We start from the raw sequence: 57,671 nt of genomic DNA, 5'->3' as shown, positions 1-57,671 counted from the left end.
AGCACGAAGAGTCCTTTCCCTTTTTCTTTAAGGTATGGATAAAATGGCGATATGGCGTCTTCTCCCATATATCCGTTTACCGTAATTATATCAGCTTCGAAATCTCCTTGAAAATGTCCCGTGGCGTACTTTTCTCCCGTTGCTGCGATGTCCCCTCTTTTTATGTCCCCTATTGAAATAGATCCGCTTTCCCTTATATAATCCATGGTCTTTGCATAAGCCTTCATGCCTTCCAGCCCAAGGGCCTCATAGTATGCTATTTGAACCTTGTAGCATGATACGATGTCTTTTGTATGATCTACTATGTCTTTATTAAACTTAAATATCTTATCTGCAACCCCTTCGCCAAGATCGCTTATGCACTTTGGCAAGTAGCTTTCATCTGTATCAAGGCCCAGGCAGACCGGACTTTTACCCTTTGCTTCGTTGTAAAGATTATCTATTATCATATTTGATTTCTCCCCTTTTTATAGTCATAAGGATTTTCCCCTTTACCTTTCGCCCTGCAAAGGGAGTGTTTTTCCCCTTTGACAAAAAGCTTGCCGGGTTGATTTCGTATTCTTCTTTCAAATCTGCCAGTACCAGGTTCGCTTCCATCCCAGGCTTTATCTTGCCCATGTTAAGTCCCAACATCTTTGCAGGCTTTTCACTTAACATTTCGCTTAACTTCGATATATCTATGCCATTTTTTTCAAATACCGTGTGATAAGCTGAAAATGCGTATTCAATATTTGATATCCCTGGCATTCCTTTTTCCTTATCCTCAAAGCTGTGGGGGGCATGATCAGTTGCGCAAACGTCTATCTTCCCTGATTTAATTCCCTCCAGCAAGGCCTCTACGTCCTTTTCCGAGGCAAAAGGCGGGGCCACCTTGTAGTCTAATCCATAATCGAAAATATGGTGCGGCGTTACCTCACAGGTTATGTTTATCCCTTCATCTTTGGCCTTTGCTATTGCATCTAGCGTGGACTTTAGGCTTATATGGCATATATGCAGGTTCCCCCCCACTTTCTTAGCAGTTTCAACATATTTTTCAACCATTTCCGTCTCCGGCTCGCAGTGGCAGGAAAGTATGAAGTCCAGATCCTTTGAATTAACAAGAGCTTTTTTCATCGCCTCTTCATCTCCCATGTTCTTTCCGTCATTGGAAAACATCTTGGTAAGGGGTCTTATTTTTTCAAAGTTTACAAATGAGGTCTCATCATCTTCAAAGCCCTTTGTTACTGCGCTTACCTGAGTGAGATCGCAAAGATTCAGCTTTTCGGATCTTTGCATTATTGTTGCTATCTTTTGTTCATCGTCCATTACTGGATTTGTATTGGCCATTGCGCATAAATGGACAAATCCACCTTTTAGAGCGGCGCTCATTCCAGTCTGAAGGTCTTCCTTGTATTCATATCCCGGCTCTCTTAGATGAGCATGCATGTCTATAAAAGCAGGCATCAGCGTCATGCCCCGACCATCAATGATATCTTCTCCTAAATCCATCATTTTTTCCGTCACCTCTTTAATGGTGCCGCCCTCTATTACCACGCTTCCTTTTAAAGCTTTTTCGCAGTCGACTAAGGTTACATTTGTTATTATCATATTTCCTCCTAAAGTGATGTATGGGAATCACAGTATTCGCATCTGTAAGTTCTTTTTTTCGGGTCAGCCAAAATAAAATCTATGTCTCTTACCTTTTCGTACTGGGTTATGCACCTGGGATTTTTACATTTAAGAATTCCTGTAACCCTTTGGGGCAGTTTAAGCTTTATCTTGTCTACCCGCTCTCCGTTTTCTATAATATTGATGGTTATATACGGGTCTATCAGGCCCAATACCGTAAGATCAAGGGGAATGTCTGTTTCTATCTTAATTAGATCTTTCTTTCCCATCTTATTGCTTGGTATATTTCTCAGGAGCACCACTACGTCTTCTATTTCATCTAGCTTAAGCTGTGAAAATATCTTGTAGCCTTGTCCTTGGCTTATGTGGTCTAAAACGATGCCTTTTTTAATCTTGGATACATTTATCATGCTCATACCTCCAACTCCAAAAGCTTCATTATCAGTGCCATTCGCACGAACATTCCAAACCTGGCCTGTTCAAAATAAACCGCCCTTGGATCATCATCCACTTCATCAGATATTTCATTTACCCTTGGCAATGGGTGCATTATTATCATATCCTCTTTTGCATTTTGCAGCTTCAGATTATCTAAAATATAGTAGTCTTTTAGCCTCTCGTATTCTTCTTCACTTACGAACCTTTCTCTTTGTACCCTGGACATGTAGAGAATGTCAGCCTGATCTATCACCATTTCTAAGTTGTCCGTTTGAGTATATGCCGTATCGTGAAGTTCATCCAAAATATAAGCCGGCATTTTAAGCTCATCTGGAGAAATAAAGATGAACTTTACATTTTCGTACCTGCTCATAGCCTTGACCAGAGAGTGTATTGTTCTACCGAATTTAAGGTCGCCACAGACCGCAATCACGTGGTTGTCAAAATGTTTTTTGTAGTGCCTTATAGTCAATAGATCCGTAAGAGTTTGGGTGGGGTGCTGATGGCCTCCGTCCCCTGCGTTTATAACCGGCATTTGGGGAGAATGCTTTGAAGCCAGCTTTGCCGTCCCTTCCCTGGGGTGCCTTATTACCGCTATGTCTGCATAACAGCCTACAGTCCTAATGGTATCTGCAAGAGTCTCTCCCTTTGAAGTTGAGGATGCGCTTGGGTCGTCAAAGCCTATGACTTGGCCGCCAAGCCTTAGCATCGCCGCTTCAAAACTAAACCTGGTTCTTGTCGATGGCTCAAAAAAAAGACTGGCCAATAATTTTCCTCTGCAAACATCCAAGTAATTCTTAGGGCTTGCAATTATATTATCTGCCAGTCTGAAAAGTTCATCCAGTTCCTCTATGGTAAAGTCTCTCGGTTCGATCAAGTGTTTAGTCTTATTCATGGGTTCAACTCCGTTCGTTTTATTTCGAAAAAAAACCTTCCCAAAAACATGAGAAGGCATAATAAACACGAATACATCTTGGTCTTAAGACATATGCTTTAAGTTCAATGGATTTATGCATACCTTCCTAGTATCTCGTACTAAGTTAAAAGTAGTTTTTTTATTATTACCATGATACAGGACGCCAAGGCCTTTGTCAATGAAAATCAAAAGACATTATCTGTCAAATCAATACCTGTCAGTCTTATTTATTCCCTCAAGGCTGTCGCTGATTTTAACCCCTGCCCGTTCATAGGCTTCTTGAAGTATCGACACTGCGCTTCTTACTCCTATACCAAACCTGTCGCATCCGGCATTTTTCATCTCAAGCAGCGTATCTAAATCTCTTACTCCACCGGCAGCTTTAATGAATGCGCCATCTCCTATGATTTCCTTGATTATCTTTATCGTATCCACTGTAGTCGGCTTAGGACCCCATCCCGTTCCCGTCTTGACGTAGGCAACTCCTGCCTTTACCGCTATTTCGCTGGCCTTTTTAATTTCATCATCAGTGAGGTAGCATATCTCTATTATGCTTTTTACCGGGACTTCACCTGCCGCATCCACAACTGCCTTTATGTCTTCTTCGACCAATTTATAGCCTCCCGATTTAAAGGCGCTTACGTTCATCACCATGTCAAGCTCCTTGCACCCAAGGCCTATCATTTCCTTTGCAGTTGCAATTTTTATAGCTGTCGTCTCTGCTCCCGCCGGAAAAGAAACGACTCCGGTCACTACCGCATCCGAAACGTCTGCAAGGCGGTCTATGGTGTATTTTGTTATCCATGGCATTGGGCTTGCGCAAATGCAGTCGTATTTTATGACTATATCTATCATCTTGTCAACTTCTTCCATGGTAACATCCGTTCTGACAGCGCTAACATCCATCATCCTGCCTATCTTTGTCAAATCGATTCCCTTCATTATATAACATCCTCTCTAATTATTATTACTCCCAAGTTTAAAGGTAATTACCTTTACTTCACTCTAACACAGCACAGAGATATTGTGAATACATTTAATTGATTTTAACTCAAAAAGATAATAATGTTTGCATTTTTATTCGAAGCGGAACTTTTTACCCCTTTCTTCGTCTAACCAATTATAGGAGGTGTCATTTATGAAAAGCAAGTACCTTATAATCGCAGTATTTGTGCTGATTTCTGTGGTCATAATCTCTTCATGCGGCGGAACGTCAGATGAGGAAAGAAATATAATCGAAGGAATCGTATTGGAAGCTGGGGAAAATAATTTTATATTGGAAACTGAAGAAAATGATCTGTATTCCGTATTCATCAGCGAGGACACCCAGTTTGGCGAAGGGGTTTCTAGAAATATAGAAACAGGTAATGCTGTGTCACTTCGACATGACGGCAAAGTGGCCGAGTCTTGGCCAATGCAGATTAGGGCCGTTGAGATATTAAAAAATCAAAAAATAAAATAAGAGACTAAGCGGGCAACCCAATCTCTTATTTTATCTTTTGGTATAAAGCATTTGTTTAGCAGTATTATAAAGGGGGATAATCTTTATAATAACTGTATTATAGAACAAAAATCTTAAATAAACCTTAAGTGTAAATGCCTCTTCAGAATCTTTTTCTTGTTTTTTATAACTTGCTTCATTTTTACTTTACTTAATTGTTATTTTATGTTATGTTTATTATTGTTAAGTTTTTGTCAATGCTCTCTGCTATTAATGACCTGAGTTGATGCTGTACTTTAAGAGGACTCTCTGTCCGGAATTTATCCAGGGATTATTACACTATTGACACGCTATCCTAGCAAAATTGTCGATATTGATGACATCATCTTCAACGTAGCCGGAATGATTGCAGCTTATTTATTGATGAACACACTAGATAAAGTAAAATTGCATCAACGACTCGAACAAACACCCCAGCAATTTCAACTATACTGATCTAGTTATTTTTTTCTTTACTTAATTGTTATTTTATGTTATATTTACATTTATCAAGCTAAGGTGGTGTTTGCATGTTTAATGTTACAGGTTATGCCAAAGTTTACGACTTGGACAGAAACGAGAAGTTTATTAAATGTAATCTGTCCACTGCAAAGAAAAACAAGCACGGAGAGTACGAGTACATGCACTGGAGAGGCCGAATCGTAGGAAGCGCAGTTGATAAAATGAAAGAAATCAACGAAGGTGATCTTATTAAGATAGAAAATGCCATAGCCGAAAATTATTACGTAAAGGAAAAGCAGCGTGCTTTTACCTCAATCGTTATCTTCGACTTGGAAAAACACAAGAAAAAAAGTTAAAGTGAAATCACCCGAAATAGCAAATGCCATTTCGGGTGATTTTCATTTTTCAGCTTCGTGGCGAATTACCTTAAACCTGTACAGTTCATAATCTTCATAAGTCTGTATGCCCGCCTTATGCATCGCTATGTCGATCTGCTCCTCTACTGTATCCACTCCATCAAGATTTGGAAGCAAAAGGCCCTTTCGATAGCCGCTTTTGACGATGACTCCGTAAAGCTTGGGATCTAGCTTCTCCTTTCCCGACACTTTTTCAGGCTCCGTCAGTATGTCCACCTTAACTTCAATTTCCCTTAACTCCTGTGGCTCTACAGCCGGGAATCTTGGGTCAAAGGAACAAGCTTCCACCGCATTTCTTATGATTTCCTTGGCTGTATATTGGGTAATTGGGGAAATCGTTCCAATGCATCCTCTTAGCTGGCCGTCTTTGTGTAGCGAGACAAAGACTCCCGCTCTTTTGCTTTCTACTTCATTAATGAATTTTTTATCCTGAATTCCTTTTTTGTATTCTTCCCACCTAAGCTGAACTCCTGTTTTCACCCATGTATTCATGCTTTTTCTCGCAAGGCGGATGTAGTCATCCTCATTTTCAGTTATATCCGGAGTGCTTTTGTCCGCTCCATTGACCAGCGTTTCCCAAAGTGAAGCTTCTTCCCCCTCTAAAACACTTATTTCAGCCGTCATATACCCTACTCCAAAGGGCCCTTCATAGCTGTGTACAACTGGATTTGTAATTAATCCATCAACGCTGCCCAAGGCCATTATCATTGACCTGAGACCACACTGCCCTGCCGGCTCATAAAGGTGAGGCTTCATGTTGACTATATCCCCGTATCTTTTTGCATTTAGGCTTTCAACCAAAATCTGATCAAATATGGGCCCTTCTTCTGCAAAGCTGTAAGGACCTGAGTCCTTCAGACAATGAGACAGGTCTCCGCTTGCAAGAATCAGTGTGGTAAGCCCGCTTTTTTTTGCAGCCTCCCCTAGGTGCATTCCAAACCTGTAGGATTCCTTTAAGTCCAGCATCCCCGGTGTTATGTGCAGGATTTCATAGTCGGTATATCTCTTCTCTATGAAATAAAGCGGTACGATAGCTCCATGGTCCAGCTTAATGTGCGTTCTATAATGAAGAGCATCTGAATCGTTCATAAAGATGTAAGATAGATCTGAGCTTAAAAGCTCGTCTTTTAAAACTGCTAAAAATTTAGTGCTGGTGTTCTTGCCGATCTTATAGTCGTAGTACCCAAAGTCAGAAAGATCTCCTTCGATATAGTCTTTATCCAAAATACACACCCCGTCTGTAAATGAGTTCCCATGGGGGGTAATCACTACGATCACCTCCGGCTTTATTTTGCCAACAAACTCCCCGGTTTTATTAAGCCCCTTTATGGTATTGAAAGCTCTCTGTTCCTCTCCCCTGCCAATCTGAGGTATCAATATTGGAGGGTGTGGAGATACTACTATTCCCTTGACGCTCATTTTTTATCCTCCTAAGCTTATATTAAATGTTTCCAAGGTAAACGAAATCTAAATATTTTTTTGCTATTATCTCCGCCTCGTGCAAAAGACTTGCTTTAGTCCCTGGCTCATGGTATTTATACATGGGAAAGTACCTGCTTAAATGGACGGGAATTTGAGAATCCACCGAGGCCACCCATTTAAACATTGCTTCCAGGTCATCGAGGTTGTCATTAATATCTGTTACCATGAGTGAAGTTATCTCCACATGAGATGACGCTGCCGCTTTCTTAATCGTGGTTTTCACCTCATCCAAGCCTCCTCCGCAGTATCTTTTGTGTTGTTGAGAGTTATACGTCTTTAAGTCTATGTTAAAAGCATCGATATATGGCAAAAGCAGATCCAGGGGCGCTTCGTTTATGTATCCGTTTGTCACCATTATGTTCTTTATGCCTTTAGATTTTGCAAGCTTTGCAGTCTCGTATACAAACTCGTAGTATACCGTGGGCTCGTTGTAAGTGTATGAAATTGACGGATACTTCTTTGTCAAAGCTATATCCACAATCTCCTGGGGAGTCATGTCCGCGGTCTGTGGAGTTCCCATGGAGATGTTATAATTTTGACACCAAGGGCATTTCATGTTGCACCCAAAACTGCCTATTGAAAGTGTATAGGTAAGCTGCATAAATCTTCTTAGAGGTTTCTTTTCTATGGGATCAAGGTTCAATGCGCTTATTTTTCCGTAGTTTAAGCTAATCAGTTTTCCTCCTACGTTCTTTCTGACCCTGCACACCCCGGCTTTCCCTTCACCCATTACACAGTTATGAGGACACAAGTTGCATTCTAGTTTTCCCCCACCAAGTGTTTTGTAAAACATGCACTCCTTCAAATGCTTCACCTCCAAAATAGAGCTTTCACCCTATTTATTATCATGTTTTCTTATTCATAAACATTTTATAAATTTTTTTTAAAAGTGTTTGACAATAACATCACAATATCATATTATTGTGATATAGTGATAAATGGATGGTGATAAAATGTCAACAAATAAAGTCGATGCAGAACTGGAGCAAAAGGCCGATATTTTAAAGGCTATCGGTCATCCTGTGCGCCTTTGCATAGTCAAGAACCTGCTAAACGGCGGGGAGCGAAACGTATCCGAAATGCAGGACTGTCTCTGCATCCCCCAGTCCACGGTGTCCCAGCATCTTAACAAGCTGAAGCAGGCTGGAATAATCCGTGGTGTCCGCAACAAAAACGAAATACAATATGCATTGATAAACGAAGATGTGAAGAAAATTTTAACGATACTTTTCAATTTATAATAGGAGGTTTTTAAAATGTCAAACAAAGTACTTATAATCGGAGGAGTCGCCGGAGGCGCAAGCGCAGCAGCCCGACTAAGAAGAGTCGATGAAGATGCTGAGATAATAATGTTCGAAAGAGGCGAGTATATCTCTTTTGCAAATTGCGGACTGCCATATTACATAGGAAACGTAATAGATGACAGAAGCAAGCTCTTGCTCCAAACACCAGAGGCCTTCAATGCCAGGTTCAATGTGGACGTCAGAGTTCAAAATGAGGTAACTGCAATTAATGTGACTGATAAAACCGTCACAGTAAAAAATCATGTCAAGGGCGAGACCTACGAAGAGTCTTACGACAAGCTTGTGATATCTACCGGTTCTTCACCACTTAGACCGCCCATACCGGGAATAGATGCGAAAAACATATTTACTATCTGGAACATCCCGGACACTGACGGGATAAAAAATTATATCGAGAGCCACCAAGTAAAGAAAGCTGCAGTTATCGGGGGCGGTTTCATCGGCGTAGAAATGGCGGAGAATCTTCACGAGCTTGGAATCGAAGTATCCATAATCGAAATGGCCAATCAGGTAATGGCTCCTGTGGACTTCGACATGGCCCAGTACCTTCACAAGCACATCGAAAGCAAGGATGTTGACCTTGTATTGGAAGACGGAGTAAAAGAATTTATATCTGACGGCAAAAAAACTACTGTAGTGACAAATACGGGTAAACACATTGAAGCAGATTTGATTATTCTATCTATTGGCGTGAGGCCAAACAGCCAACTTGCAAAGGATGCCGGCCTTAAGCTAAATGACAGAGGTGGAATCGTGGTAGACGATAGCCTTCTGACATCTGATCCTCACATTTACGCAGTAGGAGATGTAATTGAAGTCGAGGATTACATTAACAAGGTCCCTACTATGGTTCCTCTTGCAGGTCCTGCCAACAAGCAGGGAAGAATGGTTGCCAACAACATAGTGGGCGCAAAAGAAAAATACAACGGCACTCAAGGAACATCAGTGGCAAAGGTGTTCGATCTTACTGTTGCAAATACAGGGGCAAATGAAAAGACGCTCAATAGACTGGGCAAAGTCTACGGCAAAGATTACCTAACAATCCAAATTCACCCCAACAATCACGCAGGCTATTATCCGGGACCTCAGCAAATGCATTTCAAGCTGATATTTGAAATCCCTTCGGGTAAAGTCCTTGGAGCACAGATAGTAGGAGGAGAAGGAAGCGATAAAAGAGTCGACGTGGTAGCCGCTTCAATCAGATTCGGGGCTACTGTCTATGACTTAAAAGAACTGGAACTAGCCTATGCCCCACCTTTTTCCTCTGGAAAGGACCCTGTAAATATGGCCGGCTTTACCGCCTGCAACATACTTGATGGAGATCAGGAAATAATCAGAAGCGAAGATCTTGATTCCCTGGATCCTGAAAAAAACCTTATTCTTGACGTTAGAACTTCCGTCGAGAAGACACTCGGCTATATTCCAGGCTCAATCAATATACCCATTGACGAACTTAGGGATAGAATAAGCGAGTTAGATAAAAACAAAACCATCATAGTCTCCTGCGCTGTTGGCGTCAGAGCTTGGATAGCCGTAAGGATACTGACACAAAAAGGCTTTAAAGCCAAGAATCTGACTGGTGGATTCACCGCATATTCAGCTCTTTACTACAACGACCCAGAAAAAATCGCCTATAGTGATGAATCAATGGATGTCGAGGATGAGGATCCTCTTTCGGGAAACCATCCGAGACAAAAGGTGACCTTGGACTGCACAGGACTTCAGTGTCCGGGACCGATAATGCAGGTTTACAATACGATGAAACATATAAGCGAAGGGGACACCGTTGAGATAACAGCTACGGACATGGGCTTTGCAGCGGACATCGGCTCCTGGTGCCAAAGGACAAACAATACTCTCTTAAAGGAAGAGTTTGACGGAAAAGTCACAAAAGTTTGCATCATGAAGGGAACACACACAGAAGATGTAGGTAGCGCCAACGAATTTTGCACCCAAGGTTCTTCGTCTTTTAATAAAGAACACAACGACAAGACGATGATTGTATTCAGTGGAGATCTGGACAAGGCTTTAGCTTCTTTTATCATAGCAAACGGAGCCGCGGCGATGGGACGAAAAGTAACCATGTTCTTTACCTTTTGGGGACTCAACATCCTAAGAAAAGAGGACTCTCCCAGGGTTGAAAAATCCATTATCGAGAAAATGTTCGGATGGATGATGCCCAAGGGAAGCAAGAAACTCACGCTTTCCAAGATGAATATGGGAGGTATGGGGACAAAGATGATGCGAATGGTCATGAAGGACAAGAACGTATCTTCATTGGAAGAATTGATAGGCCATGCTATGGCTAATGGCGTGGAAATGGTGGCATGCACCATGTCTATGGACGTCATGGGCATCAAGGAGGAAGAGCTCATAGATGGAGTCAAACTGGCAGGAGTTGCAAATATGCTTGCTGCCGCTGAAGAATCTGACACAAATTTATTTATATAGTATAATGGCATTAAGGACCGGACAGCCGGCCTTAATGCTATTTTTTATTATGATGAAAGAGGAGGTATGTCTGAATGAAAGTGTTAGTAATAGGCGGTGTGGCAGGAGGTGCCAGTTTCGCTGCGAGATACAGAAGACTGGATAAAAAATCTGAAATCACAATAATCGATCGTGGAGAATATATATCCTTTGCCAATTGCGGCCTCCCTTATTATGTTGGTAATGTAATCGATGATAGGGCCAAGCTTTTTGTACACACTCCTGAATCCATGAAAGAAAAATTCAATATCGATGTAAAGATTAAAAACGATGTCCTTAAGATAGACCCTTCAAGGAAAGTAGTCTCTGTAAAAAATCTCCTTACTGGAGATATTTACGAAGAACCCTATGACAAGCTGGTGATAGCCACAGGCTCTTCTCCACTTAAACCTCCCATACCGGGAATCGACGGCAACAATATCTTTACACTTTGGACCATACCCGATACCGACAAAATCAAAAATCATATCGAAAAGACTTCCGCCAAGAAAGCAGCTGTCATAGGGGGCGGTTTCATAGGCATTGAGATGGCCGAAAATCTCCACGCACTGGGAATTGAAGTCTCCATAATTGAAATGGCAGATCAGGTAATGGCTCCTCTTGACAAGGAAATGTCTGAATATTTGCATGCGCACCTGAAAGACATGGGCGTAAATTTAATTTTGGAAGACGGAGTCAAGGAATTTCTGCCAAAGGAAAACAAAACGGTGGTAGTAACTTCAACCGGGAAAAAAATCGAAGCCGATCTTATAATTCTTTCAATCGGCATAAAACCAAACAGCTTCCTTGCAAAGGATGCTGGGCTTACTATAGGGCAAAGAGGTGGAATTGTGGTGGATAAAGCCATGGTCACTTCAAATCCAGATATTTATGCAGTTGGGGATGTTATAGAAGTTGAAGATTTCGTCAACAAAGTCCCCACTATGATACCTTTAGCAGGTCCAGCCAACAAACAGGGCAGGATAGCTGCAAACAACCTCGCAGGGATAGCCGACTATTACAGCGGAACTCAAGGCACTGCGGCAGTGAAGGTCTTTGAGCTTATAGCTTCCTCCACGGGAACCAACGAGAAAACTCTTCAGAAACTTGGCAAAGTAAAGGGGTCTGATTACGAAATTATAAAGATCGATGCATCAAACCATGCAGAATACTACCCCGGATCTCAGACTCTTCATATAAAAGTGATTTTTTCATTGTCTGACGGCAAAATTCTAGGCGCCCAAATAGTAGGAGGCGATGGCACGGACAAGAGAATAGATATCCTCGCAACAGCTCTCAGGCTTGGTGGAAGGATTAATGACTTGAAAGAATTGGAACTTGCATATGCTCCTCCTTATTCCACCTCCAAAGACCCCATAAACATAATCGGCTTTATATCCGAAAAATTTTTCGATTAAAAGCTTAAACTTTGGAGGATTTCTGCGGAAATCCTCCATTTATGTTATAATACTATCTGAATACTTAATCACAGGAGGAATATATGAGCAAAGTTTTAGCAAACGTAAATGGGAAGTCCATAACTGAAAATGACCTTGATTTTCTATTAAGCACGATACCACCACAACAGGCAGCGGCATACTCTAATCCCGAAGCAAAGCAAGGTCTTTTGGAAGAGCTTATCGCCCACGAATTATTTTATTTTGAGGCTTTGGACAACAACATCGAGGAAGACGAGACCTTCAAAAAAGAACTTGAACTTACAAAAGAGAAGCTTATCAAAAGCTACGCAATCAGCAGCTATCTTATGAAAGCAGAGGTTACCGAAGAAGACGCTAAGGCTTTTTATGACGAGAACCCTCAAAACTTTAAAGAGAACCTACAATACGGCGCAAGCCATATACTGGTAGATACAAAGGAAGAACACGACGAAGTCTTGGCTGCGATCACATCGGGAGAATCTTTCGAAGATTTAGCTCAAAAGCATTCTAAATGCCCTTCAAATGAGAAAGGCGGAGATCTTGGTTTCTTTGCCAAGGGACAAATGGTCAAGGAATTTGACGATGCCCTTGAAGCAATGGCTGTCAACGAAATAAAAGGCGATGTAAAGACTACATATGGCTACCACATTATCAAGCTCACCGATAAGAAACCCGAAAACACTCTAGCATATGGTGATGTAAGAGATAAGATTAAAAACTACCTGCTTCAAGGAAAGCAAAACGACATGTTCGTAAACAAGGTGGAAGACCTTAAAAACAAGTACAACGTAGAATATATAAAATAATATACAATACGAAAATTATAGCCTCTGAAGATATTTGATATGCTCCTCTTGTAGTAGAGGGTGGCATGTTCATTGTTCTTCAGAGGCTTGTTTTATCGCTATAGGCTCAACGTGGCACACATCACTGCTTTGATTGTGTGCATCCTGTTTTCAGCTTCGTCAAAAACCTTTGAATGGCGGCTCCGGAAAACCTCATCCGTAACTTCCATTTCCTTTATTTTAAACTTTTGGAATACCTCCATTCCTGTTTCTGTTTCTAGATCGTGAAAAGCGGGAAGACAGTGAAGAAAAATCACATTGTCGTTTCCGGTCTTTTTTAACATCTCCATATTTACCTGGTAGGGACCCAGCAGCTTTATGCGCTCTTCGAACTGATCCTCTTCTCCCATGGAAACCCAAACATCTGTGTATATCACATCGGCATCCTTTACGCCTGATTCAATATCGTCCGTGACAGTAACTTTCCCTCCGTTTGTTTCGGCAAGCTCCTGCATCTCTTTAATCAGATCAGCATCCGGATACAGCTGCTTTGGAGCGACCGCAACGAAATCCATGCCCATTTTCGCCGCGCCGATCATCAATGAATTAGCCACATTATTTCTGGCATCTCCGGCGTACACAAGCTTTACTTCTCTAAGAGGTTTCGGGACATTTTCCATAATCGTTAAAAAATCAGCCAAGATTTGGGTGGGATGGTACATGTCGGTTAAACCATTCCAAACCGGAACGCCTGAGTGCCGGGCTAAAAGCTCCACAGTTTCCTGTTTAAAGCCTCTAAATTCGATACCGTCGTAAAATCTTCCCAACACCTTGGCAGTATCCTCGACAGACTCTTTTTTGCCCATCTGACTATTGGTTAGAAATGTTACGTTGGCTCCCTCGTCAAATGCGGCAACCTCGAAAGCGCAACGGGTTCTGGTGGATGTCTTTTCGAAAAGAAGTACTATGTTCTTTCCCACAAGCAGATCTCCCTTTATCCCCATTCTTTTTTTTGCCTTTAAATCCCTGGACAGCTCCAAGAGATAGCCTATCTCTTCCTGGGTGTAATCCTTTAATGTCAGCAAACTTCTTCCCTTTAAATTCAACGGCATCTAAGCCACTCCTCTCCTTGCTATATTGATTCTCTGTATAACGGCATGCTCATGCACCTTGGGCCGCCCCTTCCCCTTACAAGCTCTGAAGCTTCAAGCTCAATTACATCTATCCCGTTTTTTCTTAAAACCTTGTTAGATACTTCGTTTCTACCGTACGCCATAACCCTTGCCGGCGCTATCGCAAATGTATTGGTGCTGTCGTTCCACTGCTCCCTGGCAGCAATTATGGGGTCTATCCCTCCGCTTGGAATAAGGCTGACCCAATCCAGCTTCAAATGCTTTTTAAGTCCCGTCTCCAGGTTTTTCTCCTGCTTATAGCAAAGCCTTCCTGTTTGATTCTTCTCAACTGTTATTACGTTAATTCTGTCCAATATACCTGGATAAATGGTAAATTTATCGTAATCAACCATGGTAAAAACAGTATCGAGATGCATATAGGCCCTCACCTTTGGTATCTGTATGACCAGAAGCTTTTTTATGTGGGTGTCTTTTTTCAATAGCCTGTCCGCAAGCATCTCGATGCCCGCCACTCCGGTACGCTGGCTGCAGCCCACCGCCAATGTGTCCTCAGACAAGACGAGAACGTCTCCACCTTCCACGCTGTAGGGGTAATCCTGGCTGTAATAGGGCTCTTTTCTTATATCGTCGAAGATCTGATGGTTATCGTATATAAGCCTTAAAAACAAGCTCTCCCTCTTTCTGATGGGAGTGCGCATGGAGCCTATCGCTATTCCCTCTCCTATTACAACGGCGGGATCTCTCATGAAATACAAGTTAGGCAGCGGGTTTATATAAAAGTAATGATCTTCTTTGATAAAATCAGATAATGACTTTTCTTTTTTAAAAGCTCTGATATCCTCTTTTGATATTCCACCTATAAGAAATTCGGCAAATTCATCTACTGATTTTTCTTTTAAGAAATCATACAAAAAATCTTTAACAGGCTTGTCGCAGGTTTCGCTTTCTTCCAAGACATCAGCCAGGATTTTGTCTCTTACATCATCAATTTTGAATACATCCTTTAAAAGCTCTTCTACATAAAGAACTTCGACACCTCGGCTTTTAAGCTCACCGGCAAAGCTGTCGTGCTCCTGCCTCATGCGAGAGAGCCATGGAATGTCTTCAAAGAGGACTTCCGACAAGTGTTCAGGAGTTATTCGCTCAAGCTCCGTGCCTGGCCTATGCAGCATGACAGATTTTAGGATTCCAATCTCGGAATTGATATTAAGCGTCTTGCCCTCAGGCTGAACCATATCGTGTCCCCCTAGCAATTTCTAATTTATTAATATTTTTAGTATAAACTCTTTACTGGAATTCTACAATAGCAAAATATCCGGATTTTGGACATAAAAAAAACTGTATCAGATACAGTTTTTTATCCATAAACTATGCTTTCATCATTTTCACACAAAGTAAGCTCCACATTGTGCGTCAGTAAATCTGAGTAGCAAAAAGACATCTTCCTCGGATTTCTGTTTTCTTCCTCTATCTTTATCACAAATATGCTTGGGTAAATCCCCTCGATTACTCCTTCTTTGACCACGACTCTTTTTCTGCTCTTGTTTGCCTGTAACCTTACCCTGTGACCTACATAGTGTTCCAATCCCTCTTTAATCTGGTTAAGAGTTAGCTTGTTATTCATTTAATCACCTCGGTTATTTGCTGAACTGATTATAACACATATATTTCACCTTGTCAAATTTACTATTTTAACAACAATGTCTTCAAGTGTCAATATGAAATACAAATATATTTAACATGGATTTAAAAACACTGTATACAGTTTTAACAAGAAAAAAGACTGAGCACAAGCTTTGACATCAACCTTATGCTCAGTCTAATTATTTTAGCGCGTCATTCTTAAAGATAGGATTTTACAGCAGCTGTCATTTCAGCTGTGGAAATTACCTTTTCCCCTTCATTTGCTATGTCTCCGGTTCTATAGCCTGCGTCAAGAGCTTTAGTTACTGCTTCTTCTATGCAGTCAGATTCTTCTCCAAGTCCAAATGAATACTTCAGCATCATTGCCATTGAAAGAATTGTCGCTAAGGGATTTGCCTTGCCTTGCCCTGCAATATCCGGCGCAGAGCCGTGTACGGGCTCATACATGCCTTTGTTGTCTCCACCCAGGCTGGCACTTGGAAGCATGCCTATAGACCCTGTAATCATGCTTGCCTCGTCCGAGAGTATGTCTCCGAACATATTGGTGGTGACTATTACGTCAAACTGCTTTGGATCCCTTATCAGCTGCATGGAAGCATTGTCCACATACATGTGATCCAAGGAAACCTCATGGTAATCTTTTGCAACCTTTTCTACAGTCTTTCTCCAAAGCCTTGAGCTCTCAAGGATATTTGCCTTGTCCACGCTCATGACTTTCTTTTCTCTTTTCATTGCCATGTCAAAAGCTACTTTAGCTATGCGCTCGACTTCCTTTTCGGCATATATTTCAATATCGTAAGCTGCCGGACCCATATCAGTGTCCTTAAAGCCTCTGTCTCCAAAATATATTCCGCCTGTCAGCTCCCTGACGACGCATATGTCCAAACCATCTTTTATTATCTCAGGCTTTAAGGGACAGGCATCCTTCAATGCTCCGAAAAGTATTGCCGGCCTCAGGTTCGCAAAAAGTCCCAGCTCTTTTCTCAGTCCAAGAAGCGCCGCCTCAGGTCTTTTTTCACCGGGCAGATCATCCCATTTAGGTCCTCCTACCGCACCAAGCACGACTGCGTCGCTCGCCTTGCAGACATCCAGTGTCTCTTTTGGCAGAGGATTCTCGCAATCGTCATAGGCACAGCCTCCCGCCAAAACTTCAGTATAGTGGAATCTATGTCCGTATTTTGCTCCCACCGCATCCAGTATCTCCAAAGCGGAGTCAACCACTTCAGGACCGATGCCGTCTCCTTTTATAACAGCTATTTTATAATCCATTTTTTCCTCCCAAATAATAAATTGGCTTCTAAAACCCTTGTCACTTCTGCTCCAAATCTTTGATTAGCTTGTACTCTATAGAGTCTACAAGGGCACCCACACTGGCTTCGATGATGTTCGTAGAGACTCCTATCGTGCTCCAAAATTCCTGTCCGTCTGTCGAGTCGATTAAAACTCTTACCTTTGCAGCAGTATTCGCTCCATCCAAGACCCTAACCTTGAAGTCCACCAGGTGAAAATCCTTAAGGTTTTCATAGAATACCTCCAAAGCCTTTCTGATCGCCTTGTCGATGGCATTGACAGGTCCGTTGCCCTCGGCAGCTGTCATTTCCTCTCTGCCCTTTACTATGACCTTGATCAGCGCAGAAGCTGTACAGTCATCTTCTCCCTGTTTTTCCTCTTCGATTATCTTGTAATGGTCCAGGATGAAAAATGGCGTGTATCTGCCTAAATGCTTTCTGATCACCAGGTCGAAGGAAGCTTCCGCTCCCTCGAATTGATAGCCTTCGTGCTCCAGCCTCTTGAGCAGATCCAAAATCTCCTTTGTTTCCGGGGAATCTTTCGTCAAGCTTGGATCCACCTTCTTGATCCTGCTGATTATGGTGTTTTTTCCCGAGACCTCGCTCATGATGAACTTTCTATCGTTTCCAACCAGCTCGGGATCGATATGTTCAAAACTGCCCTTTGCCTTGATTATGCCGTCAACGTGCATTCCACCCTTGTGAGCGAATGCGTTGTTCCCAACATATGGCATTGAATGATCTAATGTCAGGTTTGATATCTCTGCGATGTATCTGGCTGCAGTGGTCAGGTTTTGAAGGTTTTCTTCCGGTATGCAGTCATAGCCTCTTTTAATCTGCAAGTTAGGCACTATAGTTGACAGGTTCGCATTTCCGCACCTTTCTCCTATTCCCAAAAACGTCCCTTGAACTTGGTTAGCGCCCGCCTCTACTGACATAATGGAATTTGCAACAGCCATTCCTCCGTCGTTATGACAATGGATTCCCACATCAACTCCGAACTCTTCTATCACTTTCTTAGTGATTTCATAGATTTCATCGGGAAAGGCTCCCCCGTTTGTATCGCAAAGGACCAGTGCCCTAGCTCCCGCATCTACTGCTGCTCTCAATGTGCTTAATGCGTACTCGGGATTGTTTTTATAACCATCAAAAAAGTGTTCAGCATCAAATATTACTTCCTTCTCTTTTGATACCATATAGCTTATCGTATCTGCAATCATATTCAGATTCTCTTCAAGGGTCGTCCCAAGAACATCAGTAACGTGATAGTCCCAGGATTTGCCGAATATGCTGATGGCAGGAGTATTTGCAATAAGCAGATTATTGACGTTTTGATCCTCAGCAGCATTAGAGTTTTTCCTTCTTGTGCTTCCAAATGCTACGAGCTTGGAGTTTTCAAGCTTCATGGTGTTTATCTTTTCGAAGTATTCCCTATCTTTTTGATTGGAACCCGGATTACCCGCCTCTATGTAGTCAACCCCCAGGCTGTCAAGCTCCAAGGTTATCTTGATTTTGTCATCTAAAGAAAAGCTTATTCCGCTTCCTTGGGCTCCGTCTCTCAATGTCGAGTCAAATATTTCTATTTTCCTGCTCATTTATCATCACCCTTTTGATCTTCCAAAACCTTGTTTACCGCTCCTAGATAAGCATTTATGCTGGATTCCACTATGTCTGTGCTCAAGCCTCGCCCAGTATACATCTTCTCACCAAAGCTCACTTTGACGACTGCTTCTCCAAGAGCATCCGTTCCCTCAGTGACTGCCTGCAGCGCATAGTCCTCAAGCTTTATCTCCAAATCTATGAACTTGGAGATTGCATTAAAGGAAGCATCTACCGGTCCATCTCCCGTAGCCACTTTTTCGACCTTTCCATCTTCGCACTCCAAGGTGACTACTGCTGTTGATGTTATGGTGTTGCCGCTGTTGATGACATATCTGTCCAGTTTATAGGCTTCGGTCAATTCGATCGCTCTTTTTGCGACGATAGCTTCAATATCCCTGTCATAAACCTGCTTTTTCTTGTCAGCCAAATCTTTGAACTGCTCAAATGCAATGTTCAGCTCTTCTTTAGTAAGCTCGTAGCCCAATGTTTCGAGCCTCTCTTTGAAGGCATGCCTTCCAGAATGCTTACCCAAAACCATTTTGCTCTTTGAAAGACCTATAGTCTCCGGCTTCATAATCTCGTAGGTGTTTTCATGACTTAACATTCCGTGCTGATGAATTCCTGATTCGTGAGCAAAAGCATTGGCTCCAACGATAGCCTTGTTGGGTTGCACGTGCACTCCCGTTATCATTGTAAGGAGATTGCTGGTCTTCATGATTTCTCTGGTATTTATACCAAAATCACAGTTGTATAAATCTCTTCTTGTATCCAGTATCATTACAAGCTCTTCAAGGGCGGCATTTCCCGCACGCTCTCCGATTCCGTTTATGGTGCACTCGAACTGAGTCGCCCCCGCTCTAGCCGCAGCCAAAGTATTTGCAACTCCAAGACCCAAATCGTTATGGCAATGTACAGATATTATAGCTTTGTCCAGATAGTCTGACCTGATTTTTATTTCATTTATGAAATTATAGAATTCATCCGGAGTAGTGTATCCCACGGTATCCGGTATGTTTATGACCTTCGCTCCGGCTTGGATAACCTTGTCGAAAATCCTTGCCAAAAATGCGGGCTCGCTTCTAGTGGCGTCCTCAGCAGAAAACTCTACTTCAGGCGCAAAGCCTGCAGCGTAAGATACCATTTCTTCCGCTCTTTTAATGACATCCTCAGGGTCCATCTTGAGCTTATACTTCATATGGATGTCTGAAGTAGCTATAAAGGTGTGAATCCTTGGATTTACTGCATTTTTGACGGCTTCCCAGCCTTTGTCTATGTCATTTTTCACGGCTCTAGCCAATACGGCCACGCCTGAGTTTTTTATCCCTTCGGCTATGCTCTTTACCGATTCGAAATCCCCTGGCGAAGACGCAGCAAATCCAGCCTCTATAAAGTCCACATTAAGTTTCTCCAACTGCTTTGCCATTTGCAGTTTTTCCTTGTTGTTCATGCTACATCCGGGAGATTGCTCTCCATCACGCAGCGTGGTATCGAAAAATATTATTCTTTTCCCCATTTTCTCAGCTCCTTCCCCTGGAAATCCTCCAGTTGAAAAATCAACCCTTTTTCCGAAGAAAAAGAGTCTGACTTTTAATGCTTCAATATGTCTCTGTTATAAGCTCGTCGATTGCTTCCCCCGGGGGAACCATCGGCATTACGCAGTCGTCTTTGCTAATTTTGCACTCGATAAGGACGGGCTCTTCGATTTTGCCAAGTCCTGAAATGACTTCTTTCAAAGACTCTAGGTCCTCCACTTTGCTTGCCTTTATTCCGTAAGCTTCTGCAAGCTTAATATAATCTACATCCTCGCCAATATCGGTTTCCATATATCTTTTATTGCTGAAGAGCTTTTGCCACTGTCTGACCATTCCCAACGTACTGTTGTTTATCAATACGATCAAAACAGGAATCTTGTACTTCGATATGGTCACAAGCTCGTGGCAACTCATCCTGAAACCTCCATCGCCAACAAAGAGTATTACGTTTTTATCCGGATTTCCCACCTTGCTTCCAAAGGCCGCGCCTAGACCAAAGCCCATGGTGCCAAGGCCACCGGATGTCACGAATTGAGTCTTACCGTTAAAATCCCAGTACTGGGCGGTCCACATTTGATGCTGCCCCACGTCTGTAACTACGATATCCTCCCCGTCAAAGTTGCCGTTGATCGTTTTTATGATGTTTTTTGCTCCAAATGCCCCCGGTGATGACTTGTCTTCCATCTTCCAGCTTTGAATCTGCGCGAACCACTCTTCTCGTGAATTTTCTTCAAGGTGGTTGTAAATGCTCTCAAGAGACATCTGTACGTCGCATACATGAGAATAGAACGAAGGCATGTTCTTGTCGATTTCCGTTTCGTCGATGTCTATATGGATGATCTTTGCTCCCGGAGCAAATCTATCCTTTTTCCCTATTACCCTATCACTAAATCTCGCTCCGATTGCAATTATAAGGTCGCTGTTGGTCACCGCAAAGTTTGCTTCCCTGAAGCCGTGCATTCCTACAAGTCCTAGAGACAACCTATGTTTTCTAGATATGCTGCCCAGGCCCATGAGGGTATTTACTACCGGAATTGAGTTCTTCTCCGCCAAGCTGACTACAGCTTCCTGAGCCTTTGATATCTTGACTCCTCCTCCGGCATATATGACCGGTTTCTTGCTCTCGTTTATAAGTCGCGCTATCTTTGCCGACTTCCTATCTATTTCAGGATCCGGCTTGCATATCTGATCATCTTCCACAAAGCAGGACACAAACTCGCCTTTGCCCATAAAAACGTCTTTTGTAATGTCGATCAAGACAGGGCCTGGCCTGCCGGACTTTGCTATATTGAAAGCCTTAGTTATTGCATTTGATAGCTGACTTATATCTTTTACCAGCATGTTGTACTTTGTTATAGGCATGGTAATACCGGTTATGTCGATTTCCTGGAAAGAATCTTTTCCAAGAAGACCGGATGCCACCTGCCCGGTTATGACCACCAAGGGAACAGAATCCATGTAGGCGTTTGCTATGCCTGTCACGGTATTGCTGGCCCCCGGACCGGATGTCACCATGCATACCCCTATTTTCCCTGTGGTCCTAGCATAAGCATCCGCCCCATGAACAGCGTTTTGCTCATGGGCGGGCCTTATTATATTAAACGTATCCTTCTCGTCGTACAGGGCGTCAAACAACGGGATTACCGCACCGCCTTGATATCCGAATATCGTATCTACCTTTTGTTCTTTTAAGCACTCAATGACAATTTGCGCTCCCGTCATTTTAGTCACAAGACCACCTCCTGTGTTATTTCACGATTGCGCCGGTGGAAGCCGAGGTTACCATGTCCGAATATCTTTTCAAACACCCTTTAGCCTGCGGTGATTTTATCGCCTGCTTTTGTTTCCTTTCTTCCAGCGTCTTATCGTCAACTTCAAGTTCCAGCTTTCCGTTTATGATATCTATATTGATTACGTCACCGTCTTCAACAAGTCCGATGATTCCACCTTCGCTGGCCTCTGGAGACACGTGTCCGATAGCCGCTCCTCTTGTCCCTCCGGAGAATCTTCCGTCAGTTACCAAAGCGACGTCCTTATCAAGTCCCATTCCCGCCAAGGTGGATGTAGGGGTCAGCATTTCTCTCATGCCGGGACCGCCTTTAGGTCCTTCGTATCTGATGACCACGCAATCGCCCTTTTGAATCTTTCCTGCAATGATTGCTTCAACAGCCGCTTCTTCACAGTCAAACACCACCGCATTGGTGGATTTTTGCATCATTTCCTTAGCCACGGCAGACTGTTTTACAACTGCTCCGTCAGGAGCCAAGTTTCCTCTAAGGACCCTTATGCCTCCAGTTTCGCTAAATGGCTTGTCTATATCGGCTATGATTGTATTTCCCTTTTTTTCTCTTCCCTTGTAGAGCTCACCTATCTTCATAGCGCTTGCTGTAATCAAGTCTCTGTTCAGGAGGTTCTTTTTGTCGAGTTCGTTCATAACCGACATTATACCTCCGGCAGCGTATAGGTCCTGAATGTGATAAGGTCCTGCCGGGCTCAATCTGCAAAGGTTTGGAGTTTTAAGACTGATTTCATTTATCTTGTCTAGATCGAACTCCACTCCCGCTTCATTTGCAATGGCAGTAAGGTGAAGAACTGTGTTTGTAGAACAACCCAGGGCCATGTCTACAGTAAATGCATTTTCAAAAGCCTCCGGTGTCATGATGTCTCTCGGCTTGATGTCTTTTTCCACGAGTTCCATTATCTTTATGCCGGATGCCTTTGCAAGCCTTTTTCTGTCCGAATATACTGCCGGTATTGTTCCATTGCCAGGAAGTGCCATTCCAAGAACCTCGCTAATGCAGTTCATGGAATTCGCAGTGAACATTCCCGCACATGATCCGCATGTTGGACATGCGTTGTTTTCAAGCTCTAAAAGCTCCTCTTCGCTCATGTTTCCTGTCGTCACAGCTCCTACGCCTTCAAATACCGTTATCAAGTCTGCAGCATCTCCGTTGTATTTTCCCGCAAGCATAGGCCCGCCGCTTACAACTATTGCCGGCACATTTAATCTGGCCGCAGCCATAAGCATGGCAGGTACTGATTTGTCGCAGTTTGGAATCAACACGATTCCGTCAAGCCCGTGGGCTTTTACCATGATTTCGATGCTGTCTGCAATCAGCTCACGGCTAGGCAGGGAGTATCTCATCCCCTCGTGATTCATAGCAATACCGTCACACACGGCGATGGTGGGAAATTCCATAGGCGTTCCCCCTGCCATTAGCACGCCTTTTTTAGCTGCTTCAGCAATGCTTCTGAGCTCTATATGTCCAGGTACTATCTCATTAAAGGAGTTCGCTATCCCTATTAGCGGCTTGTTGATCTCAATATCGCTATAACCGCTTGCTTTCAGCAGCGATCTGTGGGGAGCTTTTGATACTCCGCTTTTCATGCTTTCACTGCGCATCTATTTCACTTCCTTTTATTCTTCTTCAGATTTAAGCCAAGGCATCATTTTTCTAAGCTTCTTGCCTACAGTCTCTACTTGGTGCTCGCTTTCGATTCTTCTCTTTGCCAAGAAGTAAGGTCTGTTTACGCTATTTTCAACCAACCACTCTTTAGCAAAAGTTCCTTCTTGGATCTCTTTAAGCACTTTTTTCATTTCTTTTCTTGTCTCATCAGTTATGATCCTGCTTCCGATTTTGTAATCTCCATACTCGGCAGTATCACTGATGGAATATCTCATTTGGCTGAATCCTCCTTCAGCTATAAGGTCTACGATCAGCTTCATTTCATTGACGCACTCAAAGTAAGCACTCTCAGGTTGGTATCCTGCCTCAACCAAAGTTTCAAACCCTGCCTTCATAAGCTCTGTCACGCCTCCACAAAGAACTGCTTGCTCTCCAAAAAGATCTGTCTCAGTCTCTTCTTGGAACGTCGTTTCCAAGATTCCTGCTCTTGCTCCACCAACTCCTGCCGCATAAGAAAGGGCAATGTCCAAAGTGTCGTTGCTTGGGTCTTGATGAATCGCTACCAGGCAAGGAGTTCCTTTTCCTTCTTCATACATCCTTCTAACGATGTGTCCAGGTCCCTTAGGCGCGACCATGAATACATTGATGTCTTTTGCAGGAGCTACCTGGTTGTATAAAATGTTGAATCCGTGAGCAAATGCCAGGTACTTTCCACTGGTAAGGTTAGGTTCGATGGACTCCTTGAATATTGCAGGCTGCTTCTCGTCATTAACCAAAAGCATTATTACATCTGCAGCTTTTGTTGCGTTTGCAGCAGTATCCACTTTAAGACCAGCTTTTTCAGCTTTCGCCCAAGATTTGCTTCCTTCGTATAGTCCAACAATTACATCCACGCCGCTTTCCTTAAGGTTCAGCGCATGTGCGTGTCCTTGACTTCCGTAACCGATAATCGCTACCGTCTTTCCTTTTAAAGCATCCAAATTACAATCTTGTTCATAGTACATTTTACTCATCTTTTGTTTCCTCCTGTTTATAAATTATTAATCCTTGGATTTGGTAAAAAAAAATCTTCCGCCTCTACAAGTATGTCATACTTATAGGGACGAAAGATATTATCTCGTGGTACCACCCTAATTCACAGCCTAAGTCGCTGTCTCGTTGTCGGATCTGCAAAATCTGCCCAATCCTTATCCCTTTATCGGTGGATTCCGCTTCAACCTACTAAAATCAGCTTTTTTCAGTCAAAGTGCTCGAAAGTGAGTATTGCATACCGCCTTGACACCGGTTTTCACCAACCACCGGCTCTCTGGGTCAAAAACTATGGTATTTTTCTCTTCGTCATCGCATTTTTATTATTCCATATTAGAAATAATTATAAACCTATACTCAAGCTATGTCAATACATTTTTTATCATCGCTATGCTCTGTTCCCATCTGATCAACCAAATCGTCTGGGGGCTCGAGGTTATAAATCGCTTTTGTACATGTGCCTTCCTTCCAGCGTCATGCTCTTATCTGCAAAGCTTCCCTTTTCAGCATCCTTAAGGACTTTGCCCATGGCATACATCCTAGCGTCGATAAGATCGATGTAATGCAACAGCTCCGCTTCGGGAATCAGTGGTTTTTTGGGACTTCCGTACTCTGGATGGTAGTGATGAGCTAATATCATATGCTCCAGCAACAGCTTGACCTCTTCATCGATTCCAAGCGTTGACGCCGCCTGGTCTATCTCCTTGATTCCCTGAATGATATGTCCCAGGAGCTTTCCCTCCTTGGTGTAGTCGTCAACTATGCCCAGCTCTGTAGAATCCATCTCGTCCACTTTTGATAGATCGTGAAGGATGACTCCCGCATATAATAGATCCTCATTTATAAAATCATATACAGGCGAGATTTTCTGTGCAATTTTAAGCATCGTGACAATATGGTATAAAAGCCCTGACTTTATCGCATGATGGTGGGTTTTTGCTGCAGGATAATATGTCAGCTTTTCTCTTTTTTTCTCCAGAAGATGTCCCGTTATTCTTTTAATGTCACTGTTTTCAAAGCTCTCTATTGCTTTTTCCAGATAAGCGAACATCTCTTCCGGAGCCTGGGGGGCAGACTCAACGAAGTCTTCAATCCTCACCTCATCGTCTTCCTTTAGCCTTCTGATTTTGTTGACTCTCAGCTGCAACCTGCCGTTGAATTTCTGTACAAGGGCATCTACTGCAACTACTTCACCGCTCTTAAAGGAAGTCATCTGGGGATCTGCATTCCAAAGCTTTGCACTGGCTTCGATTCCTTCAGTGTCTCCAAGCATCATATCAAGATACAGGGAATCGTTTTTCGCCTTCTTCAAATCAACGTTTTTTATCATTAAAAAGGTGATTATGCTCTGTCCGTATTCCATATCTTTAATAGGTATAATTTCAATCATCTAAACACTCCTTATCGGATTAGTAATCCTACAATGCCCAATATGCTTAAAAAGCTGAGGTAAAACAATTTGCGAAACAAGGGATTTGAATTTTTGTAAAAACCCAAAGCACCCAACGCGCCGAACCAGGCAAAAGCCGGATTGTACTCCTTTAAAAAGTATAATCCGCAAAGAGGGGTTAGCCAAAGGTATGGGTTCCTGAACATCAAGCTTTTTGCCTCTTTGTATTTTTCTTTCTTATACTTGTCTTGTCCTTTGTTTTTCGATGTGCTCGCATTATTTGTGTTTATTCTTTGATGCGATTTTCTTTTTTTGCCCTTTGCCATGATTACGCTCCTTCATATAAAAATTGCTCTTATAATTCTAACCTATCGCAATGCATCTTACAAGCATCCTAACGACACAAAATCCCGTTTTATTCCACGGGATCTGGTTTTTTATAAATATCACCTGTTTTCGATGCCCGATTTGAGCATGTCAATCATGCCGTCCACCAGGTTGAAGACTTGATCTTGCTCTCCTGTATCGAAAAACTCCATAAAATCATTTGATATGGAGTTTCCCAGCTGAAATAAAAAATAGGCTGCCATATCGAGGTTCACATCATCCCTTATGTCTCCACGTTTCATCCCGAGTTCCAACATGGTTTTGTAAATTGCCATGCCGTCTCCCTTTTTTTCGTCCAGCACTTCATTATATATTTCCTTGCCCGAATCGTTAAGCATATAATATCCTATCTTTGCAAGTTGAGGATTCTCTTTGGCAAACTTAATTCCGCTGGAGTATATGTCCCGCAAGAGTTCAAAAAAATTCATTTCAAATGGGTTTTTCAACGCAGGCGTCAGATAGCTGATTTTTCTTTTATAGATTTCATCTATTAGATATTTGTATAAATCTTTTTTGTCTTCAAAATACTGATAGAAACTGCCTTTAGCTATCCCGGATTTCTGGACGATCCTATTGACGCTTGACTGCTTATATGGATGAGAAGAAAACTCATCCAGGGCAGCCTGATATATCTTCATCCTTTTTTCTTCAGATAAGTTGTAAAAGGTTTCTTTTGGCATATGATTCCCCTACCTCATGACCACTAAGTCATTTTAATAAGTAAAGTATATTCCTGCAACCAGCCTTTGTCAAGACAAAGAGCCCCTTCGGGGGCTCTTCATATCACGCAATCTATTAATTCGCTATCTCTGCCGAGAGTTCCACGCTTACAGTGTGGGTTTGTCCCTTTCGTTCATAAACAACCTCTACGAACTGCCCCGGTTGTTTGGCATAGAGTATTTCTCGGAGTTTGAGCATGGTGTTAACTTCTTGTCCGTCGATCTGGATTATGATGTCATTTTCCAAAAGTCCTGCTCTAGCGGCTCCGGAACCCTGCTGTACCTCCATGATCAGTATGCCCCTTTTCAAGGTTATGTCACTGTTTCCAAAGTAACGCACGATTTCCCTGTCCAAACAGCTTATCCCCATCACAGTGGGATTAAACTCTCCATTTCTAATTATCTGATTGATTATAGGTTTGGCTACATTGATAGGTATCGCAAAACCCATGCCTTCTCCGGTGTCGATTTTGTACGTATTTATGCCTATTACTTCTCCGTTTCTATTTAACAGAGGCCCTCCGCTGTTGCCGCTGTTTATGGAAGCATCCGTTTGAATAAGGTCCTCAGCAATGCTCGATGGACTTATCATTATGCTTCTGTTAAGAGCGCTTATAATCCCCGAGGTCACCGTCCTTTCAAAAGTAAGACCCAAGGGGTTCCCAATTGCCACCGCCAGCTCTCCAACCTTCAAATCATCTGAATCTCCCAAGGCTGCAGTGGGAAGATTGTTTGCTTCTATTTTAATTACCGCAAGATCAAGGTCAGCATCTGCCCAAATTTTCGTTCCTTCATAGGACGTTCCGTCTTTTAGGGATACCGTTATGCTTCTTGGATTGTCTGTGACCACGTGCTGGTTTGTAAGTATGTATCCATCTTGTGTCACTATTACTCCAGATCCTATTCCCGTCTGCTCGAATTGCTGATAGAACCTGTTTTGAGCAATTTCCACCGTAGTGATTCCTACCACTGTAGGCGTGACAAGTTCCGCCACAGCCTCTACGGTAGTTGGTGGATTGTCCTGGGTATTTATTATCTGCTGCACGTTTCCTTGGTTGCCTATGAAGTTTCCTTGGTTATTTGTATTTAGATCCAAATAAGACAAGGCGATATACCCCATGATTACACTCCCTACCACGGCTCCCGCAAGTCCTGCAGCAAAGTACTTAAGGCACGATTTATCGTTTTTTTCTTTTTTCAACGGTTTTAAATCATTTTGGTATTCGTAATGGCTTTCTTCTTCATTGTTGATGCCGAGTTTATCTTCTTCTCTATCCATTGCATTTCACCTCTGATTATAAATTGTAGATATTTCCTGGAGAAAATCTGCAGGCTACCTCTACACAGACGCAATCATCAAGCTTGTGCTCCCGAAGCTTGTTGTTGGTGGTTTCCATTGCCAGCTGAGGAAAATTGTTCTCCTCGCTCAAATGGGCAAGAACCACCTTTTCCAAGCCTTCAACGGCGAGTTTCACCACGGTATCGGCAGCACATTCATTAGACAAGTGCCCCTTGTCTCCTGCCACTCTTTTTTTAAGAAAATATGGATATCTTCCTGCCATGAGCATGTTCACATCATGGTTTGATTCCATTACAACCAGATCGCTCCCCTTAATGCTCTCGTAAATATATTCATCCATCATCCCAGTATCTGTGACTATGCTCACCTTGGTTTTGTTTGAGCTTATTGAAAAGCCCACCGGGTCGGCAGCATCGTGATGAATTGAAAAGGCTTTGATTATCAGATCTTCAATTTCAATCGGCTTTTCATTTTCAAACAACCTTATGTTGTCATCTTTGACCTTTCCTATCTGATCTTTGACTGCATTCCAAGTGCCTTCGTTCATGTAAAGGGGGATGTCGTATTTTCTTGACAGCACGCCTATTCCCTTGACATGGTCTGAATGGTCGTGGGACACTAGGATGCCTTTGATCGTATTGATGTCGGATTCTATCTGTTTTAAAGCGGTAGATATTTTTATCCCGCTTAGTCCGGCATCTATCAGGACTCTTCCGTGGCTTCCTTCAACGTAAAGGCTGTTGCCGCTGCTTCCGCTGTATAAACTGCAAAATTTCATCCTCTTGCCTCCAATATCCTCTTATGACGAATTTTCGACAGCACAGGATTCTGTCCTTTCATCATAGACAAATTTTCTTAAACAAAGCTTAAAACAGGCCCCTTAATCCGGGGCCTGCCTTCAGTCTCTTATTCTAATGATATTAGCTCCCAAATCAAGAAGCTTTCTTTCCATATTCTCATATCCTCTGTCCAAGTGCTTAAGCTCCGTCACCTCAGTTTTGCCGTCCGCAACCAGGCCTGCAATTACCATTGCCGCTCCAGCTCTGAGGTCAGTAGCGCTTAGAGTGGTCCCTGAGAGTTTTTTTCTTCCATTTATCATGGCTGCTCGTCCGTTTACAAGTATCTCAGCTCCCATTTTGATAAGCTCGTCTACGTACTTGAACCTGTTTTCAAAGATACTCTCCGTAATGGTCCCTGTGCCTTCCGCCATGCACATAAGCACAGCCATCGGTTGTTGCAAGTCCGTAGGAAAACCTGGGTAGGGTAAAGTCTTTATGTTTACAGCTTTTAGAGGTTCCTTGCCTATCACTCTTACCGCATCATCATGCTCTATAATCTCAGCTCCCATTTCCATCAATTTCGCCGAAATGGACTCCAAGTGTTTTGGTATCACATTCTTGACCAAAACGTCTCCCTTTGTGGCAGCTGCAGCTATCATATAAGTGCCTGCCTCAATCTGATCCGGTATTACCATGTATTCACAACCGTGCATCTTTTGTACACCGGTGATTTTTATAACATCTGTTCCAGCGCCTTTTATGTTCGCTCCCATCAAGTTCAAAAAGTTTGCAACGTCGACTACATGGGGTTCCTTTGCAGCATTTTCAAGCACCGTTACCCCTTTGGCTTTAACCGCAGCCAACATGATATTTATGGTGGCTCCTACGCTGACTACATCAAGATAAATCGGAGCTCCTATCAGTTCATCAGCCTCTGCGCTGATTATCCCGTGTTCAAGGCTAACCTTTGCCCCCAAAGCTTCGAATCCTTTGATGTGCTGATCTATAGGCCTGACTCCTATGTTGCAGCCTCCTGGAAATGGAATGACAACTTTTTTAAATCTCCCCAACAATGCACCTATTAGGTAATATGAAGCCCTCATTTTTTTTGTTTCATCATCCAGCATCTCGAATTTTTCCACGTTTTCCGTGTCAAATATCACGGTATTCCCGTTTTCTCTTTCCACTTTGGCGCCCATTCTTCCCAATATGTCAATGAATCTGTTTACGTCTTTTATATTTGGCAGGTTTTCAAGCCTGCATACTCCTTCAGACAAAATCACCGCCGGTATCAATCCCAACGCCGCATTTTTTGCACCTGCTATCGTAACTTCTCCATTGAGCGGATGTCCGCCCTCTATAATCAAACGATCCATGTTTAACTTCCCTTCAATTGAAATCTTTCTCACTGGGATGCATTATATCATATTTTTATCCAACTTAAAACACAAAAAGATAGCCATGCCCCTCGTTTATAACATCTCGAGATTTCTCAGTTATATGGTATAATGATTTAGATAACTTTTTTTAAGAAGGTGTGTGTTAATTGAACCATTTTGAGATGATTCGAAACAACGACGATCTTTCAGTAACTCTGATTGAAAATATTTTCATAAATCACTATATGCCAAAAGCTCCTGGGGATTTTGTGAAAGTCTATCTCCTTGGACTAAAGTATTGCCAAAGCAACAGCCTGTCTGCTATCAGCGACAAGGTCATCGCTAAAAGCCTCAATCTGCTTGAAAGCGACGTTATAAAAGCATGGAGATATTGGGAATCAGAGGGAATAGTACAGGTGGAATCTCCAGCTGGGGAAAATACCAGAATCAACTACTTTAACATCGCATCCTTGATGCTGGAAGGGAAAAAGCTTCCATCCAAAAAAACCGAAGAAGATAAAAGCAAAAATCTTACCCGCGAGATGTTCAAGGCGGTGGAGTACATGTTTGCACGACCGCTCAGCTCCAAGGAGCTTCAAACAATAAACAGCTGGCTGGAAGATTTGTTCTTTACCCCGGAGCTTGCAACTCTTCTTGTAGAGTACTGTATCGGAAAGCAAAAGAAGGACTTCAACTATATGAACAAGGTCGCGCTTTCATGGTACGATAAAAGCATCAGGACATACGACGAGGCATTGGCCCACATCGACTCTACCAATACGAAATGGGCCAATTATTACAAGATAATGCACTTTCTCGGTTTCAACCGCCAGCCCTCCAAGGCCGAAACCGAATATATGGACAAATGGCTTGATGATTACAAGATGCCTCTTGAGATGATATTTGAAGGATGCAGAAAAATGACAGGATTAAACAAGCCAAACTTTCGTTACCTCGACACGGTTTTAAAAAGCTGGCATGAAAAAGGCTACACGAGCCCCGATCAAGTTGTAGATGACAGACCGGCCACCAAGCAGTCTCCAGATCAAAAGGATTCCAAATACGATTACGATCTGATACAAAAAAAATTGCGAGAAAAAATGTGGAGTGATAAAAAATGAAAGACCCTATTTACAATGACACCCTGATAGAATTCAACGAAAAGATACTGCGGCGCAAGCGCATACACAAGCAGCGCATCGACGACCTATACAAGGCCATGCCCCAGCTGAAGTCTCTCCATGACGGAATAAACAGAGCGGGGCTCAAGCTAGCTTTGTCCTCAATTCCCGGTGAGAGTCATAAGAATCTTGAAAATATTAAAAATGAGATAGCTTCCTTAAAAGACGACGAGCGCTCACTTCTTCAATCCAAGGGATATCCGGAGGATTATCTCCAATACAAGCCTGCATGCAAGGTCTGCATGGATGAAGGATATGTGGAAGGGAAAAGATGCAATTGCTTCAATAGCCTGTTAATAGAAAAGTACTACGACCAGTCCAACCTTAAAAACATTCTCTCCAAAGAAAATTTTGATACCTTCAAAATGGATTACTATTCGGGGGACAAAGGACCATATCCTGTTTCTCCGAAGCTTCAGATGGAAAAGATCCTTCTTGAAAGCATCGACTTCGTAAAAAATTTTGGCGAGGAAAGTCTCAACCTTTACTTTTTTGGCGATCCCGGGTTGGGAAAGACATTTTTATCACACTGTATCGCCAAGGAGCTTCTTGATAAAGGTTACGTGGTTATATACCAGACCGCTTCTGAAATCATGGATATCGTAAGGAGAAGCAAGTTTTCATCCAATCCTGAAGCATATCAAAATCACCCCGCAAGCTATCTTTATACCTGTGATCTTTTGATCATAGACGACTTGGGCACCGAAACCCTCACCGAATTTGCCAATAACGAGCTTTTTACCCTCATCAACAAGCGTTTAAAGGACAACAAAAAAATGATTATTTCTACGAACCTTTCAGTTAATCAGCTTGAAAAACGCTATTCAACCAGACTGGCCTCAAGAGTCATTGGAAATTTTCATTTCCTTGAATTTTTTGGAGAAGATATACGCATGAAAAAAGCCGACATTCTTTAGTCGGCTTTTTTAGGTTCAATTATTTTTTTATTTATTATCAATCCAGTACATAGACCTTCAAAGTCCTTCTTCCGAATCTTATGGCTTCTTCATGAGTGTTGAAGTATATGTCTATCCTGTTCCCTTTTATGGCTCCGCCCCGGTCTTCAACCACGAAAATCCCTCTGTTGGAATTTCCTCTGAAATGGGGTATGTAAAATTCTGTGCCGAAGGAAAACTGAGTGGATGCTGCAATGGTATGATTTGCTCTAGTCCTTGCCCCGCTTGCCGTGACAGTTCCGTTTCCCGGACCGGTGCACTGTGAGCAGGAACAATATGCTGTTGCAACTACATACAACGTCTGGTCAAATCGGGTCTGTCCCCTTGAAGTGGCAATATATACGTTAGTTCCTACCTCCTGAATCTCTTCAACAGGCTCTTTTTCCATTTTTTCTTCAACAACGGTTCTGCTATATTCTTCTCCATCGTGATAGACCACCTTTTCCGTAATGCTTCTTAGTCCGTCTTTTCCTTTTTGGACGGTATTTACTACGCCCTTATCTAAAGTTTGATTGTTTCTAGTTACTTTGCTGTATTTAACCGGTTGTTCTTCTGTTACGACTTCTTCCACTACCCGAGTAATCTTTATTTCCCCGCTGAATTTCTCGTCGATCTCATCCTCTGGATTTGGGTATACCATGTCCAGATTTTCCAACCTTAGCCCCAGTTGGCTTATTATCTTGTCCACTTGCCGCTGGGCGGTAAAGAATACATATTCCTTTCCATCTGCAGTTACGGTTATCTCCTTTGCTCTGCTGATTCTGATCTCCTGTCCGTTTTCCAAGGTGTCGGTCAATGGTTGAGAAATCTCATCCATCTCCCCCAAACTGATTTCATTTTCCAAAAGCGCATCTTTTACGCTTTTTTCTCCTCTGAATGTATATTCGATAGTTTTTTCTCCGTCTACTATTGTTGCCAATCTTTCAGTTGTTTGGAAGACGATAAATGCTGCTGACATTGCCAAAGTTAGCAATGCGATGATCAAAAGATTACGGCCGCCTGACCATGCCTCCTTCAATCTCTTTAAGTTAACATTCATTTTTTACCTCCTAAAAATTTGAACCTTGCCTGCATATAACAAGCATTTGACGCACACTCCCGTCAAATATGAGACATCATACCCCAAAAAAACTTTTTTGTCAAACTTGTTACTATTTAGTTACTCATTATTTACACTTTGTATATATTTATGAGGGTTTTGCTATTGACATTTTCGAAAAGCTTTACGTTTACATCTCAAGAGAAAACGATATCTTTAGCAATTAAAAAATGAGCTGAATTTTCAGCTCATCTCTTTATCTTTTCGAACACTTCAAATGTATTTATTTCAACATGCTCCATTAGCTTTTCGAAGGTAATCTCTTTTATATCCGCAATTTTTTCTGCAACATATCTTACGTAGCTGGGATTGTTTGTCCTGCCTCTGTAGGGAACCGGCGTAAGATAAGGACTGTCCGTTTCAACCAGTATTCTGTCCAATGGGGTGTTGGCGGCAACCTCCGGAAGCTTTCGAGAGTTTTTAAATGTCAATGGTCCTGAGAGGGATATATAATATCCCAAATCCAGGTACCTCTTTGCCATCTCCCAGCTTCCTGAGTAGCTATGCATTACGCCTCTGACCTTACCTTTAAAGGACTCTAAAATATTGTATGTATCCAGGTGGGCATCTCTTGAGTGAATTATTACGGGCAGCTCTTTTTTAACGGCAATCTCCATCTGCCTTTTAAAAACCTCTCGCTGAATCACCCTTGGCGAATTGTCGTAGTAATAATCCAACCCAATTTCACCTACAGCAACTACCTTTTCATAATCTGAGTTTTGTATTATGAAATCGTAAAACTCTTCATCTGCCATCTGAGCATCATGGGGATGGATTCCAAGCGCTGCATACACTACTTCAAATTCCCTAGAAATCATCAATGCTTTTTCAGCGGATGTTCTATCATAGGAAGGATTTATTATCAGCTTTCCTCCCTCTTTTTTGAAGTTTTCTATTACTTCATTTAAATTACCCTCATATGCTTCATCATCCAGATGAGCGTGTGTATCTATAAGCATTATTCGCCTCCATAAGTGTTGCTTATTGTGTTTATGTTCCTACAAAATCACTTTATTTTGATGATCTCTGAAGGTTTTCCTTCTATAATATAGTGTTCATCTCCGAGATAGTCTGCTTCAGCCATGTTGTGTGTTACAAATACTATCGTTTTGCCCTGCTTCCTTTGAAGTTTTTTTATGTCATCCATCATCTGCCTTTTCAGTTTTTCATCGATTCCACTAAAAGGCTCATCCATTAAAATCAAATCACCTGGATAGGCAAATGCCCTGGCAATAGAAACCCTTTGCTTCATGCCGCCACTTAGTTGAGCCGGATAAAAATCTTTTTGTTTCTTCAGCTCAACAGATTCAAGTACCTTAGAAATCACATCATCGATCTCCCGTCCATTCATCTTTTTATCCAGCACAAACCTAATATTCTCAGACACCGTCAAGTGGTCAAGAAGCCTAGGCTCCTGAAATACGTACGCGACCCTGCTTTTGTCCACGCCGCAGACCAGGCCTTCGAATTCAGAGTCGATTCCTGATAAAATATTTAAAACAGTAGTCTTTCCAATTCCTGATGCTCCGGAAATCACGGTTATAAGTCCTTTTTTTATATATATGTTTATTCCGTTAAAAATCGTCTCTCCATCATATTTCTTAACCAACCCTTTAATTTCTATATCCATATCCCACCATCTTGCTTCTTTTTTCTATAAGACCTTTGACTCCCTTCTCCATCAAAATGCTCAGTATGATAACCGTCGCAGTCCAGGCAAAGAGCTCTGTGGTCTCAAGATATATTTTTGAGTTGTAAATCATCCTTCCCATGGCATAAGGGGCAGAGGATAACAGCTCCGCAGTTACCGTGCTCTTCCATCCTAATCCTATTGATATGGATAGCCCGGAGAGTATATATGGGCTTAAGTGAGGCAAATATATATTTCTCAAAACGCTCAGCATGTCCACTTGGTAAACCTTTGCCATTTCTAGCTTCTTCGAGTCAACCGTGCTCATACCTTCGAAGGTATTAGACCATATAGGCGGAAAACAAAGCAAAAAACAAACCGCCACAGGAGCAAGGTTCTCATCAAACCAAAGTAGGATTAGGATGCTGACTGACACCACGGGTATCGCCTTGACAAGACCAATCAGCGGCTCGATAAGATATAATAGCTTCCTATTGAGAGAGCTTGCGACTCCTAATACAATGCCTGCGCCCATGGACAGTCCTACCCCAGCGATTATCCTCGCCACTGTCGTTCCCACAGCCAAACGAAAAACCTCCTTGGGCATAAGCTCCAACAAGGTCTTTATAGTCTCCCTCGGCGAGGGCAGAATCAAGCTGCTTGAAACCCTTGCAGCTCCAAATTCCCATATCAATAAATAGAATCCAATAACCAAGATAGTCCTGATTTGCTTGCTCATTTTACTCTGAGTAATAGAATTCATCATCCGGCAACGCACCTCCGACTGATCCCGGGTTGAATTCAAACAAGATTTTATAATAAGCTTCCAAGCTTTCCCTCGCTTCAGTTGCCTTAATATATACTATATTGCTTCCGCCAATAGCGTTTTCTGCTATTTTTTCCTGTGGAAGTATCCCCTGCTCCACTATCAGTGCGGCAGCCTGTACAGGATTCTGATTAACATAATCAATGGATTCCTCGTATTTTTCAAGTATATAGGATAAGGCTTCCGGATATTCAAGGGCAAATTCCTTTCTTATTGAAATACAGCCCATTGGCAGGCTTTTCCCTTGCGTAGCCTTCTCCCACTCTACTGTCAAGTCCAGCACTGTTTTTACCCCATCCATGTTCATAAGGGTAGATGTGACGAATGGTTCCGGTAAAACAACGACATTTCCCTTGTCTTGTGAAAACTGAGTCGCCGCCTCTGCATGCTCCTGATAAAACCTTATGTTTACATCCTCGTCTGGATTTAAGCCATTATTATCTAAAATATATCTTAATATATACTCCGGAGTAGCACCTTGACCTGATGAATAGATGGTTTTGCCTAAAAGATCGGAGATAGAATCTATCTGCGTCTCTTCACCCGACAAAATGTATAGCGTTCCCAAGGTATTTACAGCTCCCATCAGCACCCCACCTTCAGTCCTGTTGTATAAAACTGCTGCAAGATTAGTAGGCATAGCCGCAATATCCAAGCTGCCGTTTATAATATCGGCGCTTATTTGGTCCGGAGCTGTATAGATCTTAAACTCAAGCTTTGCGTTCTCTCCAAGATCCAGCCCCTCATCCATTAGCTTTGCCGCTCCCATACCGGTAGGACCTGCCAAAAGTCCCATGGTGACCGTCTTTTCATCTTCTATAAGGTCTCTTTGTCCACATCCAGCTGTAAAAACGGAAAGTATCAATGCGACAATCAATATCAGTATCAGTTTTTTTCTTTTCACTTTTTTGCCTCCGAATATTTATTGTTTATTCATCATGATTTGCAGTCCTTCTTTTTCTAGCCATTCTTTCTTCCCATGATAATCAGGCATCACGCTTTCGACCTTCTGCCAGTATTCCGGACCATGGTTCAAATGGATAAGGTGGCACAGCTCGTGAACTACCACGTAATCCAGTATGTCGTCAGGCAGCATGGCGCATTTCCAGTGAAATTTCATGTTGCCGAAATTTGAACAAGCAGCCCACCTGCCGAACATCTTCTCCACCTTTATTTCTCCCGGGTTTACTCCAACAAGATTTTTGTAGCGTTGAATTCTAGCCGTTACCATCTCAAGTGTATTTTCCTTTAAAAAATCGATTGTCAGCCTTCTGATGGTAACCTGATTTTCTGTCTTGTTTTCAAATATAAAGCGATTGCCGTCAAAATTCAAGCTTTCATGAGCATCTTCATGAAGCACAGTCTCCAAAAGATATTCCTTTCCATTAAAAAGAATACTTCCTCCCAGGGCAGCGAACAAATCTTTCTGTTTATATTTTAACACAAAATCGAAATTGTCTTCTAAAAATGTCTCTACCGTGGAAATGGGCATGTTCTTTGGGACAGTTACTTCCACCTCGCCTTTGTCCGACACTACTAAAATATCCGATCTACGTTTATATTTAACCAAAAACTCCACGCCCTTTAATGCAATATGTGTTTTTGACATCCTAATCACCCCGCATAATCTAATTTTAGCCCATAACCAGAGTTGAAACAACCTACTTGCCCATTTCTTCTCTTTTCTTTCCTATAAAATCGAACCTGCTCTTAATATGGTCAAAGTTTTCATCCTCTATACATTTTCTAAAATAGCTGATGCTTTCTGTGAACTCATCCAAAGTATCTACAAGTTTGTCCTTGTTTGCAATGAACAGTTCTGCCCACATGTCAGAATTGATCATTGCGATTCTTGTCATATCCTGAAAGCTTCCTCCTTCAAATTGAGTGACCTTGGAATCTTCGCTGATATCCACCATTGATGCGGCTATTATATGGCATAGCTGACTTGTGAATGCAATTTTTTCATCATGAGTATCAGGATCTGTTTCTATCAATCTTCCGAAGCCCATTTTGGATATCAAGCTGCGCATCATATCCAGATTTTCGGGCTTGTTTTTATCTGTTGGAGTCAATATGTAGTTTTTTCCCTCAAATATCTTGGCGGAAGTAAATCCCTCCTTGTTCTTTTCCCTTCCTGCCATAGGATGGCCAGGTATGAAATCCACATCATCCCTCAATATTCCATCGAGATTTTCTACCATTTTTCGCTTCAGCCCCACGATATCGGTTATGACTGAATTTGATTTAAAGTTGTTCATATTCTTCTTTATAAAGTCCAAAGCATCATGTAGATAAAGACATACAACCACAAGATCGCAACTTGGCAGTATATCCGAAGCATTTTGGTATCCTTTGTCTATAAGCTTTTCACTTTCAGCCTTTTTTAGCACTTCGTTATTTCGGTCCAAGGCATATATGGTTTCAAACCCGATGTTTCTAAAGCTTGCAGCATATGCGCTTCCCATGAGTCCAAGCCCGACTATCAGAACTTTCTTGTTTTTAAAGTCGATTTCTTCCATTTAACCAATGACCTTCCCTTCGATTTGTGCGTACTTTTTCAAAACTTTCATGAGCTGGTCGAATTTTTCAGGCTTTAGAGACTGGGCCCCGTCACACAAAGCATCCTCAGGGGAGTTGTGCACTTCGATCATAAGGCCGTCCGCTCCCGCAGCCAATGCAGCTTTGGCCATAGGCTCCACCATCCACCACATCCCCGTGGAGTGGCTTGGGTCAACAAATACCGGCAGGTGGCTTTTTTTCTTCACAGCTGGAATAGCGCTTAAATCCAGAGTATTTCTGGTAAATGTTTCAAAGGTTCTTATTCCACGTTCGCAAAGTATAACTCTGTCATTTCCTTCTTTCATTACGTACTCAGCGGACATGATCCACTCTTCGATAGTTGCCGCAAGTCCTCTTTTAATCATTACAGGCTTGTTGCACTTTCCAAGCTCCTTAAGAAGGACGAAGTTTTGCATGCTTCTGGCGCCGACTTGGATTATATCCACGTCTTCTACAAAAGCATCGAGTACGTCTGTAGACATTATCTCTGATACAATGGGAAGCCCTGTCTCTTTTCTTGCCAGTTTTAAAAGTTCCAATCCGTCAAGTCCCATTCCTTGAAAACTGTAGGGAGACGTTCTGGGCTTGAAAGCTCCTCCTCTTAAGAAGCTTGCTCCCGAGGCTTTTACGCTTTTTGCTACGCTTATCACCTGTTCCTCGCTTTCCACCGAGCATGGTCCTGCAATTACGCTGAATGCGCTTCCGCCAATTTTTCTTCCGTCGACTTCGAAGACGCTGTCTTCAGGGTGAAACAATCTGTTTGCCTTCTTATAAGGTTCTTGAACCCTCAGAACCTTTTCTACTATTTCATTTGACGCAATGCTATCCAAATCAACTGACCTAGTGTCTCCTATGAGCCCCATGACTATATGATCCACTCCTTTAGAAAAATTGATCTCCATACCTCTCTTTATCAAATTTTCCTTTAACTTTTCTACTTCACTTTGCGGAGCATCCGCTCTTACCACAACTATCATTTCTTTTCCCTCCTTCATAGTAATAAAAAAAGAGACCCTCATCGAGTCTCCTTAATTTCAATACATTAATTTCCATTTATTCTCACAAGGGCACTCCATGCCTTTTAACACTTATTTTTTTGTACGTTAAAATAACCAAAGCCATAATAATAGCTCCAGCCAAATCCGTAAAAATAAAAAGCGTTATCAAGTTTTTGTGCGTTAAAAACCTGTTTTGACATGATGTTTCCTCCAAGATAAATTTATATCATTATACTTTTAATATTTCCAAATGTCAATGCATCTTTATATCATAAATTTTACAGATTATGTTTTTTTACAAATAATTGAATGAATTCTTGATTGCTGTTGGTTCTGCTCATTGTTTCTATCAGCTTTTCAGCAATATCCGCAGATGCGTGATTAGAAAATGCCCTTCTTATGCTAATGACGAACTTCATTTCCTCATCTGACAAAAGCTTGTCCTCCCGCCTCGTTCCCGACTTATATATATCTATTGCCGGGAAGATTCTCTTTTCCGTCAAGCTTCTGTCAAGGTGCAGCTCCATGTTACCGGTACCTTTGAATTCTTCAAAAACCATATCGTCCATTCTGCTGCCGGTATCGATTAGTGCCGTCGCTAAAATAGTCAAGCTTCCGCCCTCTTCAATATTTCTAGCCGCTCCGAAAAACTTCTTTGGGAGGTACAAGGCTTCCGGATCCAAACCTCCTGAAAGAGTCCTTCCTGACGGGGGAACAACAAGGTTGTTTCCTCTGGCAAATCTAGTAATGCTGTCCATCAGTATCACAACGTCTTTTCCTTGCTCAACGAGTCTTTTTCCCCGTTCCAATACTATTTCAGCAACCTTTATATGGTTGGCTGGAAGCTGATCAAAGGTGGAGTAGACTACATCCGCTTGGACAGATCTCTGTATGTCTGTAACCTCTTCCGGCCTCTCGTCGATTAATAGCACTATAAGTTCAACTTCAGGGTTGTTCTTTTTAATAGCGTTGGCTATCTCCTTTAGCAATATCGTCTTGCCCGCCTTGGGGGCTGCGGCTATCATGCCCCTTTGGCCTTTTCCAACGGGCGCAAATAGATCGATAATTCTGGTAGACACCGGGAATTTCCCTGTTTCAAGCTTAATTCGTTCATCAGGAAATACGGGCGTAAGCCTTTCAAAGTTAGGTCTGTTTACTACCTTCTCAGGGATGTCCCCGTTAACAGTTTCTACATACAAGAGGGCATCAAATTTTTCCCCTTCATTAGGCGTTCTGATTTTTCCCATTATCTTGTCACCCGTTCTAAGCCTAAATCGCCGTATCTGGGATGGTGATACGTATATATCATTGTCTCCGGAAAGGTAGTTATTTGTCCTTAAGAATCCGAATCCATCACTCAAAACTTCCAAGATTCCCGTCTGAGACTTTCCGTATTTGCTCATATCCTTCTTTTCGGGGTTGTTCATGAGATCTTCTTCTTCTTTCATGATCTCACTTGTACTTCTGCCATTGACACTTTCTACAAATAGCATGGCAAAATACTTCTCCCCTTCTCTAGGGCTTCTAACCTTACCTTTAATTTCATTGCCGGATCTCAGCTTGAATTTCTGAATCTGGGATGCTGAAACGTAAACGTATTCTTCAGGAGACTTCATATCGTCATTTTTGAGAAATCCGAACCCTTCAGGAAGTATCTGTAATGTTCCGGAAAGTTCAAAGGCAGAATCCACAGGATCCTTCAGTCGAGCATACTTCCCCCCATTTTTTTCCTCAACCTGGGCTGTTGTTGATACATTTTCATTTGAGTCGCCTTTTTTACTCGATTCCGTTTCTGCGAGAAGCTCAACGAGCTCTTCCTTCTTAAGCTTCGTGTAATTTTTAAGTCCTGCTTCTTTTGCCTTTTGCCGCAATTCTAATACGGTCATGCTTTCTAAATCCACCTGGCTCAAGCAAACACCTCCTATTGAATTTTTATTGAATTTATTTGGAATTTTGATTTTCAAGAATTTTTATAAGCAATATTTGCGATAATTACGAGAAATGTAACATGATATAAATTAATAAATTTAGACACGCTATAATGATATAATAAATAATCTACCCGTGTCAATAGACGTTTTTTTCACATTTAACTTATCCACAATCTGTGGTTAACCTGTTCATAACACCTTGTGAACAACTCTTGTGCCTAAAAGATTGTTAAATACAACATCCTGTTTGTCTGTGGGTAGTTTTATTCAAAATCTCATACTTATCCACACTGTCCACAGTTTCGCACCTCTTTATCCACATCTCTATGGGTTTTTGTTGGCAACTCATGTGGAAAACTTTTATTTATCCACAAAAATCCCGTCGACAATTAACATATCGACGGGATTAAAATCACATTTCATATTATTTTAGAGTCGCTCCAACAAAATCCCTGAAAAGAGGATGGGCTTTATTAGGTCTGGATTTAAATTCAGGATGGGCTTGCGTTGCCACAAACCATGGGTGATTCTCAATCTCCACCATCTCCACTAGAACTCTATCCGGTGATATGCCGCTTATCACCAAGCCTTTTTCTTCAAGGGTTTCTCTAAACCTGTTGCTGACTTCATATCGGTGTCTGTGTCTTTCATCTATCATTTCTGTTCCGTATGCTTCGTAAGCTTTTGTCCCTTCCTTAAGCTTGCAAGGATAAAGACCCAGGCGCATGGTGCCTCCTTTGTTGTCAATGTCCTTTTGCTCGTGCATAAGGTCTATAACTGGATATGGGGTATTTGGATCAAGCTCAGCGCTGTTTGCTCCCTTTAGCCCGGCTACGTTTCGAGCAAACTCAATTACCGCAATCTGAAGCCCCAGACAAAGACCTAGGTATGGAACCTTCTTAATCCTTGCGTATCTCGCCGCAGCGATTTTCCCTTCTATCCCACGCTCTCCAAAGCCGCCAGGTATGATTATCCCCTTAACGTCGCTGAATACTTTTTCTGCATTGTCTTCAGTTACATCCTCGGAATGAACCCACTTGATTTCAACATCGCAGTCATTTGCAATCCCACCGTGCTTCAAAGCCTCTGCTACTGAAAGATATGCATCGTGCAGCTCAACATATTTGCCTACCAAGGCGATTTTTACTTTTCCTTTTAGGCTTTTTGATTTTTCCACCATTGCTGTCCAATCTGAAAGATCCGGAGCATTGCAGGTAATCGACAGTTTTTCGCAAACCAACTCCGCCAATCCTTCCTTTTCAAGAAGGAGAGGCACTTCATATAGTTCTGATGCATCGGTATTTTGAATTACCGCTTTTGATTCTACATTACAAAATAGGCTTATCTTTTCCTTTATGGATGTATTTACATCCTTTTCCGATCTTAAGATGATTACATCTGGCTGAATTCCCAGGCTTCTGAGCTCTTTAACAGAGTGCTGCGTAGGCTTGGTCTTAAGTTCTCCTGCCATGCTGAGATATGGAAGCAATGTAACGTGTACGAATATCACGTTCTTATGTCCCAAATCATTTTGCAGCTGTCTTATCGCCTCAAGAAAAGGCAGACTCTCTATATCTCCAACTGTTCCGCCGATTTCAGTGATGACCACATCAGAAGATGCATTCTGCCCTACCCGCAATACACTTTCCTTAATCTCATTTGTGATATGAGGAATAACCTGAACCGTACCTCCCAGGTAGTCTCCCCTTCTCTCTTTTGAGATTACAGACCAGTATATCTTACCAGTGGTTACGTTGCTGTCTTGAGACAGGTTGGTGTCGATGAATCTTTCGTAGTGGCCTAGATCCAAATCAGTCTCCGCACCGTCATCTGTGACGAATACTTCTCCGTGTTGGTATGGGCTCATTGTGCCCGGATCGTAGTTTATGTAAGGGTCAAATTTTTGGATTGCCACTTTCATGCCTCTATCCTTTAAAAGCCTTCCCAAAGATGCCGCGGTAATACCTTTTCCCAGAGAGGACACAACCCCACCGGTAACAAATACATACTTTGTACTCATCAATTATCCTCCAGATATATTTAAATTATTATTGCTCTTATTACTATAGTATTCATTATATATTTTATTTAACTTACCTTCAATGAAATCTTGATTTTTATCGGTTTAACTACTCATTTATTCAACAATCAAACCGTTATATTCTACATTATCCAGGGATAAAAGTAAAGAGGTAATGAAAAAAAGAAATGCCCTGAAAATATGGATATCTTCAGGGCTTCATTTGAATTTATTTTCTTGCGATTGCCTTTTTGGCAGCTGCCACGATGTCTTTAGCAGTAAGTCCGTACTTTTCCAAGAGTTCATCTGGCGTTCCAGACTCTCCGAAAGTATCGTTTATGCCCACCATCTCAAGTGGCGCGTATTCTTTTTTAACAAGCACTTCTGCTACTGCAGAACCGAGTCCTCCGATTATGCTGTGCTCTTCCGCTGTGACGATAGCTTTAGTCTCCTTAGCGGCTTTGACTACAGCTTCTTCGTCAAGAGGCTTGATCGTGCCCATGTTTAATATTCTAGCTGAAATGCCTTCTGCTTCAAGAGTTTTTTGAGCTTCAATCGCAGTTGAAGTCATTATGCCTGTAGCAATAATAGTTACGTCGCTTCCTTCTTTAAGCTGTGCAGCTTTTCCGATTTCAAACTCATAGCTCTCATCGAACAAAATAGGAAGATTTGGTCTGCCTAGTCTTAAGTACACAGGTCCATTGTACGCTGCGGCAGCTTCCACCATTTTTTTAGTCTCGACACCATCTGCCGGGCAAAGCACGACCATGTTCGGAATTGATCTCATCAAAGAAAGATCTTCCACAGACTGGTGAGTTGCTCCGTCTTCTCCCACAGTAAGTCCTGAGTGAGTCAAAGCTATTTTAACATTTAGTTTTGGATATGCTATAGAGTTTCTAATAACTTCAAAAGCTCTTCCCGCTCCGAACATCGCAAAAGTTGATGCGAATGGAATCTTTCCTGTAGTAGCAAATCCTGCAGCTATTCCCATCATGTTCTGCTCAGCAATTCCGCAGTTGAAGTGTCTTTTAGGAAATTCTTTTCCAAAAGTTGCTGTATTTGTAGATTTGGAAAGGTCCGCATCCAGTACGACTATATTTTCATTTTCCTTGCCCAATTCAGCAAGTGTGTTTCCATAGGCTGCTCTAGTTGCTATCATATCCGCCATTACAGTGTACCTCCCAACTCTTCTAATTCTTTTAAAGCTTGCGCTGTTTGGTCTGCATTAGGAGCAGAACCGTGCCAGCCCGCCTGGTCTTCCATAAATGATACGCCTTTTCCTTTTACGGTTTTGCATATTATTGCAGTCGGTTTGCCAAATGCTGTTTTCTTCAAAGCTTCTCTAAGCTCATCTAAATCATGGCCATCTTCAACCATCACAACGTTCCAGTTGAAAGCTTCAAATTTCTTGTCTATAGGCTCAGGTCCCATTACATCGCAGATTTTTCCGTCGATTTGCAAACCGTTGTAGTCAACAAAGGCAACCAGGTTATCTACATAATAGTGTCCGGCAGCCATAACAGCTTCCCAAATCATGCCTTCCTGCAGCTCTCCGTCACCTACCAAAGCGTAAACCTTATAGTCTTTTTTATCAAGTCTTGCAGCCATAGCCATGCCAATCGCAGTAGACAGACCTTGTCCTAAAGAACCGGTACTCATATCTACCCCAGGCACGTTTTTCATGTCAGGATGTCCTTGTAGCTTGCTGTTTATTTTTCTAAATGTCATCAACTCGTCTTTGTCAAAGTACCCTCTCTCCGCCAATGTTGCATACAATAATGGTGAAGCGTGTCCTTTAGACATGACAAATCTGTCTCTGTCAGGATTTTTAGGATCTTTGGGGTCATTGTTCATTACCTCAAAGTATAGCAGGGACATAATTTCCACCCCTGACAACGATCCTCCCGGGTGCCCGGATTTTGCATTGGAAATCTGCTTGATAATGCTTTGCCTGATGTTGTTGGCAACAACCTTTAAATCAGCCATTTTCATACCTCCTGTTAGTTTTCTATTTTTTTAAAGCCTTCGCCTAGAACTTCATAGACATCGGCCAAAATGACAAATGCATTTGGATCTATTTTCTTAACAATATCTTTCATCTGAAACACTTGGGCTCGGTGGACAATACAAAAAACTACTTCTTTGTCTTCACCGGTATATCCTCCCCGGCCACTAAGCATGGTCACGCCTCTATCAAGCTCAGCTATGATAGCTTTACCGATTTCATCGGAATTTCGGCTTATTATATAGAATGCCTTCGCATAGCTTATACCTTCCTGAATCAAATCTATCATCTTCATCGACAAGTATAGCGTCAGCGTGGAATAAAGTGATATTTCCATATTCTTAAAGGCAACTCCAGCCGTTATCACCACCATGAAGTCGATGAGCATCAGCCAGGTTCCTACGGATATCCCTCTGAAATATTTATGCATTATGGATGCAAGTAAATCAGTTCCGCCCGTAGTTCCTCCAAATTTGAATACAACGCCTATTCCCAGTCCTAAAACGACTCCTCCAAAAACAGATGCGAGAAATATATCATTGGTAAATACAGGAGTACGCATTATTACGTCTACGTTGATTGAAAAAAGCACTGTACCGAAAAAGGTCTTGACTCCAAACCTTCCACCTAAAATTCTAAAAGCTATAAAGAACAGGGGAATGGTAAATACCAAAGTAACTAATCCGACAGGGTAACCTGTCACGTGATACAATACCGTAGCCAGACCACTGAATCCTCCGGGAGCTATCTTATTTGGTATGCTCAAAGAGTTGAACCCAAGCGCCATTATCATAGTCCCAAAAGTTATCCCTATATAATCTTTAACTTCACTTTTAACGGATTTGAATCTACTCATCATTGCAAGCTCCCCTTTATCCAAAATCCAACGTCATTATACCATACAAAGTTCTCAACGGATATAGTATAACACTTTGTAAACGTACTCAACTTTAAACTTTTGCTCAAAACGTTATTTTTTTGACATATATTTCTATAGAGCCTGAGATTCTTTTCACAGTCTGATATTGTATACAATGTCCTGTATTCTCAAGGTTTTCTTGACTTTTCAAGACTTTAATATAACAAACAAGACCCTATACTGCCACACACAAAACAAACAACCTAGTCTAATTACCAGGTTGTCGCATAAAATATCACTGTATTATTCTTATATTGTCCGTCTAATAAAATTAAATGTGACCTACTTATTCCTGTTCGACAATTGTGCTGATAACCTTAAAGGGCAAACCATTTTTTATATACACCTTTGGTACTCTTTCCTTAGTCATGCAGCTAATTTCATAATTAATAGTCCCCATGTGAGTGGCTATTTCCTCAATTGGTAGGCCTTTGCCATACAACAAGACCTTATCTCCAACCTTGATGCCTTTTGAGCCCGTTATATCAATTATTATCTGATCCATGCATACAGTTCCGATTATCGGGTACCTATGCTCTCCAATTTTCACTTGGGCTTTATTCGTCAATAATCTGCTGTAACCATCAGCATAACCTACCGGAAGCGTGGCTATGAGCCTACCGCTATCTGCAACATATCTTCTACCGTAGCTAACGCTATCTCCGGCGTTGATGTGTTTGATGTGAGATATCCGCGTGTAAAACTCCTTTACCGGCTTGACAGTCATTGCTTCGCAGTCGACTTCATCCGAAGGATACATTCCATAAAGAGTGATTCCGGGGCGAACCATGTCGTAATGGCTGTCTTTTAGATCGATGATCCCTCCACTGTTTGCCATATGCTTTAAAGGAATCCTTAAACCCCTTTTTTCAAGCTCTGTTACGGTTTCATCGAATATTTTCATTTGGCTGTAGGAATATCTTTTATCCTTCTCGTCCGAAACTGCAAAATGAGAAAATATGCCTTCTATTTCTATGTTTTTCATTTGAGAAATCTCCATAATAGAGCTGACGCTTTCTTCTTGCCTAAATCCCAACCTGCCCATGCCCGTATCCAGCTTTATATGGATCTTGACTTTTTTTTCAGCTCTTATAGAAAGCTTTTTGGCAAAATCGACTTGATAGACAGTGGGAATCAACCCCCACTTGAGGATTTTTGCTAAATGGTCTATTGGAGTGTATCCCATTATCAGTATGGGTACGTCTATTCCGCTCTTTCTAAGCTGTATCCCCTCGTCGTCAAATGCAACTCCCAACATTTTTGCCCCGTTTTCGCAAAGGGCTCTGGCACATTCAACAGCACCATGACCGTAAGAATCAGCTTTGACCACAGGCATAACAGCAACGCTTTCTCCAACGTGTTTTTGAATATTATTATAATTTTCTATTAAATTGTCCAAATTGATTTCACACCAGGTCGGCCGGTATTCCATTTTATTTCCTCCAACTTACATTGCTAAAAGCATTTTTTCCAAAATGACACAGGATTTTTTTGCAGATTCTGCCATGAAGGAACTATAATCAAGCTCCACATCTTCATTAGCCTTGTCTGATATTGCCCTTATCACCATAAAAGGGATCTTATTCAAATGACAGACATGGGCTATGGCTCCTCCCTCCATTTCGACGCACCAACCATTAAATGCAGATTGCAAATATTCTTTTGTAGCGCTGTCTCCTATGGCCTGGTCTCCTGTAAGGATCCTCCCTTTGTAAAGGCGAGAGCTCCCCTTTATAGTGTCACATGCATCCAGAAACCTTCTATCCGTTTTAAATATGCTCACATCCATTCCAGGAATGACCCCTCTTGGATCTCCAAAAATGGATGCATCTATATCGTGCTGCATCACCTCTGTCCCAATGACTATATCTCCCACATCTAGATCCGGATGCAATGCACCTGCTACTCCGCTATTTATTATCGCCTCAACATTAAATACATCTATAAGTATTTGTGCGCACATTGCTGCATTCACTTTTCCAATGCCCGATTTAACAAGCACGATAGATCTCTCGTTGAGAGTTCCTTCGTAAAACTCCAAGCTAGCCACCGTCTTTTTTGTTGCGATTTTCATTTTCCCCTTGAGCATTACAATTTCTGATTCCATAGCTCCTATTATTCCTATCTTCATCTATAAGCCTCCTCTATACCACCAAGGTAAATATCCATACGACCAAAGGTATGGTAAAAAGTGAAAAAAACGTAGTCATAAAAGTGCCTTCAGAAGCCAGGTCCACGTTGTTTTCATAGGTTTTTGCCAATATGGCGCAAAGAGCCGCCACAGGCATTGCTGTTATGATTACCGGAATCCCTAAAAGCAGTTCGTTTGAAACATGGTTTTTCAGCGCAAACAAAAGCACTACAGGCATGATCACCAACCTGAAAAGGCTCACGATATACAGATTCCTGTTTGAAAATATATTTTTAAAATTAACCGTGGCCAAGGATGAACCTATGAATATCATAGATAATGGAGTAGTAAGATCTCCCACCAAGCTCAGGGGCTTTAATGCTATCTCTGGAATTTCCACAGAAAATATGAACAGCATAAATCCTATCACAGTTCCCACCAAGGCCGGCGACAACAGGCTTTTCAGCTTGAATTTGCTCTTTCCCTTTTCCATGAGATAAACGCCCACAGTAAATACCAGGGCATTAAATGGCAAATTGAACAATGCGGCATAAAATATAGACTCTTGTCCGAAAATGGACATCAGTACCGGAAATCCCATGAATGCGGCATTTGAAAATATCATCATGAACTGGTATACGCCCTTGTCCCAGCTTTTTCGCACTCCCAATATCCAAGGTATTATGCCGGCGACTAAAAACTGCAGCCCATAGGCAGGAATAGCAATTAAAAGTATCCCTCCTACGTCTCCAAGCCTGTCCCATGAAAACGGAAGCTGCATGGAAGAAATTATTAAAGCGGGCATGGTGACGTGGGTGATGAACTTGGGAATGTTGTCTGCCATTTCCTTCCCTATAAGATTTATCTTTCTTGTAACGTACCCTGTTATTCCTATTGCAAACAAGGTAAATATGGATAAAAATACGTTGTAAAAATTCATAGCTTAAAATATCCTCCTGTATTCGACCTCATACCATCAGTAATGCGGTTACAATCAAAGGTATCGTAACCATCGATAGCAAGGTCGTCATAAAGACCCCGGACGAAGCAAGGTCTACGTTATTGTTGTATTCTTTGGCAAATATCGTGCAAAGAGTGGCCACGGGCATGGCGTGTATGACCACAGGCACTCCCCTTATCATTTCATTTTCCACAAATCCGCTTATGGCCAAAAGTATGACCATCGGTATCGCCAGCAGCCTTATAAACGAAATCATATAAATCCGCTTGTTGGCGACCATTCGACCGAACTTCACCTCGGTCATGGATGCCCCGATATATATCATCGCAAGAGGCGTAGTCAGGCTTCCAATCATATTTATGGGATCGTCTATAATCACCGGCAGCTTGTATTGTGTGAAAAAAAGTGCAAGTCCCACTAGTGTTGCAATTATCCCGGGAGTAAACATGTCTTTGATGCTAAACACCCTTTTCTCATTTTCCATCATGCTCACGCCCAGGGTCATGATTAATATGCGAAATGGAATGTTGTAGATTGCTCCATAAAAAACAGCCTCAAGACCAAATATTGTGACCAATACAGGATATCCTATGAAACCTGCATTTTGAAACATGATCATGAACTGATAGACACCTTTATCTCCGTCCTCTCCCAAACCAAGAATAAAGGGAATAAAAAGTGAAAATACAAGCTGCACCAAAAAAGCCACTACAGCTATAACCATCAGCGCACCCATCTCCTGTATCCGGTCCCGAGTATATGTAAGCTGCATAGAGGATATGATAAGGCAGGGCAAAGTGATATCAGTAATGAACTTGGGGAAGTTCCCCGCCGCCCCTTCGCTGAGCAAACCTTTTTTCCTTATATGATAACCAATAGCTCCTATAGCAAATAAAGTTGTGATGGATACAAAAACATTGTAAAAATCCAGTTTCAATCATCTCCTCGAAGACTGCAATAATCAATCTACATCATTATCTCACTAATCACAAGAAAAATGAAGCTTTGTTACCTATTTAACCTTTATCCAGGCATCATTAAGTGTTCGTTTTGCATTTGCTATTACTATGTCTGGATCTTCATCTCCAAATGGCTTGACCTCAAAACTTAGCACCAGTGGGTTATCTTTATTAATATAGCCTGTGGATAGCAAAACCTCAAGACATCCTGCAAGTTCCTCTGGATCTGTATATTCACTCATATATTTTTGGAATATCTCACGCTTTACTGCCTTCATTTTATAGCAACTTAAGATTTAATGTCAACGGACCTGTATACAAAATTCATGCATTTGCTTTATTCCATGGATTCTGTTATATATAAAGGTATAAAAACGAAACGAGGTGGTCATATGACAGTACACATAGGAGCCCAGACCGGAGATTTTGCAAAAACGGTTTTAATGCCCGGCGATCCTTTACGGGCTAAATTCATTGCCGAGCGCTACTTGGCTAATGCTTCTAAAGTAACCGAGGTCCGTGGCATGATGGGATACACCGGAACTTACAAAGGAAAAAAAATATCTGTTATGGGCTCCGGTATGGGCATGCCCTCTATGGGGATTTATTCTTATGAACTTTATACGGAATACGACGTGGATAATATCATTAGGATAGGTTCCTGCGGCTCGTTCCAAGAAGACGTGAAAGTACGGGACATAGTATTTGCCATGGGTGCCTGCACAAACAGCAATTTTGCTTCACAATACGGGTTGCCTGGAACATTCAGCCCGATAGCGGATTATGGTCTGTTAAGCAGATCCGTAGAAATTGCCAATACAAAAAATATCCCTATAAAAGTGGGCAATGCCTTGTCTAGCGATATCTTTTACGATGACAATCCAAAGGCTTGGGAGAAATGGTCAAAGATGGGCGTAATGGTGGTGGAGATGGAAGCCGCCGCTTTGTACATGAATGCAGCGCGACTAAACAAAAATGCTTTAGCCATCCTGACTGTAAGCGACAGCTTGGTTACAGGAGAGCTTACTACTGCCCAAGAGCGTGAAAAGACCTTTACAGATATGATGGAGATAGCCTTGGAGCTAGCTTAAAAAAGGGAGCCACGCTCCCTTTTTATCTTTTAACATCCATTTCTATTCTACCATCTTTTATCTCTACGATTCTGTCCGCCTTTTCAGCTATCCGCCTGTCATGAGTTATTACTACAAAAGTAGTCCCTGAATTTTCATTGATATCTCTCAAAATTTTATAAATATTTTCTGTAGAATCTGAATCCAGATTGCCTGTAGGCTCATCTGCCAGAATTATTTCAGGACTGTTCATGAGTGCCCTGGCGATGGCAGTTCTTTGTTGCTGCCCCCCTGACATGTTGTTCGCAGGATTGTTCTTAACCTTTGACAAGCCTACCATTTCCATAAGTTCCTCTGCTTTTTTTAAAGTACTCTTATCAACACCTCCACCCTTGATCCTGTGTGGCATCAAAACATTTTCAAGCGCCGTAAATTCAGGTAGTAGATAATGAAACTGAAAGATAAACCCCAACGTCGAATTTCTTAGATCTGCCAATTGTTTCTTGGCAAGGATGCTAACGTCCTTATCACCTATTAATACATTCCCGGTAGTAGGTTTATCGAGAGTTCCTATTATGTTTAAAAGCGTGCTCTTCCCGCTTCCTGAAGCTCCAATTATGCTGTTGAAACTCCCTCTCTCAAATGCCAAGTCTAAATCAAATAGCACTTGAGTCTTTATTTTATCTCCGTAAATTTTGCTCACTTTTTCAAGTTTTATAATATCAGCCATTTCTGATCACCTCTATTGGATTGAGTTTAAGGGATTTTCTTGCAGGGATAAAAGAAGCTACTAGGCTTGCAAGTATGGCGATGCCTCCTGACAATGCAATAAATCCATAGTTTATGTAAAACGCGATGACTGGAGTCCCATCCGGGTTTAATGCAAATTTAGTAAAAGCCACTGAAAGCCCCAGCCCCAAAGCTACCCCTAGCATCGCACCGAATACCCCCAATATCAATCCTTGAAGCAAAAATATCCTGCTGGCATCTCCGTCTCTTATTCCCATTGCCTTTAGAATGCCAATTTCTTTGGATTTTTGCATTACTGTAATTGCAAGAACACTGGATATGCCCAGCACTACAGATACCATAACGAACACTTGAATCATGATGCTGGATATGCTTTGACCGTTTAGTCCGCTTAAAAGCTCCTGGTTTTGAGCTTTCCAATTATCGATTATCAAATCCTCATTATCTATCCTATTGTTGATGGAATCTGCGATAATATCCGCCGCAAAGACATCCTGCACCTGCATTTCAATAGAAGTCACTTCATCCCCATAATCAAATAAACCTTGAGCACTCTTGATGTCTGTAATTACCCATGAGGAATTTATTGAGGATACCCTAAAGTCATAAAAGCCCGAAATTTTATAATCTTGAATTCTTCCAGTCGCAGTTGCGAGCTTTATGTCGTCCTCTATTGACAGGCCGAGCTCATCTTTAAGGTTCAAGCCGATTATGACTTCTCCTTCTCCGGGCACTTTCCCCTCAATCAGCTTTTCCTCAATGGCGTATATGCCTTCAGCATCTTCAAAAATCCAACCTCTTACGATAACCGGATCGCTGGATTCCTCTCCAACTAAAAATGCCGCCCCATCTGCCGCAGGACTTATTTGGTTTACTCCCTGTTCGTTTTGCACTATGCCTTCTATGATTTCTTCCCAACCACTAATGGTTGCGATTTCTTTATTTGCGCTAATAGTCACTTGGGATGAGCTGCCTATAGTCCTGTTGACCAGATCCTGTTGCAAACCCTGAATCAATAGCCCAATGAATACTTGAACGGATACTCCTATTGCTATCCCAGTAACAATCAATAGCGTCTGACCGAAATTAAACCTCAAAAACCTGGATGCGATCTTAAACGAAAGTCTCACTTGGCTTCACCTCCGTTTAAAAGTTTTTTCAAGTCTTCAAAGTTGAAAACATATCCATCAACATCCATCTGTCGCTCATTTTTTATGTCCTTGGCAAAAGCATTCCCTCCAGCAAAAATCTTAATCTTTCCGCTCAACTCTTTTCGTATCAGATCCACGGTCTTTCTTGCAGAAAATAGGTTGTAAGGGTTTGTCACGCTAATAGCAACTGCATCGAGACTCAAGTGATCTGCAATTTTTATAAATTCATAGTCCGGTGTGCTGTTGCCCACAAAAACTGCGTCCCAGTTAAGAAGGGTGAAGTAATCTGCAGCTATCCTTGCTCCCATGTCATGATATTCTCCGTCGGGACACAGGACTGCAACCTTTTTTTGGGGTTCTTCTGTGTAATTTGCACGCCTCTCCTCCAATACATATGAGTAAAGACTCTCTATTATAGTTCTTGCAATACCGCTTCTTACATGTTCTCTCCAAATGCAAAGGTTCTTTTCGTCGTTGTGACACTTTATATCCTTCATTGCCTTGGCTAGTATTTGTTCATAATACTCCACAATTCCTATGTCCTTGTTTTCTATCAGTGAAATTGAGAATCTCACCGCTTCTCTCTTGTTCTCTGTTTCCAAAAGCGATTTGAACTTTTCATATAACGCCTCCATGGATGCACCTTCCTTTCTAAAAAGCATCGCTACCAGTTTGTTTTGGGTAGCGTAATATAATTTTACCCCCAAAAAATCTACTTAAACCTTAGCCCCGCAGTGCAGACGAAAACCCTTAACACGTAAAATAGATGAACCCCGTCGCCGGGATCCATCTGTTAAGAGATAATTGATTTATTTTTAATGCCAGCTCTTATAATCAACCAAAGAAGTTTAAGAGAACCCCCGCAGCTACTGCCGAACCGATTACTCCTGCCACGTTAGGTCCCATTGCATGCATGAGAAGAAAGTTCGACGGGTCTTCTTCCTGTCCCACCTTTTGAACAACTCTTGCTGCCATTGGAACAGCTGAAACTCCGGCAGCTCCGATCATCGGGTTTATCTCTCCTTTAGTGACTTTGCACATCAGCTTTCCAAAGAGCGTTCCTCCCGCAGTGCCTATGGCAAATGCAACCAGTCCCAATGCTATGATTCCAAGGGTCCTCGGATCTAAAAGGGTTTGGGCATCAGCTTTTGCGCCAACTGTAAGTCCCAGCACTATGGTGATGCCATACATCAAGGCGTTTTTAGCCACTTCAACCAAGTTGGGAACAACACCTGATTCCTTGGCCAGGTTGCCGAACATAAGCATTCCCACCAATGGCGAAGCTGTGGGTACCAACAGTATGACTACGATTGTGACGACTATGGGAAATAGTACCTTTTCCAGTTTTGTCACATGCCTTAGCTGTTTCATCTTTATTAATCTTTCTTCCTTTGTAGTAAACAGCCTGATAATCGGCGGCTGTATAACCGGTACCAAGGCCATATAGGAATATGCAGCTAGTGCAATTGGACCGAGCAGATGGTCAGCAAGCTGGCTGGTCAGATATATTGCAGTAGGACCGTCAGCTCCCCCTATGATTCCAATTGATGCAGATTCAGTAGAAGCATACCCTAGAAACAAGGCTCCAAGAAAGGCGCTGAATATACCAAGCTGTGCCGCTGCTCCAAGAAGCATGCTCTTTGGATTTGCTATAAGGGGACCAAAGTCCGTAGATGCGCCCACTCCAAGAAAAATAAGCGGGGGATATATCCCGTATTCTATTCCCTTGTATAAAATCTTCAAAAGACCACTTTCTTCCATCAATCCATTCAGAGGAAGATTGACCAATAGCATCCCAAAAGCTATTGGTATAAGAAGATATGGCTCGTATTTTTTATAAATGGCCAAGTATATGAATATCAATGCTATGCCGATCATGATCAGATCTTGACCTTTAATTGCTGCAATTCCGCTGGTATCTATGAATTCCTTTAAGATTTCAACCATCAATACACCTACTTTCCGGCAATCTCAAAGAGGAGCGTACCACTGTCTATGACTTGTCCTTCTCTGACATTAACCGATGTAATCGTTCCGTCCACCGGTGATACGATTTCATTTTCAAGTTTCATGGCTTCCAGTATCAATAATATCTGCCCTTTTTGCACTTTATCGCCAATTGATGTCTCTATGGAAAAAACGTTGCCCTGCATAGGTGCCTCTACCTTAACACTCCCTGATGAAGCTTGTGTCTTATTTTCTTCAGAAGTCTTTTCCTCCCTGGCAATCGTCCCCTCCTTTACCTCTTCCACTTCTACCAAATATTCTTTTCCATTTACTTTTATCTTGTATTCTTTCATTTGTGTTGCCTCCTTAACTTATGCGTTTCACGGATTTAATTACAACGTCACCTTTGTACTCGTCTTTTGCCATTATCGAAGCCACGAGCATTGCCACCATTTCTTCTTCATCCGGTGCTGATGAAGCTTCTGAAACAGCTTTCTTCACTGTTCCACTGCTTTTAGCAGCTTGTTCTTTTGGAAGGTATTTAAATGCATAGATTATAAACTGCAACAACACTAGTATCAGAAATACAACAAGCATTGCAAATATAGACAGCTGCACTCCATCCAACAGTTCGAAATTTTGGATATCCATGTTTCACCTACCTTTCTATATACATCGTAAACTCAACTGGCCCTTCGGATTCATTGCCTGTTTCATTCTCCAGCACTGCAAATTGAGGAAATAAAATATATGAAATCACCTCTTCTTCGCTAGCCTCTCTGCCCAGTTTATCGCTCATTTCTTTTTTGGCTTCATCAAATACAGGTTTAAGGTCTGAGATTGAATGAGGCTTTCCTTCAAGCTCATCTCCCAGTATTTTTTCTCTTACCTGTGGGTCTACCGGGGAAGGAAATCTGCCGTATCCCCCTCTTAAATATACTTTAATCTCATTAGGGACCATTTTGTATCTCTCGCCGCTTATAACATTCAGCACTGCTTGCGTTCCCACCATCTGAGATAAAGGCGTCACCAGTGGAGGATATCCCATGTCCTTTCTCACCCTTGGTATTTCCCGTAAAACTTCAGTTAGCTTATCAAACATCTTTTGATCCTGCAGCTGGCTCATTAGGTTAGACAGCATCCCGCCGGGAACTTCATAGTGAAGTATCTTGGGATTTACCATTAGAGCCCTAGTCTCATACTGGCCACTATCAATGTATTTTTGAGCTAAGCTATCTGCCAAATCGTATGCCTTATCCAGCTCATCCTCATCGTATTGGACTGGCTTGTCGATATCCTGGGCCGTCTCTATTATGGTTTCAGTGGCAATATGGCTTGTGCCACCGGAAAATGGTGAAATAGCTGTATCTATGATATCTACTCCAGCCTCCATCGCCCTAAGCATAACCAAGTTTGTCAGCCCTGCCGTGGTATGGCTGTGCATATTTATTGGAATATCTGTTATAGCCTTAAGGGCTTTCACCAGGCTGTACGCCGCATCCGGCAAAATTATCCCAGCCATGTCCTTGATACATATGGAGTCAGCCCCCATATCCACCATCTTTCTTGCCAGCTTAACAAAATACTCTTCTGTATGGACCGGACTTGTAGTATAGCTGATTGCACACTGGCAATGTCCACCGTATTTCTTTATGAATTTAACTGAATTTTCGATATTGTTCATATCATTAAGGGCGTCAAACACCCTTATTATATCTATGCCGTTTGATATGGCCAGCCTTATGAACCGCTCCAGCGTATCATTGTCGTAATGCCTGTAGCCAACCAGATTTTGTCCCCTTAAGAGCATGGAAAGCTTGGTGTTTTTGGCAGCTTTCCTGATTTCTCTTAAAATTTCCCACGGGCTTTCCCCGAGAAAACGAAGTGCTGTGTCAAATGTAGCTCCTCCCCACACCTCAAGTGCATTGTATCCCACCTTGTCAAGTGCCGTGACAAGCTTGATTACGTCTTCCTTTTCCATCCTTGTGGCTAAAAGGCTCTGATTTCCGTCACGGACAGTCAAGTCATTGAGTAAAACTTTCGTCATAGTTTGCTTTCCTCCTAAATATTTTATATAAAATATATAGGCCCATCAAGTTCAATGGACCTATTGTCATTTTTTTACTATGCTCAGAGATATCTATCTCCTCTTATTTTGTCTCTCCTTTTTTTAAGATCTTCAACGA

57 protein-coding genes and 1 other annotated feature (2 of these 58 cut by a window edge) are annotated in these 57,671 nt (G+C 42.0%); of the genes, 9 read left to right on the top strand and 48 right to left on the bottom strand.

The annotated features are described in order from the left end of the window. The 5 genes from pyrF to deoC form a co-directional block, all read right to left on the bottom strand. Positions 1-449, bottom strand: partial view of an orotidine-5'-phosphate decarboxylase gene (gene pyrF / locus BUB93_RS02640; protein WP_073269518.1) — the 5' portion only. 406 nt of this gene lie to the left of the window's left edge; the window shows 449 of its 855 coding nt (coding positions 1-449); its start codon is at positions 447-449; its stop codon lies beyond the left edge, outside the window. After that, a complete protein-coding gene (locus tag BUB93_RS02635; RefSeq protein ID WP_073269517.1) occupies positions 436-1,587 on the bottom strand; it encodes a dihydroorotase in 1,152 nt (383 codons plus the stop codon). The genes pyrF and BUB93_RS02635 overlap by 14 nt, the downstream gene beginning before the upstream one ends. Before the next feature lie 8 nt (positions 1,588-1,595). Beyond that, positions 1,596-2,018, bottom strand: coding sequence for an aspartate carbamoyltransferase regulatory subunit (locus BUB93_RS02630; RefSeq protein ID WP_073269516.1), 423 nt, complete (start codon positions 2,016-2,018; stop codon positions 1,596-1,598). Positions 2,019-2,020: 2 nt separating this feature from the next. Beyond that, positions 2,021-2,941, bottom strand: a complete 921-nt coding sequence (pyrB, locus tag BUB93_RS02625) for an aspartate carbamoyltransferase (protein WP_073269515.1) — start codon at positions 2,939-2,941, stop codon at positions 2,021-2,023. Positions 2,942-3,169: 228 nt separating this feature from the next. Next, the gene (gene deoC, locus BUB93_RS02620) at positions 3,170-3,904 is read right to left on the bottom strand and encodes a deoxyribose-phosphate aldolase (RefSeq protein WP_242945298.1); all 735 of its coding nucleotides are present in this window, start codon (positions 3,902-3,904) and stop codon (positions 3,170-3,172) included. A gap of 196 nt (positions 3,905-4,100) precedes the next feature. Between deoC and BUB93_RS02615 the strand changes: the two genes are divergently transcribed. Together BUB93_RS02615 and BUB93_RS02610 are read left to right on the top strand one after the other, a co-directional pair. Further along, positions 4,101-4,424 (top strand): hypothetical protein, encoded by a 324-nt coding sequence (locus tag BUB93_RS02615; protein ID WP_073269513.1) that lies wholly within the window; start codon positions 4,101-4,103, stop codon positions 4,422-4,424. A gap of 548 nt (positions 4,425-4,972) precedes the next feature. Then, the gene (locus tag BUB93_RS02610) at positions 4,973-5,260 is read left to right on the top strand and encodes a hypothetical protein (protein WP_073269512.1); all 288 of its coding nucleotides are present in this window, start codon (positions 4,973-4,975) and stop codon (positions 5,258-5,260) included. A 42-nt stretch (positions 5,261-5,302) separates the two neighbouring features. Here the strand turns inward: BUB93_RS02610 and amrA are convergent, their stop codons facing one another. After that, the gene (amrA, locus tag BUB93_RS02605) at positions 5,303-6,739 is read right to left on the bottom strand and encodes an AmmeMemoRadiSam system protein A (RefSeq protein WP_073269511.1); all 1,437 of its coding nucleotides are present in this window, start codon (positions 6,737-6,739) and stop codon (positions 5,303-5,305) included. A gap of 22 nt (positions 6,740-6,761) precedes the next feature. Next, a complete protein-coding gene (amrS, locus tag BUB93_RS02600; RefSeq protein WP_242945294.1) occupies positions 6,762-7,607 on the bottom strand; it encodes an AmmeMemoRadiSam system radical SAM enzyme in 846 nt (281 codons plus the stop codon). A gap of 148 nt (positions 7,608-7,755) precedes the next feature. Here amrS and BUB93_RS02595 point away from each other — a divergent pair, with 148 nt between their 5' ends. From BUB93_RS02595 to BUB93_RS02580, 4 genes are all read left to right on the top strand, one after another. After that, a complete protein-coding gene (locus BUB93_RS02595; RefSeq protein WP_200789379.1) occupies positions 7,756-8,043 on the top strand; it encodes an ArsR/SmtB family transcription factor in 288 nt (95 codons plus the stop codon). 15 nt (positions 8,044-8,058) lie between these two features. After that, positions 8,059-10,557, top strand: coding sequence for a CoA-disulfide reductase (locus BUB93_RS02590; protein WP_073269509.1), 2,499 nt, complete (start codon positions 8,059-8,061; stop codon positions 10,555-10,557). A gap of 74 nt (positions 10,558-10,631) precedes the next feature. Further along, positions 10,632-11,993 carry an FAD-dependent oxidoreductase gene (locus tag BUB93_RS02585; protein WP_073269508.1) on the top strand — a complete coding sequence of 454 codons (1,362 nt, stop codon included), beginning with the start codon at positions 10,632-10,634 and terminating at the stop codon, positions 11,991-11,993. Positions 11,994-12,076: 83 nt separating this feature from the next. Then, positions 12,077-12,820 (top strand): peptidylprolyl isomerase, encoded by a 744-nt coding sequence (locus tag BUB93_RS02580; protein WP_073269507.1) that lies wholly within the window; start codon positions 12,077-12,079, stop codon positions 12,818-12,820. A 98-nt stretch (positions 12,821-12,918) separates the two neighbouring features. Here BUB93_RS02580 and argF read toward each other — a convergent pair whose 3' ends face one another. From argF to BUB93_RS02505, 15 genes are all read right to left on the bottom strand, one after another. Next, positions 12,919-13,911: an ornithine carbamoyltransferase gene (gene argF, locus BUB93_RS02575; RefSeq protein ID WP_073269506.1), complete on the bottom strand. Its 993-nt coding sequence runs from the start codon at positions 13,909-13,911 to the stop codon at positions 12,919-12,921. A 20-nt stretch (positions 13,912-13,931) separates the two neighbouring features. Further along, positions 13,932-15,167: an arginine deiminase gene (locus tag BUB93_RS02570; protein WP_073269505.1), complete on the bottom strand. Its 1,236-nt coding sequence runs from the start codon at positions 15,165-15,167 to the stop codon at positions 13,932-13,934. 122 nt (positions 15,168-15,289) lie between these two features. Then, positions 15,290-15,556: a Veg family protein gene (locus BUB93_RS02565; RefSeq protein ID WP_073269504.1), complete on the bottom strand. Its 267-nt coding sequence runs from the start codon at positions 15,554-15,556 to the stop codon at positions 15,290-15,292. Positions 15,557-15,774: 218 nt separating this feature from the next. Continuing rightward, positions 15,775-16,845 (bottom strand): 3-isopropylmalate dehydrogenase, encoded by a 1,071-nt coding sequence (gene leuB, locus BUB93_RS02560; RefSeq protein WP_073269503.1) that lies wholly within the window; start codon positions 16,843-16,845, stop codon positions 15,775-15,777. A gap of 40 nt (positions 16,846-16,885) precedes the next feature. Further along, positions 16,886-18,460 (bottom strand): citramalate synthase, encoded by a 1,575-nt coding sequence (gene cimA, locus BUB93_RS02555; RefSeq protein ID WP_073269502.1) that lies wholly within the window; start codon positions 18,458-18,460, stop codon positions 16,886-16,888. After that, a complete protein-coding gene (locus BUB93_RS02550) occupies positions 18,457-19,980 on the bottom strand; it encodes a 2-isopropylmalate synthase (RefSeq protein WP_073269501.1) in 1,524 nt (507 codons plus the stop codon). The genes cimA and BUB93_RS02550 overlap by 4 nt, the downstream gene beginning before the upstream one ends. An 82-nt stretch (positions 19,981-20,062) precedes the next feature. Next, positions 20,063-21,721 (bottom strand): biosynthetic-type acetolactate synthase large subunit, encoded by a 1,659-nt coding sequence (ilvB, locus tag BUB93_RS02545; RefSeq protein WP_073269594.1) that lies wholly within the window; start codon positions 21,719-21,721, stop codon positions 20,063-20,065. A 25-nt stretch (positions 21,722-21,746) separates the two neighbouring features. Continuing rightward, positions 21,747-23,402: a dihydroxy-acid dehydratase gene (gene ilvD, locus BUB93_RS02540; protein WP_073269500.1), complete on the bottom strand. Its 1,656-nt coding sequence runs from the start codon at positions 23,400-23,402 to the stop codon at positions 21,747-21,749. Positions 23,403-23,417: 15 nt separating this feature from the next. After that, positions 23,418-24,419, bottom strand: coding sequence for a ketol-acid reductoisomerase (gene ilvC, locus BUB93_RS02535; protein ID WP_073269499.1), 1,002 nt, complete (start codon positions 24,417-24,419; stop codon positions 23,418-23,420). 82 nt (positions 24,420-24,501) lie between these two features. After that, positions 24,502-24,757, bottom strand: a binding site (T-box leader). A gap of 114 nt (positions 24,758-24,871) precedes the next feature. Continuing rightward, positions 24,872-25,825, bottom strand: coding sequence for a 3'-5' exoribonuclease YhaM family protein (locus BUB93_RS02530; protein WP_143159044.1), 954 nt, complete (start codon positions 25,823-25,825; stop codon positions 24,872-24,874). Between the two features lie 11 nt (positions 25,826-25,836). Then, entirely contained in the window at positions 25,837-26,151 is a 315-nt protein-coding gene (locus BUB93_RS02525) for a hypothetical protein (RefSeq protein ID WP_073269498.1), read from the bottom strand. Positions 26,152-26,271: 120 nt separating this feature from the next. Next, positions 26,272-26,892: a TetR/AcrR family transcriptional regulator gene (locus tag BUB93_RS02520; RefSeq protein WP_073269497.1), complete on the bottom strand. Its 621-nt coding sequence runs from the start codon at positions 26,890-26,892 to the stop codon at positions 26,272-26,274. A gap of 115 nt (positions 26,893-27,007) precedes the next feature. Then, complete coding sequence (locus BUB93_RS02515) at positions 27,008-28,210, bottom strand: S1C family serine protease (protein WP_084116855.1); 1,203 nt, start codon at positions 28,208-28,210, stop codon at positions 27,008-27,010. Positions 28,211-28,226: 16 nt separating this feature from the next. Beyond that, positions 28,227-29,009, bottom strand: a complete 783-nt coding sequence (locus BUB93_RS02510) for an MBL fold metallo-hydrolase (protein WP_073269496.1) — start codon at positions 29,007-29,009, stop codon at positions 28,227-28,229. Positions 29,010-29,129: 120 nt separating this feature from the next. After that, complete coding sequence (locus tag BUB93_RS02505) at positions 29,130-30,386, bottom strand: UDP-N-acetylglucosamine 1-carboxyvinyltransferase (RefSeq protein ID WP_073269495.1); 1,257 nt, start codon at positions 30,384-30,386, stop codon at positions 29,130-29,132. Between the two features lie 170 nt (positions 30,387-30,556). Between BUB93_RS02505 and BUB93_RS02500 the strand changes: the two genes are divergently transcribed. Continuing rightward, the gene (locus BUB93_RS02500; RefSeq protein ID WP_073269494.1) at positions 30,557-31,510 is read left to right on the top strand and encodes a DnaD domain protein; all 954 of its coding nucleotides are present in this window, start codon (positions 30,557-30,559) and stop codon (positions 31,508-31,510) included. Then, positions 31,507-32,487: an ATP-binding protein gene (locus BUB93_RS02495; protein WP_073269493.1), complete on the top strand. Its 981-nt coding sequence runs from the start codon at positions 31,507-31,509 to the stop codon at positions 32,485-32,487. Before BUB93_RS02500 ends, BUB93_RS02495 begins: the two co-directional genes overlap by 4 nt. 37 nt (positions 32,488-32,524) lie before the next feature. On the opposite strand, the gene BUB93_RS02490 is transcribed toward BUB93_RS02495, so the two are convergent. The 18 genes from BUB93_RS02490 to BUB93_RS11455 all read right to left on the bottom strand — a co-directional run bounded on the left by BUB93_RS02490 (position 32,525) and on the right by BUB93_RS11455 (position 50,845). Next, positions 32,525-33,565 carry a G5 domain-containing protein gene (locus tag BUB93_RS02490; RefSeq protein WP_073269492.1) on the bottom strand — a complete coding sequence of 347 codons (1,041 nt, stop codon included), beginning with the start codon at positions 33,563-33,565 and terminating at the stop codon, positions 32,525-32,527. Between the two features lie 248 nt (positions 33,566-33,813). After that, positions 33,814-34,584, bottom strand: coding sequence for a TatD family hydrolase (locus BUB93_RS02485; RefSeq protein WP_073269491.1), 771 nt, complete (start codon positions 34,582-34,584; stop codon positions 33,814-33,816). Positions 34,585-34,631: 47 nt separating this feature from the next. Then, positions 34,632-35,255, bottom strand: a complete 624-nt coding sequence (locus BUB93_RS02480) for an ATP-binding cassette domain-containing protein (protein ID WP_073269490.1) — start codon at positions 35,253-35,255, stop codon at positions 34,632-34,634. Next, positions 35,239-36,021: an ABC transporter permease gene (locus tag BUB93_RS02475; protein WP_084116853.1), complete on the bottom strand. Its 783-nt coding sequence runs from the start codon at positions 36,019-36,021 to the stop codon at positions 35,239-35,241. Before BUB93_RS02475 ends, BUB93_RS02480 begins: the two co-directional genes overlap by 17 nt. Then, a complete protein-coding gene (locus BUB93_RS02470; protein WP_073269489.1) occupies positions 35,996-36,985 on the bottom strand; it encodes an ABC transporter substrate-binding protein in 990 nt (329 codons plus the stop codon). The genes BUB93_RS02475 and BUB93_RS02470 overlap by 26 nt, the downstream gene beginning before the upstream one ends. Positions 36,986-37,003: 18 nt before the next feature. Then, positions 37,004-37,690: a M48 family metallopeptidase gene (locus BUB93_RS02465; protein ID WP_073269488.1), complete on the bottom strand. Its 687-nt coding sequence runs from the start codon at positions 37,688-37,690 to the stop codon at positions 37,004-37,006. A gap of 52 nt (positions 37,691-37,742) precedes the next feature. Further along, positions 37,743-38,603 carry a prephenate dehydrogenase gene (locus BUB93_RS02460; RefSeq protein WP_073269487.1) on the bottom strand — a complete coding sequence of 287 codons (861 nt, stop codon included), beginning with the start codon at positions 38,601-38,603 and terminating at the stop codon, positions 37,743-37,745. Beyond that, entirely contained in the window at positions 38,604-39,620 is a 1,017-nt protein-coding gene (gene aroF / locus BUB93_RS02455) for a 3-deoxy-7-phosphoheptulonate synthase (protein WP_073269590.1), read from the bottom strand. Positions 39,621-39,919: 299 nt separating this feature from the next. Continuing rightward, on the bottom strand, positions 39,920-41,527 hold the full coding sequence (gene rho / locus BUB93_RS02450; protein WP_084116875.1) for a transcription termination factor Rho: 1,608 nt from the start codon (positions 41,525-41,527) through the stop codon (positions 39,920-39,922). A 469-nt stretch (positions 41,528-41,996) separates the two neighbouring features. Then, on the bottom strand, positions 41,997-43,592 hold the full coding sequence (locus tag BUB93_RS02445; RefSeq protein WP_073269485.1) for a CTP synthase: 1,596 nt from the start codon (positions 43,590-43,592) through the stop codon (positions 41,997-41,999). Positions 43,593-43,821: 229 nt separating this feature from the next. Further along, a complete protein-coding gene (locus tag BUB93_RS02440; protein WP_073269484.1) occupies positions 43,822-44,760 on the bottom strand; it encodes a transketolase family protein in 939 nt (312 codons plus the stop codon). Then, a complete protein-coding gene (locus tag BUB93_RS02435) occupies positions 44,760-45,578 on the bottom strand; it encodes a transketolase (RefSeq protein ID WP_423230798.1) in 819 nt (272 codons plus the stop codon). The genes BUB93_RS02440 and BUB93_RS02435 overlap by 1 nt, the downstream gene beginning before the upstream one ends. 14 nt (positions 45,579-45,592) lie before the next feature. Further along, complete coding sequence (locus BUB93_RS02430; protein WP_073269482.1) at positions 45,593-46,456, bottom strand: YitT family protein; 864 nt, start codon at positions 46,454-46,456, stop codon at positions 45,593-45,595. A 346-nt stretch (positions 46,457-46,802) separates the two neighbouring features. Further along, a complete protein-coding gene (gene alr / locus BUB93_RS02425; RefSeq protein WP_073269481.1) occupies positions 46,803-47,948 on the bottom strand; it encodes an alanine racemase in 1,146 nt (381 codons plus the stop codon). 15 nt (positions 47,949-47,963) lie between these two features. Then, the gene (locus tag BUB93_RS02420) at positions 47,964-48,647 is read right to left on the bottom strand and encodes a 5'-methylthioadenosine/adenosylhomocysteine nucleosidase (RefSeq protein ID WP_073269480.1); all 684 of its coding nucleotides are present in this window, start codon (positions 48,645-48,647) and stop codon (positions 47,964-47,966) included. A gap of 13 nt (positions 48,648-48,660) precedes the next feature. Beyond that, entirely contained in the window at positions 48,661-49,587 is a 927-nt protein-coding gene (locus tag BUB93_RS02415) for an AEC family transporter (RefSeq protein ID WP_073269479.1), read from the bottom strand. A 28-nt stretch (positions 49,588-49,615) separates the two neighbouring features. Beyond that, complete coding sequence (locus tag BUB93_RS02410; protein ID WP_073269478.1) at positions 49,616-50,545, bottom strand: AEC family transporter; 930 nt, start codon at positions 50,543-50,545, stop codon at positions 49,616-49,618. A 75-nt stretch (positions 50,546-50,620) separates the two neighbouring features. Continuing rightward, positions 50,621-50,845 (bottom strand): hypothetical protein, encoded by a 225-nt coding sequence (locus BUB93_RS11455; protein WP_073269477.1) that lies wholly within the window; start codon positions 50,843-50,845, stop codon positions 50,621-50,623. 114 nt (positions 50,846-50,959) lie between these two features. On the opposite strand from BUB93_RS11455, the gene deoD reads away from it, so the two are divergent. Next, positions 50,960-51,658 carry a purine-nucleoside phosphorylase gene (deoD, locus tag BUB93_RS02400; RefSeq protein WP_073269476.1) on the top strand — a complete coding sequence of 233 codons (699 nt, stop codon included), beginning with the start codon at positions 50,960-50,962 and terminating at the stop codon, positions 51,656-51,658. A 22-nt stretch (positions 51,659-51,680) separates the two neighbouring features. Here the strand turns inward: deoD and BUB93_RS02395 are convergent, their stop codons facing one another. The 8 genes from BUB93_RS02395 to BUB93_RS02360 all read right to left on the bottom strand — a co-directional run. Further along, positions 51,681-52,367: an ABC transporter ATP-binding protein gene (locus tag BUB93_RS02395; RefSeq protein ID WP_073269475.1), complete on the bottom strand. Its 687-nt coding sequence runs from the start codon at positions 52,365-52,367 to the stop codon at positions 51,681-51,683. Continuing rightward, complete coding sequence (locus BUB93_RS02390) at positions 52,360-53,517, bottom strand: ABC transporter permease (RefSeq protein ID WP_073269474.1); 1,158 nt, start codon at positions 53,515-53,517, stop codon at positions 52,360-52,362. The genes BUB93_RS02395 and BUB93_RS02390 overlap by 8 nt, the downstream gene beginning before the upstream one ends. Next, positions 53,514-54,173 carry a cobalamin B12-binding domain-containing protein gene (locus BUB93_RS02385; RefSeq protein WP_073269473.1) on the bottom strand — a complete coding sequence of 220 codons (660 nt, stop codon included), beginning with the start codon at positions 54,171-54,173 and terminating at the stop codon, positions 53,514-53,516. Before BUB93_RS02385 ends, BUB93_RS02390 begins: the two co-directional genes overlap by 4 nt. A 199-nt stretch (positions 54,174-54,372) precedes the next feature. After that, positions 54,373-55,485: a sodium ion-translocating decarboxylase subunit beta gene (locus BUB93_RS02380; protein ID WP_073269472.1), complete on the bottom strand. Its 1,113-nt coding sequence runs from the start codon at positions 55,483-55,485 to the stop codon at positions 54,373-54,375. Between the two features lie 8 nt (positions 55,486-55,493). Further along, positions 55,494-55,838, bottom strand: a complete 345-nt coding sequence (locus BUB93_RS02375; RefSeq protein WP_073269471.1) for a biotin/lipoyl-containing protein — start codon at positions 55,836-55,838, stop codon at positions 55,494-55,496. Positions 55,839-55,851: 13 nt separating this feature from the next. Next, positions 55,852-56,136: an OadG family transporter subunit gene (locus BUB93_RS02370; protein ID WP_073269470.1), complete on the bottom strand. Its 285-nt coding sequence runs from the start codon at positions 56,134-56,136 to the stop codon at positions 55,852-55,854. Between the two features lie 7 nt (positions 56,137-56,143). Next, positions 56,144-57,532: a pyruvate carboxylase subunit B gene (locus BUB93_RS02365; RefSeq protein WP_073269469.1), complete on the bottom strand. Its 1,389-nt coding sequence runs from the start codon at positions 57,530-57,532 to the stop codon at positions 56,144-56,146. Positions 57,533-57,615: 83 nt separating this feature from the next. Beyond that, positions 57,616-57,671 carry the end of a PHP domain-containing protein gene (locus BUB93_RS02360; RefSeq protein ID WP_073269468.1) on the bottom strand. 847 nt of this gene lie beyond the right edge of the window, so 56 of the gene's 903 nt are visible here — the last part of the coding sequence; its start codon lies off the right edge, out of view; its stop codon occupies positions 57,616-57,618.

The sequence above is a fragment of the Alkalibacter saccharofermentans DSM 14828 genome (assembly GCF_900128885.1).
GTDB classification, from domain to species: Bacteria; Bacillota; Clostridia; order Eubacteriales; family Alkalibacteraceae; genus Alkalibacter; species Alkalibacter saccharofermentans.
Note: the sequence above shows the minus strand (reverse complement) of the source record. Positions and strands in the feature narration are given on the sequence as shown.

Bases quoted from the DNA above. Each gene is read 5' to 3' on its own strand.
- argF (WP_073269506.1), bottom strand. From the start codon at position 13,911: ATGCCGTTGAATTTAAAGGGAAGAAGTTTGCTGACATTAAAGGATTAC.
- deoD (WP_073269476.1), top strand. From the start codon at position 50,960: ATGACAGTACACATAGGAGCCCAGACCGGAGATTTTGCAAAAACGGTT.
- BUB93_RS02510 (WP_073269496.1), bottom strand. From the start codon at position 29,009: ATGAAATTTTGCAGTTTATACAGCGGAAGCAGCGGCAACAGCCTTTAC.
- BUB93_RS02445 (WP_073269485.1), bottom strand. From the start codon at position 43,592: ATGAGTACAAAGTATGTATTTGTTACCGGTGGGGTTGTGTCCTCTCTG.
- BUB93_RS02585 (WP_073269508.1), top strand. From the start codon at position 10,632: ATGAAAGTGTTAGTAATAGGCGGTGTGGCAGGAGGTGCCAGTTTCGCT.
- BUB93_RS02590 (WP_073269509.1), top strand. From the start codon at position 8,059: ATGTCAAACAAAGTACTTATAATCGGAGGAGTCGCCGGAGGCGCAAGC.
- BUB93_RS02570 (WP_073269505.1), bottom strand. From the start codon at position 15,167: ATGGTTCAGCCTGAGGGCAAGACGCTTAATATCAATTCCGAGATTGGA.
- BUB93_RS02530 (WP_143159044.1), bottom strand. From the start codon at position 25,825: ATGATTGAAATTATACCTATTAAAGATATGGAATACGGACAGAGCATA.
- BUB93_RS02475 (WP_084116853.1), bottom strand. From the start codon at position 36,021: ATGATGAATTCTATTACTCAGAGTAAAATGAGCAAGCAAATCAGGACT.
- BUB93_RS02525 (WP_073269498.1), bottom strand. From the start codon at position 26,151: ATGGCAAAGGGCAAAAAAAGAAAATCGCATCAAAGAATAAACACAAAT.
- BUB93_RS02385 (WP_073269473.1), bottom strand. From the start codon at position 54,173: ATGGAGGCGTTATATGAAAAGTTCAAATCGCTTTTGGAAACAGAGAAC.
- BUB93_RS02610 (WP_073269512.1), top strand. From the start codon at position 4,973: ATGTTTAATGTTACAGGTTATGCCAAAGTTTACGACTTGGACAGAAAC.
- BUB93_RS02595 (WP_200789379.1), top strand. From the start codon at position 7,756: ATGTCAACAAATAAAGTCGATGCAGAACTGGAGCAAAAGGCCGATATT.
- BUB93_RS11455 (WP_073269477.1), bottom strand. From the start codon at position 50,845: ATGAAGGCAGTAAAGCGTGAGATATTCCAAAAATATATGAGTGAATAT.
- BUB93_RS02630 (WP_073269516.1), bottom strand. From the start codon at position 2,018: ATGATAAATGTATCCAAGATTAAAAAAGGCATCGTTTTAGACCACATA.
- ilvB (WP_073269594.1), bottom strand. From the start codon at position 21,721: ATGACGGGAGCGCAAATTGTCATTGAGTGCTTAAAAGAACAAAAGGTA.
- BUB93_RS02580 (WP_073269507.1), top strand. From the start codon at position 12,077: ATGAGCAAAGTTTTAGCAAACGTAAATGGGAAGTCCATAACTGAAAAT.
- BUB93_RS02420 (WP_073269480.1), bottom strand. From the start codon at position 48,647: ATGAAGATAGGAATAATAGGAGCTATGGAATCAGAAATTGTAATGCTC.
- BUB93_RS02415 (WP_073269479.1), bottom strand. From the start codon at position 49,587: ATGAATTTTTACAACGTATTTTTATCCATATTTACCTTGTTTGCAATA.
- BUB93_RS02615 (WP_073269513.1), top strand. From the start codon at position 4,101: ATGAAAAGCAAGTACCTTATAATCGCAGTATTTGTGCTGATTTCTGTG.
- deoC (WP_242945298.1), bottom strand. From the start codon at position 3,904: ATGAAGGGAATCGATTTGACAAAGATAGGCAGGATGATGGATGTTAGC.
- BUB93_RS02460 (WP_073269487.1), bottom strand. From the start codon at position 38,603: ATGGAAGAAATCGACTTTAAAAACAAGAAAGTTCTGATAGTCGGGCTT.
- BUB93_RS02430 (WP_073269482.1), bottom strand. From the start codon at position 46,456: ATGATGAGTAGATTCAAATCCGTTAAAAGTGAAGTTAAAGATTATATA.
- pyrB (WP_073269515.1), bottom strand. From the start codon at position 2,941: ATGAATAAGACTAAACACTTGATCGAACCGAGAGACTTTACCATAGAG.
- BUB93_RS02370 (WP_073269470.1), bottom strand. From the start codon at position 56,136: ATGGATATCCAAAATTTCGAACTGTTGGATGGAGTGCAGCTGTCTATA.
- BUB93_RS02515 (WP_084116855.1), bottom strand. From the start codon at position 28,210: ATGGATAGAGAAGAAGATAAACTCGGCATCAACAATGAAGAAGAAAGC.
- cimA (WP_073269502.1), bottom strand. From the start codon at position 18,460: ATGAGCAGGAAAATAGAAATATTTGACTCGACATTGAGAGACGGAGCC.
- BUB93_RS02465 (WP_073269488.1), bottom strand. From the start codon at position 37,690: ATGTCAAAAACACATATTGCATTAAAGGGCGTGGAGTTTTTGGTTAAA.
- rho (WP_084116875.1), bottom strand. From the start codon at position 41,527: ATGACCGTATTAGAATTGCGGCAAAAGGCAAAAGAAGCAGGACTTAAA.
- BUB93_RS02435 (WP_423230798.1), bottom strand. From the start codon at position 45,578: ATGGCTGATTTAAAGGTTGTTGCCAACAACATCAGGCAAAGCATTATC.
- aroF (WP_073269590.1), bottom strand. From the start codon at position 39,620: ATGATAGTTGTGGTAAGAGCGGATGCTCCGCAAAGTGAAGTAGAAAAG.
- BUB93_RS02495 (WP_073269493.1), top strand. From the start codon at position 31,507: ATGAAAGACCCTATTTACAATGACACCCTGATAGAATTCAACGAAAAG.
- BUB93_RS02365 (WP_073269469.1), bottom strand. From the start codon at position 57,532: ATGACGAAAGTTTTACTCAATGACTTGACTGTCCGTGACGGAAATCAG.
- alr (WP_073269481.1), bottom strand. From the start codon at position 47,948: ATGGAATACCGGCCGACCTGGTGTGAAATCAATTTGGACAATTTAATA.
- BUB93_RS02635 (WP_073269517.1), bottom strand. From the start codon at position 1,587: ATGATAATAACAAATGTAACCTTAGTCGACTGCGAAAAAGCTTTAAAA.
- BUB93_RS02375 (WP_073269471.1), bottom strand. From the start codon at position 55,838: ATGAAAGAATACAAGATAAAAGTAAATGGAAAAGAATATTTGGTAGAA.
- BUB93_RS02565 (WP_073269504.1), bottom strand. From the start codon at position 15,556: ATGAATAACAAGCTAACTCTTAACCAGATTAAAGAGGGATTGGAACAC.
- BUB93_RS02490 (WP_073269492.1), bottom strand. From the start codon at position 33,565: ATGAATGTTAACTTAAAGAGATTGAAGGAGGCATGGTCAGGCGGCCGT.
- ilvC (WP_073269499.1), bottom strand. From the start codon at position 24,419: ATGAGTAAAATGTACTATGAACAAGATTGTAATTTGGATGCTTTAAAA.
- amrA (WP_073269511.1), bottom strand. From the start codon at position 6,739: ATGAGCGTCAAGGGAATAGTAGTATCTCCACACCCTCCAATATTGATA.
- BUB93_RS02550 (WP_073269501.1), bottom strand. From the start codon at position 19,980: ATGGGGAAAAGAATAATATTTTTCGATACCACGCTGCGTGATGGAGAG.
- ilvD (WP_073269500.1), bottom strand. From the start codon at position 23,402: ATGCGCAGTGAAAGCATGAAAAGCGGAGTATCAAAAGCTCCCCACAGA.
- BUB93_RS02505 (WP_073269495.1), bottom strand. From the start codon at position 30,386: ATGGATCGTTTGATTATAGAGGGCGGACATCCGCTCAATGGAGAAGTT.
- BUB93_RS02395 (WP_073269475.1), bottom strand. From the start codon at position 52,367: ATGGCTGATATTATAAAACTTGAAAAAGTGAGCAAAATTTACGGAGAT.
- BUB93_RS02520 (WP_073269497.1), bottom strand. From the start codon at position 26,892: ATGCCAAAAGAAACCTTTTACAACTTATCTGAAGAAAAAAGGATGAAG.
- BUB93_RS02380 (WP_073269472.1), bottom strand. From the start codon at position 55,485: ATGGTTGAAATCTTAAAGGAATTCATAGATACCAGCGGAATTGCAGCA.
- BUB93_RS02485 (WP_073269491.1), bottom strand. From the start codon at position 34,584: ATGCTTATAGATACACACGCTCATCTGGATGATGAAGCATATGAGGGT.
- BUB93_RS02440 (WP_073269484.1), bottom strand. From the start codon at position 44,760: ATGGCGGATATGATAGCAACTAGAGCAGCCTATGGAAACACACTTGCT.
- BUB93_RS02480 (WP_073269490.1), bottom strand. From the start codon at position 35,255: ATGGATATAGAAATTAAAGGGTTGGTTAAGAAATATGATGGAGAGACG.
- leuB (WP_073269503.1), bottom strand. From the start codon at position 16,845: ATGGATTATAAAATAGCTGTTATAAAAGGAGACGGCATCGGTCCTGAA.